The organism is Aestuariivirga sp., from assembly GCF_041738905.1.
In the GTDB taxonomy this organism is placed as follows: domain Bacteria; phylum Pseudomonadota; class Alphaproteobacteria; order Rhizobiales; family Aestuariivirgaceae; genus Aestuariivirga.
In genome coordinates, this window is the sequence record NZ_JBGSOZ010000135.1 from 1 (window position 1) to 55,350 (window position 55,350).

The window sequence follows — 55,350 nt, forward strand, 5'->3', positions numbered from 1 at the left end:
GCGGCGGGCAAGGGCGTGGTGGTCGCCACCACGCTGGCCGAGGCGCATGAGGCGATCGACTGGATGTTGCTTGACAACAAGCTCGGCGTCACCCACAACCAGGGCGGCGCACGGGTGGTCATTGAGGACTTCCTCGAGGGCGAGGAAGCCAGCTTCATCGTGCTGGCCGATGGCAAGAACGTCGTCGCACTGGCCACCAGCCAGGACCACAAGCGCCTGCACGACCACGACCAGGGCCCCAACACCGGCGGCATGGGCGCCTACTCGCCCGCGCCCTGCATGACTCCCGCCCTGTGCGAGGAAGCGCTGGAGTCGATCGTCAAGCCGACCATCCGTGCACTGAGCGATATGGGGTACCCCTACGTCGGCGTGCTCTATGCCGGCATCATCCTCACGACGGACGGGCCGAAACTCATCGAATACAATTGCCGATTCGGCGACCCTGAATGCCAGGTGATGATGATGCGCCTCAAGGATGATCTGGTCACCCTGCTGCTGGCCTGTTGCGACGGAACGCTCGACAAGGTGTCTGCAAGGTGGTTCGATGACGTTGCATTGACGGTCGTCATGTGCGCGCGGGGCTATCCGGGCGAGGTTCTCAAGGGCACCGAGATCCGCGGGCTCGAAGGCGCATCGGCCATGGAAGGTGTCGAAATCTTTCATGCCGGTACCGCGAGGAAGAACGATGCCATCGTCGCCAACGGCGGCCGCGTTCTGAACGTCACCGCGCGCGGACGGACGGTGAAGGAAGCGCAGGAGCGTGCCTACGCCGCCGTCGAGCGCATAGACTGGCCGGAAGGCTTCTACCGCACCGACATCGGTTGGCGCGCAATCGAGAGGGAGAACTCATAATGATCCGCCATGCCGTGCTGGGCCGCTTCCGCAAGGATGCCGACGTCGAAGCCGTTTTTGCCGCCATCAAGGGCCTTCAGCAGAAGCTCCCCGGCATTCTCGCCGTCACCTGCGGGAAGGACACTTCGCCCGAGGGTTTGCAGAAAGGTTTCACCCACGGCTTCACGGTCGATTTCGTGGATGCCGCCGCGCGCGATGCCTACCTGCCGCATCCTGACCATCAGGTGGTGGGCAAGATGGTCGTCGCAGCCTTGGACGGCGGATTCGAAGGCTTGGTGGTTATCGACTGGGAGGTGTAATCTCGCAGGCCATGAGCACGCTGTTTCCCGGAACCCATGAGCATCGCCTGACGGTCAACGGCACGGATATTTTTGCGCGTGCCGGAGGCTCAGGCCCGCCGCTTCTGCTGATCCACGGATTTCCACAAACCCACGCCATGTGGCACCGCGTGGCGCCGGAGCTGATGAAATCCTTCACCTGCGTGATGCCGGATCTGCGGGGTTATGGCTATTCCGCCTGCCCGCCCAATGACGCGAAGAACGAGGCCTACTCGAAACGCGCCATGGCGAAGGACCTGCTGGCGTTGATGGCCTCGCTCGGGCATTCGCGTTTCGCTGTCGTCGGCCATGATCGCGGCGCGCGCGTGGCCTACCGCATGGCGCTCGATGCGCCTGCGGCCGTCAACTGCCTGACCGTGCTCGACATCGTGCCCACGCATGCGATGTGGCACAATTTCACTGTGAAGCTGGCGATGAAGACCTATCACTGGCTTTTCCTCGCCCAGCCCAATCCGCTGCCTGAAATGCTCATCGAACAGAACCCGGTGGGTTATCTCGATTATACGATTGCCAGTTGGACGAAATCGAAGGACCTGTCTTCCTTCAGCGAGGACGCGCTGGCGGAGTATCGCCTGCACTACGCGACGCCCGAACACATTCACGCCACCTGCAACGACTACCGGGCCGGGGCCACCTTCGACCTTGCGGCGGATGAAGCCGACCGTGCGGCTGGGCGGAAGATCGCGTGTCCCACGCTTGCGCTGTGGGGTGAGGCTGGCATTCCGTCCGAGACCGAAGGGCCGCTGGAAACGTGGAAGGAGTGGTGCGACGATGTAGAGGGTCATGGCATCAGTTCAGGCCACTTCATGACCGAGGAAAACCCGCAAGCGACGCTTGCCGCCCTCCTCCCGTTCCTGGCTCGCCATGCGCATTGACCGCCAGCAGGCCTTCTCGGGCACCACTGCCGCGGACATTCCCATCGCTTCCCTCGAAGCCTATCTCGGGCAGCATATCGAAGGTTTTGCGGGGGCCCTCACCGTCGAGCGGTTCAAGGGCGGTCAGTCGAACCCGACCTACAAGCTCACGACACCATCCCGCGCCTATGTTCTGCGGCGGAAGCCTTTCGGCAAGCTGCTGCCCTCGGCGCACGCCATCGAACGCGAATACCGGGTGACGGAGGCCTTGGCGAAGGCCGGATTTCCCGTCGCCCGTCCGCTTCATCTGTGTTCCGACGAGACAGTGATCGGCGCCGCCTTCTATGTCATGGAGCATGCCGATGGCCGCGTGTTCTGGGAGCCGCAGGCGCCGGGCCTTTCAGTTGAAGACCGCAAGGCGCTGTTCTCCTCACTGAACGCGACGATTGCCCAGCTTCATTCCTGTGACGTCGCCACGCTTGGTCTTGCTGATTTCGGCAAGCCCGCAGGCTATGTGGCACGCCAGATCAAGCGATGGTCGGAACAGTACAGGGCGTCGGAAACCGAGACGATCCCGGAGATGAACAGGCTCATGGCCTGGCTGCCGGGTGTTTGCCCTGCAGATTCGGGCATCGCCATTGTCCATGGGGACTTCCGGCTGGACAACTGCATCGTGCACCCGACCGAGCCCCGCATCATCGCCGTGCTCGACTGGGAACTTTCAACCATCGGCGACCCGCTTGCCGACTTCACCTACCACCTGATGCAATGGCACATGCCGGTCTCGGAAACGGGCGCTGGCGTCGGCTCGCTCCTGGGCCATGAAACCGACCCCGGCGTGCCTTCGGAAGAAAGCTACATCGCGGACTATTGCCGCCGCACGGGCCGCGACGGGATTCCGGGCCTCAATGTCTACATGGCCTATAATTTCTTCAGGCTCGCCGCCATCCTGCAAGGCATTCTGGGGCGGGTGCGCGACGGCACGGCGGCCAATGCCGATGCTGCCGCCATGGCGAAACAGGTGCGCCCGCTGTCCGAGACCGCCTGGGCCTTCGCCCGGAAGGCCGGCGCGTGAGCACGCCCACGATAGGGCTGGCGCTTGGCGGCGGCAGCGCACGCGGCCTTGCGCATATTCCCATGCTGGAAGTGTTCGATGAGATGGGACTGAAGCCAAGCGTGATCGCAGGTTGCTCCATCGGGGCGCTGGTGGGCGCCGCCTATGCGGGCGGAATGTCTGCCCTTGAAATCCGTGAACGCGCGGAGATGCTGCTCACCAATCGGCTGGGCGCGATGCGCTACGTGTTCGGGGAACGGCGCACAGGACTGTTTGAGCTTCTCGCCATGAAAGGCTTCGGTTCGCTTCATCTTCAGGGCGAGACGCTGGCAGGACTCGTGCTGCCCGATACGCTGCCGAAAAACATCGAGGACCTCGCAATCCCGTTCAAGGTGGTGGCAACCGACTTCGACGCCATGGAAGAACGCGTCATCGAGTCGGGGCCGCTCATCAAGGCGGTCGCGGCTTCGATTGCCATTCCGGGCGTCATCCTCGGACCGACATATGACGGCCACGCCTATGTCGATGGAGGCGTCACCAATCCGGTGCCGTTCGACCACGTGCGGCAGGGAATCGACATTGTGGTGGCGGTGGATGTGACCGGACGGCCACGCGCCACGAACGGCATCAGCCCGACCAATATGGATCTCGCCATCGGTTCGCTGCTCATCATGTTCCATCAGGTTGCCAACCTGCGCCGCGCCGTGTCCCCGCCCGACATCTATATTCGTCCCGCCATCCACGCGTTTTCCGGTGGTGACTTCTTCCGGGCAAAGGAGATGTTCGATTCCGCGCAGGTGGCCAAGGACCAGCTCAAGTTCGAACTGGAAAAACGAATCAATGCAATGGCCTAGCGCCTTGACTTGAAGAACTCCCTGAGGAGTTCACGGGCCTGATCCTCGCCGAACCCGCTGTAGACGTCCGGCCGATGGTGGCACGTGGCCTGTGCGAAGAATCGGCTGCCATGTTCGACCGCGCCCATCTTCTCGTCGGCGGCGCCAAAGTAGAGCCGTCTGATGCGGGCGAATGAAATGGCGCCTGCGCACATGGCGCAAGGCTCCAGCGTGACGTGGAGATCGCAATCGTTGAGACGCTCCGAGCCCAGCACTGCCGCCGCCGTCCTGATCGCCAGCATCTCGGCGTGGGCCGTCGGGTCTTTCAGTTCCAGCGTGCGGTTTCCCGCCCGCGCAATGATCCGGCCTCTCGCGTCAGCCACAACGGCGCCCACGGGCACCTCGCCCCGCACGGCGGCGGCTTCCGCCTCCTCGAAGGCAATCAGCATTGGCTCTGGCAGTTTCAATCGCATCGTGTCACATGAGGCAATCATGGGTTTCGGGTCAAGATGAGCGAGTTCGAGGGTGAACGCATTGCCAAGGTCATCGCGCGGGCAGGCATCTGCTCGAGGCGCGATGCTGAGCGGCTGATCGGCGAGGGCCGCGTCAAGCTCAATGGTGCGGTGCTACGGGCCGCCGCCACCAACGTGACGGCAAAGGACAAGATCCTCGTTGATGGCAAGCCGCTTCCGGTGAAAGAGGAAACCCGCCTTTGGCGTTATCACAAGCCGGCGGGCCTCGTCGTCAGCAACAACGATCCGGAAGGCCGCCCGACCGTGTTCGAGAAGCTCCGCGAGCAGTTGCCGCGCGTCATCTCCATCGGCCGGCTGGACATCAATACCGAGGGCCTGCTGCTCCTCACCAACGATGGCGAACTTGCCCGCTACCTCGAATTGCCCGCGACGGGCTGGATCAGGCGTTACCGTGTGCGGGCCTATGGCCGCGTCGATGATGCGGCACTCGCCAAGGTCGCCAAGGGCGTTGAGATCGAAGGGATCAAATATGGCCCGGTCGAAGCCAAGGTCGAGACCTCGCAGGGCGACAACCAGTGGCTCACCGTTGCCATCCGCGAGGGCAAGAACCGCGAGGTGAAGAAGATCTGCGAATATCTGGGCCTCAAGGTCAACCGCCTCATCCGCACGTCATTCGGCCCGTTCCAATTGGGAGAACTGGCGCGCGGCGGCATCGAGGAAGTGCCGCCGAAGGTGATGAAATCCAATATCGGAACCGGGTTCTTCAAGGATAGTCATGCGGATCGTCGGCGGAAAATTCAAAGGTCATAGCATTGCCCCGCCGCAGGGCTCGGCCACGCGGCCCACGTCGGACCGGGTACGGGAATCGATCTTCAACATTCTCGCTCATGGCATAGAGGGACTGGAGATCGAGGGCGCGCGCGTGCTCGACGTCTTTGCAGGAACGGGAGCGATGGGGCTGGAAGCCGTGTCGCGTGGTGCGCGGTTCTGTCAGTTCGTGGACGATTCCTCGGAAGCGCGCGGGCTGATACGCAAGAATGCCGACGCGCTGGGCGTTATCGGGCTGGTCAAGATCTGGCGGCGCGACGCGACCGACCTCGGGCCCTGCTCGCCGCAACCGGGCTTTGACCTCGTGTTCGCCGACCCGCCCTATGGCAAGGGCATGGGCGAAAAGGCGCTTGCCGCACTCGTTTCCGGACAGTGGCTCAATCCCTCGGCAATCGTGGTTCTGGAGGAGTCGCAAAAGGCAGAGGTTGCGGCCGTTGCCGGCTTGAGCCTGATCGACGAGCGTGACTACGGTGACACAAAAGTGCGGTTCTATCGGCAGGGGTAGAACCAAAGGTCAAGGGAGATGGTGATGAAGATCAGGAAGCTCGAAACCTTCTGCAACGAGTTCGTCGGCTTCGTGCGTGTCACGGCCGATACAGGGCAACAGGGCTGGGGCCAGGTTTCGACCTATAATTCCGACATCACCTGCGAGATCTTCCACCGGCAGGTGGCGTGCCACGCGCTGGGCACCGACGCGCTGGACTTCACCGACACGCTCGACCTCATCAACGAGCGCGAACACAAGTATCCGGGTTCCTATCTGCGCCGCGCCACCACGGGACTGGATACGGCACTTCTGGACTTGCGCGGCAAGATCGAGGGAAAGCCCGTGACTGCCCTGATCGGCGGCACGCCCGGCAAGCTCCGCGCCTATGCTTCTTCCATGAAGCGCGACATCTCGCCGAAAGACGAGGCCCGCCGCCTCTGCAAGCTCCGCGATGAAAAGGGCTTCGATGCCTTCAAGTGGCGGGTGGGGGCCGAGTGCGGGCGCGACCGCGACGAATGGCCGGGACGGACGGAGGACATTGTGCCGACCGTTTCACGAGCGCTTGGCGATGGCATGGCAAAGCTCGTTGATGGCAATTCGTGCTACTCGCCGAAGCGCGCCATTGAAGTGGGCAAATTGCTGGAAGCCGAAGGCATCGGGCATTTCGAGGAGCCCTGTCCCTATTGGGAATTCGCGCAGACGAAGGAAGTGGCCGACGCACTGACGATCGACGTGACGGGTGGCGAGCAGGACTGCGAGTTCACGGCGTGGGAAACCATGATCGGAATGCGCGCGGTGGACGTGGTGCAGCCCGACGTCATGTATATGGGCGGCATCATGCGGACGCTCAGGGTTTGCAAGATGGCGGAAGCGGCGGGCCTCCCGGTGACGCCCCATGCGGCGAACCTGTCGCTCGTCACCATGTGCACCATGCACCTGCTGCGGGCGATCCCCAACGCGGGCAAGTATCTTGAATTCTCGATCGAGGAAGAAGACTATTATCCTTGGCAGTACGACATCTTCCTTGGCGATCCCTACCGGATCGAAGACGGCAAGGCGACGGTGACGGATGCGCCGGGCTGGGGCGTCGAGATCAACCCCGCATGGCTCGACAAGGCGCAGTACAAGGCGAGCGAGCGTTAGCGCCGTCCAAAGAGCTTTTCGATATCGGCCAGCTTCAACTCGATGAAGGTCGGGCGGCCGTGGTTGCACTGGCCGGAGTTGGGCGTTGCTTCCATCTCCCGCAGAAGGGCGTTCATTTCCTCGGGCTTCAGTTTGCGGCCCGAGCGCACCGAGTTGTGGCAGGCCATGGTGGCGAGCACATGGTTGATGCGCTGTTCGAGCCCGGTGGAGACACCCTGCTCCGCCAGTTCATCAACAATGTCGCGGATGATGCCCGCAATGTCCGCCTTGCCGATGGCGGCGGGCACCTCGCGCACAAGAACGGCGCTGTCGCCGAAGCTTTCCAGCACGAGGCCGCTTGTCGCAAGGAGGTCAGCCGCTGCCGCAATACGTTCCACCTGCACGGGATCAAGTTCGACGACCTCAGGCACCAGCAGTGGCTGGGTCGAGATGCCCTTCTCCGCCCTCTCGTGCTTGAGACGTTCGTAGACCAGGCGCTCGTGTGCGGCATGTTGGTCCACCAGCACGAAGCCGTCGCGGGTTTGCGAGACGATATAGTTGTCGTGAATCTGCGCGCGGGCCTGACCCAGCGGATAATCCGCCTGCGGAACAATCTCGTGTTCCGGCATGGCGGCGGGCGGCAAGCTCATGTCGAAGGCAGCCTGCACCTCCGAAAGCCCCGGCGTGAACCGTCCCTGCGGCATCATTGGCCTGAAGCTCGATACTGTTTGCCGTGCGAGGCCGGTATCGGGCGCACGTTTTCTTCCCAACGCCTCGCGGATGGCGCTGACGATCAGCCCCCGAACGAGACCGCCATCGCGGAACCTCACCTCAGCCTTGGCGGGGTGGACATTCACATCGACCCGACCGGGCGAACAGGTGACGAAGAGGACGAGTGCGGGAAAACGGCCGGGTGGCATGAGATCGGCATAGGCACCGCGAATGGCGCCGGAGAGGAGCTTGTCCTTCACGGTCCTGCCATTGACGAACATGTATTGCATGCCGCTCTGGGCGCGAGACCAGGTGGGAAGGCCTGCGAAGCCCCGCACATGCACGTCCTCGCGGGCCATGTCGAATGGCACCGCGTTCTCCATGAAGTCGGGCCCGAGAATGCGGCGGATGCGGGCCTCCTCGCTCTCGCCCTTGGGCACATCGACGAGACGGCGTTCTTCCGTCACGAATGCGAAACCCGCTTCAGGGTGGGCCAGCGCCATGCGGCGGACAACGTCGGCCGCTTCCGCCGTTTCGGTTCGATCGGCCTTCAGGAACTTCAGGCGGGCGGGCGTCGCAAAGAACAGGTCTTTCACATCGATCTCGGTGCCGCGCGAGAGAGCGGCGGGACGGGGCGGGGTGAGCGTGCCGCCCTCCACCGAAATCACATGCGCGATGTCGCCACCGCGCGGGCGCGATGCAATCGTCAGCCGGCTGACCGACCCGATCGAGGGCAAGGCCTCACCGCGGAACCCGAGGAAACGGATATCTACCAGATCGTCGTCGGCAAGTTTCGATGTCGCGTGGCGCTCGACCGCGAGCGCCAGGTCCTCAGGCCCCATGCCGATTCCATCATCGGACACGCGGATGAGGGACTTGCCACCGCCTCGAAAGGCGACGTCGACCTGGGTGGCGCCCGCGTCGATGGCGTTCTCGACAAGCTCCTTCACCACGCTGGCCGGCCGCTCGATGACCTCGCCCGCCGCGATGCGGTTTACTGTGCCTTCTGAGAGTCTGCGGATTCGCATGGAGCCAAGAATAGGGCCTGCCCTTAAGCGGCGCTACTTCAACCCTTCGGGTTTCCCCACAACCGTCACGATCAGCTTGTCTGGGTGCAGGAGGCGTTTGGCCTGCGCCTTCACCTGATCGAGGGTAACGCCCGCCACCATTGAATTTCGTGTCTTCACATAGTCGATGCTGAGATCCTGCTGCTGCAGGCCCAACAACTGGTCCGCGATGGCGGAGTTCGTGGAGAATCGCAGGGCGTAAGAGCCGGTGAGATAGGTCTTGGCCTCGTCCAGTTCCTGCTGGGTGGGGCCTTCGGCTGCCATCTTCGCCATGACGTCCCGCACCACGTCGAGCGCTTGGCCGGCATTGGCATTGGCGGTCTGCAGAACACCCACATAGAGCCCGGCCCGTTTCATGGGAGAGAGGCCATAGCCCACGCCATAGGTGAGGCCCCGCTTCTCGCGGACTTCATCGGTCAGGCGCGAGTTGAAGCTGCCGCCGCCCAGAATCTCCGACATCACATAGGCTGGAATGAAGTCCGGGTCCTCCCGCAATATGCCCTCGGTGCCGAACACGATGACGCTCTGCGGAATGCCGAGGTCGATCACTTTCAGCTTCGGTCCCGATTGCACCTCGGCGGCGGGCAGAGCCGAACCAACGGCTTGCTTCGGCAGGCCGCCGAACACCTTGTCGAGCAAGGCTCCGAGCTCGGCCGCGCTGATGTCGCCCACGACCGCAACCTGGAGTGTGGCGCGATTGAAGATACGCTTGTGGACGGCGCCGAGGTCTTCAGGCGTCATCGCAGAGATCGAGGCCTCGGTGCCCTCGTCGCGGCGGGCATAGGGGTCGCCCGGCATCGCCTCGTTCATCCAGGCGTTCCAGGCGATATCCTGCGGGTCCTGCAGCTTGCTGCGTACATTGAGCAGGAATTGCTGCCGCACGCGCTCCATGGGGCCAGCATCGAAGCGCGGTGAGGTGATGGCCAGCCGGAGCAGTTCGAAGGAGGCATCGCTGTTCCGGGAAAGAGTCTGGAAGCTGCCTTCGAAGAAATCGCTGCCGGAGTTGAAGCTCATCTTGAAGGCAAGTTCGTCGCGCTTGCGCTGGAAATCCTGCGAGAGCATGTCGCCGGCGCCCTCGTCCATCATGCCGGTGAGGAATTCCGAAACGCCTTCCTTGCCGTCCGGTTCCTGCGCGCTGCCGCCCTTGAAGGAGAAGTTCAGGGCGATCAGGGGAATGGCCTTTTCCTCGACCAGCCAGGCCTTGATGCCGCCGGGGCTCGTCACTTCCTGGATGGTGAAAGCCTGCGCGGCAGAGGCCCAGACAAGGGCCAGAACCGAGAACAGGAGGACGCGAAAGGTTGCGGACATGAGTTTGTCTCCTGGCTCAGTTGACGACCGCGGGCAGCAAAACGCCCGTGACGGAGGCCTTGGCCCGGAGCGTGTCTTTCGCCACCCTGGAAACGTCATCGACCGTCACGGTTGCAAGGTCGCGCTCCCAGGTCATGATGTCGTCGATGGACTGGCCGGTCGTTAGTGTGGTGCCGAACAGGCGGGCGAGCGCTTCCTGCGAGTCGAGGAGATAGGTGGCGCTGGCGATCACCCGGTTGCGGGCGCGGTCGAGTTCGTCCTGGGTCACGCCCTTCGCGATGACATCCTGAAGCTCCTCGTCCACCGCCGTCTCAATGTCGGCAATCGCAACGCCCGTGTTGGGCGCCGCATAGATGACCAAGGTGCCATAGTCGAGCGCGTCGCCGCTGAACCACACGCCGGCGTAGGCCGTGAGTTTCTTTTCCACTGTCAGTTTCTGGTAGATGCGGCTCTGGCTGCCGCCGCCCAGAATGTCGGAGAGGAGCGACAGAGCCAGTTCGTCGCGCTGGTTCAGGTTGCGGGCGGCGGGAGCAATGTATTTCCGCTGCCAGGTCGGTGAACTGGCGCGGGGATCGCGCATGGTGACGCGGCGCTCGGCCATGGGTTCAGGTTCCGCCGTACGGCGGCGCTCCGCAAGAGGGCGCTTGTTCTTCAGCGGCCCATAGTGGCGCTCGGCCTTCAGCTTCACTTCGTCAGCGGTCACATCACCCGCGACGATGAGGATGGCGTTGCCCGGTTCATAATGCGCGGCATAGAAATCGAGTGCATCCTGACGCGTCAGTTCGGCCACTTCCTGCATCCAACCGATCACCGGCTTGCCGTAGGGGTGCGCGGTATAGAGCGAGGCGTCGACCTGCTCCGACAGGAGGCTTCCTGGGTCATTGTCGGTGCGCTGGCGGCGCTCTTCCTGGACCACGAGGCGTTCGGGGAGCACGTTCTCGTCGGTGAGAACGAGATTCTGCATGCGGTCGGCCTCGAGTTCCATCACCAGCGGAAGCCGGTCCTTCATCACGCGCTGGAAATAGGCCGTGTAGTCCTGGGAGGTGAAGGCATTCTCCTGACCGCCATTGGCCCGGACGATGCGGCTGAACTCGCCCTCCGGATATTTCGGCGTGCCCTTGAACATGAGGTGCTCAAGGAAATGCGCGATGCCGGCCTTGCCCTTCGGCTCATCTGCGGCACCCACCTTGTACCAGACCATGTGGGTGACGACGGGGGCCCGGCGGTCGGGGATCACCACCACCTGCATTCCGTTGTCCAGCGTGAAGGAGGATACATCGATATCGAGCGCGCGGGCGGGCGATGCAACCGCGGCCAGCAACAAGAGGACAGGCGCGAATCGCTTGAGGAAGGTCATGTCGATTCCAATGATATTGAAGGGAGGCTCAGACGGCGGGCGCAGGCGGACGCCGCCTACTCATCCGAGAAGATGTTGCCGATGTTGAAGATCGTGCCGTACTTCGGATTCTTCTGCTGCTTCCTGGCCAGGTAGACGGCCTGCAGTTCCTGCCGGAGTTCGATATCGGTCTTCTTGGTGCCATCCGGCTTGTACAGGTCGATGCCAGCCTGGGTATAGACGTCTGTGGCAGCGCCGGACGATGCCGCGGGTGCCGCAGGAGCCGTTGTCGAAGCCGTGCTCGGGGTGGGGGCGCTCGGGGCCAGTCCGGGATCAGCAGCGGCCGGTGCTGAACCGGGCGCCGGCAGGCGCAAGTCCGGCGGCATGGTCAGGTCCTGGCGGACAGCCGCGGTCTGAGTTGGCGTGCCGCGCTCGAGGTAGCTCTGCATCGCATTGCCGCATCCGGACACCCCGAGAGCGATCACACCAAGCAGGACAACAGAGACGGCAGGCTTCATTCAGTCACCCATAAGGAATTCCGGTTTTCATTATTCACCCGAAAATCCGGCTTTTCCGCGGCGATCCTCGGGAGCGCCATCGAAGACCGATTCATACAGCAGCAGCGCCACTCCGGCAACGATGGCGACATCGGCAATGTTGAAGACGTACCAGCTGAAATTTCCGTAATGAAAATGGAAGAAGTCGGCCACCGCCCCACGGATGGCGCGGTCCAGCGCATTGGCGAGCGCACCGCCGATGATAAGCGCCAGGGCAGCAGCCCCCAGCACCCGGTCCATCCGGCAGGCCCATATCCACAGCATGGCGGTGATGGCGAGGCTCATCCCGATCAGCAGTTCCTGGGTATGGGTGGTCAGCAGGCCGTAGGAAACCCCCCTGTTCCACACCATCACCAGTTCGAAGAACGACGTAAGCGGCACCGGGGCCTTCGCCTCGATGCCATAGACATTGATCATCCACCACTTGTGGGTCTGGTCCAACCCGAAGACGAGCGCCGCCAGCGCCAGGACGAGCGGCGACAGCGGTGTCCAGAGCTTAGGCTTCATCACACCGTCTTGCCGAATCGGGTCTGCCATTCGCGGACGGCGTCGGCATCGCGCGGCGTGATGTCCGGGAATTCGGCGTCGGTGCCGACGTCAGGCGTGATCTTCCAGGAGCGGGCGCATTTCGCCCCCTGCGCCGGCTTGAAGACGACGGCGACACCCTTCACGCTGTCGAGCCTGAAGGCGTTAGACGGTCCCTCGCCCGCGATCAGCGTCGCGCCCGAGGTGATCGATATCTCGGCCAGATCAACGCCATCGAGGGCGGCCAGTAGGTCCGGATTGGACACATAAACCTCGGGTGCCGCTTCCAATGCAGAACCGATGGTCTTCTTCACCTGCCGCTCGATTTCGAGCGCGCCGGTAATGACGGAGCGAACCTCGCGGATGCGATCCCACTTGGCGGCGAGTTCGGGATTGGCCCATTCTTCGGGGCATTTCGCGAACTGCATCAGGTGAACCGAGGATTCCTCGCCGGGGAAGCGTGAAAGCCAGACTTCCTCCATGGTGAAGGCCAGCACCGGCGCCCACCAGGTGGTGAGGCAATGGAACAGCTGGTCAAGCACCGTGCGGCAGGACCGGCGGCGGACGCTTGACCATGCGTCGCAGTAGAGTGAGTCCTTGCGGATGTCGAAATAGAAGGCCGAGAGATCGACCGTCATGAAATTCGAGAGGAGCGCGAAGAGGCGCTTGTAGTCGAACACCTCATAGGCCTGCCGCACCTGCCCTTCCAATTCGTGAAGGCGATGCAGAACGTAGCGGTCGAGTTCCGGCATGTCCTTCGCCTGGGTGAATTCCCAGTCCTGCAGGTCATCCACGGCGCCCAGGATGTAGCGCATGGTGTTGCGGAGCTTGCGATAGGCCTCGACGTTGGTCTTGAGGATTTCGGGCCCGATGCGCTGGTCCTCGCCATAGTCGCAGGACGCCACCCAGAGGCGCAGGATGTCGGCACCCGACTGCTTGATCACGTCCTGCGGGAAGACCTGGTTGTTGAGCGACTTCGACATCTTGCGGCCATCTTCCGCCATGGTGAAGCCGTGCGTGACGACCGCATCATAAGGTGCCCGCCCCCGCGTGCCGCAGGATTCCAGCAGCGAGGAATGAAACCAGCCGCGATGCTGGTCGGAGCCTTCAAGATAGACGTCGGCTGGCCATTTCAGATCGGGGCGCTGTTCCAGCACGAAGGCGTGCGTGGAGCCGGAATCAAACCACACGTCGAGAATGTCGCGCACCTGTTCCCAGGCTTGCGCATCGTAGCCTCCACCAAGGAAGCGTTGGGCAGCGCCTTCTGCAAACCACGCATCAGCACCCTCTTCCGTGAAGGCCTGGACGATGCGGTCGTTCACCGCGCTGTCGTTGAGGATTTCACCTGTCTCCTTGTTCACGAAAACGGCGATGGGTACGCCCCAGGCGCGCTGGCGCGAGATCACCCAGTCGGGCCGCTGCTCGATCATGGAGCGCAGGCGGTTCTGGCCCGCTGCGGGATAGAACTTCGTCTCGTCGATGGCTTTGAGAGCGATGTCGCGCAAGCCCTTGGCCGACATCGAGATGAACCACTGCGGCGTGTTGCGGAAGATGATGGGTTTCTTCGACCGCCAGGAATGCGGATACTGATGCTTCAGGCGCCCGCGCGAGATGATGTTTCCGGCATCCATCAGTGCACGGATGACCGCCTCGTTGGCATCGCCCTTCTCGCCCTTGTCGGTGATGACGCGCTTGCCTGTGAAGCCGGGAGCATCCTTGGTGAAATAGCCGTCGGCATCCACAGTAAAGGGGATCGGGCCATTCACCTTGTCGATCCAGATATTGTAGTCATCCGCGCCATGGCCCGGTGCGGTATGCACGAAACCCGTGCCAGTATCGTCGGTGACATGGTCGCCGTTGAGCAAGGGCACGTCGAAGCCATAGCCCATGGGTGCGAGAGGATGATCGCAGATCATGCCTTCAAGTTCGCCTGCGTGAACCTTGCGGAGTTCCCGCCATCCGGTGACCTTCGCGGCTTTCATCGTGTCCGCGATGAGGCGGTCGGCCAGGATGTACTTGTCGCCCACCTTCGCCCAGTTGTTATCAGGCGCTTCGGTGACCAGCACGAGGCTGTAGTCGATCTTCGACGAGTAGGAGATGGCGCGGTTGCCGGGGATGGTCCACGGCGTTGTGGTCCAGATGACCACGGAAGCGCCCTCGAGGCTGGCATCCTTGCCGAACTCCGCTCCATCGCCCTGCCCCGGATGGGTCTCGCTGGCGATGAGGCCAATGGTTTCGAGCAGGCGCTCGATGATGCCCTTGGAGTTCTCCTCGTCGAAGCGCCTGACCGGGAACTTCACGAAGATCGTGTCGGACTGGTAGTCCTGATACTCGATCTCGGCTTCCGCCAGCGCGGTCTTCTCGACGACCGACCACATAACGGGCTTCGAACCGCGATAGAGCTGGCCCGAGCTGGCAAACTTCAGCAACTCGTTGGCGATGAGCGCCTCGGCGCGATAGTTCATGGTGAGGTAGGGATTGTCCCAGTCACCGACGACGCCCAGACGCTTGAACTCCTCGCGCTGAACATCGATCCAGTGCGCGGCGAAGGCCCGGCATTCCTTGCGGAAGTCGTCGATGGGCACGTCGTCCTTGTTCTTGCCCTTTTCGCGATATTGCTCCTCGATCTTCCACTCGATGGGAAGGCCGTGGCAGTCCCAGCCCGGCACGTAGTTCGAATCATAGCCGGACATCTGGCGCGAGCGGGTGATGAGGTCCTTCAGGATCTTGTTCAGCGCGTGGCCGATATGGATGTTGCCATTGGCGTAGGGCGGGCCGTCGTGCAGCACGTATTTCGGCCGGCCCTTGCTCTGCGCACGGAGCCTCTTGTAGAGATCGAGCCCTTCCCAGCGCTTCAGCAGTTCCGGTTCCTTCTGCGGCAAGCCGGCCTTCATGCCGAAGGCGGTCTTGGGCAGGAACACGGTGTCCCTGTAGCGGTCGGTCTTCTGCTGCTTGTCGTCCATGGCAAACGGTCCAATCTCTTGATCGGACGCGCTTCTAGCAGTGCACCACGCGGTAATAAAGGCTGGATTGCTTAGCCGTTGCGCTCGAAGGCCCATTCGATGAAGCGCAACGCCGCAGCGGATTGCGGGCGGTCGCGCGGCCAGACAAGGTGATAGCCGAGACTGCTCCTGAGCGAATCCGGAAACGGCGCCACCAGCCTCCCCTCCCTGAGGTCATCGTCCACCAGCCCGCGCCAGCCCAGCGCGAAGCCAAGGCCCCGGCGGGCGGCTTCGATGACGAGCGGATAGCTGGTCATGGTCAGCGAGCGGGGTGCCGCCGCCATGCCAATGCCCTTCCCCGTCAGCCATTGCCGCCAGTTCAGCCAGTTCCAGTGATCGTCGTCCAGATCAAGGAGGCTCTCGCCCCTCAGATCCACCAGTTTTAGCGACGGCCGGGAGGCGAGACAGGCCGGGCTGCACACCGGAAACACTTCTTCGGGAAAAAGCAGCCTCCCCTCATGCCCCGGCCAAATGCCGCCGCCATGAATGAGCGCGACGTCGATGTCATTGCCAAGGCAGAGCTTGTCGTCGTCGCTGACAATCAGCCGTAATCCTGCATCCGGGAAAACCTCCCGCAGCGAGTTGAGATGCTGCGGCAACCAGAGATGCGCGATCGACTGGTCAACCGCAACGCTCAGCCTCGATGTTGGCCCTGCCGATTTCAGCTCGCGCGTCGCGGCGCTCACATGCTTCAGCGCGTTGAAGACCGTATGGAGATAGCTCCGGCCTTCGTTGGTAAGCTCCACGGACCGGTGCGCGCGCGTGAACAATGGCTTTCTCAGATGGTCTTCCAGCAGCCTGATCTGGCGCGACACCGCGGCCTGCGTGACGTTCAATTCCTCGGCCGCCCGCGTGAAGCTCTGCAAACGTCCTGCAGCTTCGAATGCGATGAGCGCTGATAGTGGCGGTAGTGACTCTTTCATAATAAAATGTAATGCATAAGGCCAATTTTACATCGTTTGACCTACATTTGCCTGATGCTAGCTTCAGTGTCCAGCACAAGGGAGGCTCCTCATGAACATTCAAGTCCTGCGCCGCGGCAATCAGGAAGGGGCCGTTTGTACCAATCCCTCGGAATCCTTCACCCTGCCTGCCCGTTTCTATACCGATCCCGCGATCTACGAGGCCGAAAAGACCGCGATCTTCTACAAGAGCTGGTGGTGCGCCGGACACAAGAGCCAGTTGCCCAAGCCCGGCAGCTACATCACAACCGAAATCCACGAACAGGGTGTCGTCGTCACCCGCGATCAGGATGGCAAGCTGCGTGCCTTCTACAATGTCTGCCAGCATCGCGGACATGAACTGGTCAAGGGCGCAGGCGAGGCCCGCATCTTCACCTGCCCCTATCATGCGTGGACCTACAATCTCGACGGAACCTTGCGCACAGCGCGGCTCACAAAGGCGCTTCCGGATTTCAAGGCCTGCGACTTTGCGCTGAAGCCAGTACGCGTCGAGGAGTTCTGCGGCTTCGTTTTCGTCAACCTCGACCAGGACGCCATTTCACTGAAGGAGCAAAGCGGAGCACTTGAAGAGGAAATCCGCAAATACGTGCCGCGTATCGACGACATGGTGTTCGCCCACCGCGACGACTATGTCATCAAGGCCAACTGGAAAGTCGTCGTCGACAATTTCCTCGAATGCTACCACTGCCATCCGGCGCACCGCGACTTTGTCGACCTCGTGGACATGGACAGCTATCGGAACATCATCAACGGCCTCTATGTCAGCCAGATTTCGGATGCGCCCCGCACTACCACGGCCAAGGCCTACAGCTTCGAGAAGGGCGACGTCGATTTCGGCTATGCCGGCTGGTATCTCTGGCCCAACCTCACGCTCTGGGTCTATCCGGGTGAACCGAATATATCGGCTCTCATCATGATCCCCGATGGAACGGACCGCACCATCGAGCATCTCGACTGGTTCCTACCGACCACGGAAGTAAGCGATCAGGTTCGGCAAGCCATGGCCTACATGGACAAGACCCTACAGCCCGAAGACATCGCACTCTGCGAAAGCGTCCAGCGCGGGTTGAAATCTCGGGGCTATAACCAGGGCCGCTTCGTCATCGACCCCGGCCATCCGGAACTGTCGGAGCACGGTGTCCACCATTTCCAGAGAATGGTGGCCCGCGCGCTCTCCGCAGAACTTGGCTAGCTGCGGCTGGCTTTCGAATCCGCCAGCACGCAGAGCATTTCCCACATCAGGTTCGCCGCCGTCACGGCGGTGATCCCCGTTGGGTCATAGCAGGGTGCCACTTCGCAGATGTCGCCGCCTACCAGGCGCTTGCCCTGAAGGCTCCGCACCATCACCTGAACCTCACGCGGAGTGAGACCGCCGATCTCAGGCACGCCCGTGCCGGGCGCCCATGCGGGGTCGATGCCGTCAATATCGATCGTCAAATAGGTGGGGCCGTTGCCCAGAACCTCATCGATCTTCTTGAGGACCGCGGCACGGCCCATCTCCTCGTAGTCCTCGAAGGTAATGCAGGTGAAGCCCGCATCCTGCCCCCACTTGATGTCGTCGGGCGAGAAGCGCGAGCCGCGCAGTCCGATCTGTATGGTGCGCTTCGGGTCGATCAGCCCCTCCTCAACCCCGCGGCGGAAGGTCGTGGCGTGGTTGATCTTCGTATCGGCAAGCGTATCCAGCGTGTCGGCATGGCTGTCGATGTGGAAGATGCCGACGGGGCCCTTCTTCGCCAGCGCGCGCAAGATGGGCAGCGGCACGGTGTGGTCGCCACCGATCGAAAGCGGCACCGCCCCGGCAGCATGGATCTTCGCGAAGAACTCCTCGATCATGGAGATCGACCGCGCGAGATCGATGGGGTTGACGGGCGCATCACCGACGTCGGCCACGTTGCAGATGTCGTAGGGTGCGATGCCAGACACGTTGTGGACGCGGCGGATGAGGCGTGAGGCCTCTCGCACGGCTGAAGGCCCCTGCCTTGCACCCGCGCGATAGTTGACGCCGATATCAAAGGGCACGCCGACAAGTGCGACGTCGAGGTCTGGTGACACGTCGTGACGCTGTGTGCGCATGAACGTTGCGATTCCTGCAAAGCGCGGTGTCACCGAGGCATCGACAGGCTGGAAGCGCGGGTCTTTCTTCATTATGGATACCTTCTACAAAAATCAGGAGGAACGCGTGAGCACCACACTACAGACCATTCCCGCCCGTCGCGGCAAGGCCGTTCGTGTCAGCAAGGGCCAATTGGTAAAGGTCATCAACACCCATGGCAACCAGGTGGTGGATTTCTGGGCGTTCAACGCGGGCGACCTTCGCGAATACATGGGCATGGAACATTGCCGCGCCTTCTGGACAAGGCTTTTCCCCGCCGAGGGCGACAAGATGGTGACGAATCGTCGGCGTCCGATCCTGACACTGACCAAGGATTCCTCTCCCGGCCGGCATGACACGCTGATCGCGCCTTGCGACAACGAGCGCTACGGCCTCTTGGGCTGCACGCACTATCACGACAATTGCCGCGACAACATGCACGCGGGCCTGGCTGAACTCGGCCTCTTCCTGCCCTACACGCCTGACTCGCTCAACCTGTTCATGAACATTCCCTGGCATGAGGACGGCAAGCTCGACTGGGGCAACTGCCTGTGCAAGCCCGGAGACTATGTCGTCTTCCGCGCGGAGATGGATGCGATTATCGTATTCTCCGCTTGCCCGCAGGACATGCTGCCGATCAACAACGGCATCACGACGGAAGCGCATTTCGAAGTGCTGGACCAGTAACTCCGTCAGCTCTCGAACTGGTCGTAGATTTCTTCCGCGAGCTTCATCATAGGCCCGCGCTCCATTTCCCCGGCCACAGCAAAGGCAAGCTTGCCGTCTCGCCAGTAGCAGGCGATGAGCTTGCCCTTCTCCTCGACGTGCAAGGCGGTCTCGCCGTTGTCGGGCTGGCCGGTGAGGAAGATGGTGATGCGATTGCGGGCGGCGTCTTCATACATCAGCTGGGCGGCAGCCCTTTCGCCCGAGGCCAGCAGCCGTCCGCCCAGCAGCGTATAGCCATCGGTCGACAGGTCCGGCACGGTGAAGGGCGTTCCCACCCGCTTCGAGAGCCAGGCCTGCAAATGCGCCTTGTCGTCCGCACCGACTTCCACGGGATGGCGCACTTCGACGGTATAGACCTCATGCGCTGCAATTGCCTCGCGTGCGATGCTGGCGACCTGGTCCGGCGCTGCTTCATGCGCCAGGAACCAGCCTGCAAGGCCTCCCAGAAGCAAAAGCGCCAGTGCGGCAGCCATGGCAAGATAGGGCCTTGCCGCGAGGCCGCCCCCGCCGCGAAGCGTCGCGGCGAGGCTCGGCGGCAGCGGTTCCACCAGCACGCCGTCAAAAGCCTGCTTTAGCAGGTCGCGCTGGCGGGACCAGGCATCGACCTTCTGTGCGAGTTCCGGGTTGTTGCGCAACAGAAGTTCGATCTCGGCGCGCTGGTCACCCGATACTTCGTTGTCGACGTAGGCATGAAGCGACCAATCATCAATCTTGCCGTTGGTCATTTCACACGCCTCAGGCCAGTATGCCCGCGTTCCTCGAGCAACTGCCTCAAATGTTCACGCGCCCGCGACAGGCGCGACATCACGGTGCCAAGCGGCACGCTCAGAATTTCAGCCACGTCGCGGTAACTCATTTCCTCCAGCGTCACGAGAACGATGACTTCGCGGTGCTGGGCCGACAGCCCGTCGAGCGCCGCCGTGACGGAGCCCACCGACATGCGATGTTCCTGCTCCGGAGGAACGGCATCTTCGCCGTCGACGAGATCATCCACCGCCTTCACGATGGTGGACCGCCCGTTTCGCCGCAGGCCGCTGATATAGATGTTGCGCAGCACGGCGTAGAGCCAGGCGCGCAAGGGGCGTGACGGATCGTAGAGATGACCCTTCACCATGGCACGCTCCACGCAGTCCTGAACGAGGTCGTCGGCAAGCGCCGGATCGCCCGTCAAGGCGCGGGCAAAGCGGCGCAGCGGCGGCAGTTCGGCAGCAAGCTGGGTGCGGAAATCCATGGAAACCATTCTGAAAATGTTACGCCACGGGGCGCAGCATATTCCATGCCAGGGTCTGGGGCGGCAAAACTACTTCCCCGCCACCCACTTCTCGCGAAGCGTCACCAGTTCCTCAGACGCCGTCGGGTGAACCGCCATGGTGGCGTCGAAATCGGATTTCTTTGCGCCGAGCCGGACCGCGATGCCCAGCAGCTGCGCCATCTCGCCTGCATCCGGCCCGCAGATGTGGCAGCCAAGAACCCGATCCGAGTCGCCATCGACGACCAGCTTCATCAGGGTCCGCTCGTCGCGGCCAGACAGCGTGTGCTTCATGGGACGGAACGACGTCTTGTAGATGTCGACCGCCTTGAAACCCTGCCGTGCCTCGGTTTCGGTGAGGCCGATGGTGCCGATCTCGGGCTGAGAAAAGACAGCCGTCGGGATGAGGGAATGATCGACCTTCACATCCTTGCCGCCGAAGACGGTATCGGCGAAGGCGTGGCCCTCGCGGATGGCGACGGGCGTCAGGTTCACCCGGTTGGTGACATCGCCCACGGCGTAGATCGAGGGCACGTTCGACTGCGAATAGGCGTTGACCTTCACAGCCATGTGCGGCGTCATCTCGACGCCCGCCTTATCGAGGCCGAGGCCGGTGACATTGGGAATGCGGCCGGTGGCAAACATGATCTGGCCTGCCCCGAATGCTGCGCCATCGTTGAGCGTGACGCGCACGCCGGTGCCAGAGCGCTCGATTGACGCGATATCGGACCTGGTGCGGAGCTCGATCCCTTTCTTCTTCATCTCGCCTGCGAGGTGCTCGCGGATATCGTCATCGAAGCCGCGCAGGATCTGTTCGCCGCGATAGATGAGAACCGTCTCGACGCCGAGGCCCGAGAAGATCCCTGCGAACTCGATGGCGATGTAACCGCCGCCGACGATGCAGATGCGCGACGGCAAGCGATCCAGATGGAACGCTTCGTTCGAGGTGATGGCCAGATCATGGCCCGGAAGATGGCGCGGCACGAAGGGTGCCGCTCCCGTCGCCACCAGAACATAACGCGCGGTGACCTTGCGGCCCGACGCGAGCAACACGGTGTTGGGGCCTTCCACCACGGCGCGCTCTAGGATCAGTTCAGCGCCAGCAGCTTCGAGATTCCGGATGTAGGCCTTGTTGAGCCGGTCGATCTCCTTGTCCTTGTTCTCGATGAGCGTCGCCCAATCGAATGACACCTTTTCTGACGTCCAGCCGAAGCCTACCGCGTCTTCAAATTCCTCGGCGAATTTCGAGGCATAGACGAAGAGCTTCTTCGGCACGCAGCCACGGATGACGCAAGTGCCGCCGACGCGGTACTCCTCCGCCACCGCCACCCTCGCGCCATAGCGCGCTGCGATGCGGCCGGCGCGGACACCGCCCGAACCGGCCCCGATGACGAAAAGATCGTAATCGAAGCTGCTCATGCCTTGCGGAACGTCTTCACGCCATCGTCCGTGCCCATCAGGATGATGCCGCAGAGATTGACGAAGAGGCCGTGGTCAACAACGCCCGGAATGACGCTCAGGTAGGTTGAAAGCTGATCCGGGTTCGGTATGGCGCCGATGGTGACGTCGATGATGGCGTTGCCGCTGTCGGTCACGAAGGGCTTGCCGTCCTTCAGGCGCAGAACCAGCTTGCCCTTGAGTTCCAGGATACGGAGCGCGCGCTCGATCTTCCAGGCAGTGGCATTGATGCCGAAGGGAACCACCTCGACCGGCAAGGGGAACCTGCCCAGCGTCTCCACCTGCTTCGACTGGTCGGCGATCACCACCATGTAGCGCGAGGACGACGCCACGATCTTCTCAAGCAGCAGCGCGCCGCCGCCGCCCTTGATCAACTGGAACTTGCCGTCGAACTCATCCGTGCCATCGACCGTGATGTCGAGGCGGGGCTGCTTTTCGAGCGTCGTAATCTTGAGGCCGAGGCTCTTGGCCAGTTCGAACGTGGCCTTCGATGTCGCCACGCATTCGACGTCGAGTCCCGCCTTGGCCTTCTCGGCCAGCGCCGTGATGAAGTGGTTGGCGGTGGAGCCGGTTCCCAGCCCCACCTTGTTGCCAGGCTTCACGTATTCGAGAGCCGCGAGGGCTGCCGCTTTCTTCTGTTCGTCAGCCGTCACTTCGCAAGCCCACCCATCAGCATGTATTTCATTTCCAGATATTCCTCGACGCCATGGTGCGAGCCTTCGCGGCCAAGGCCGGATTCCTTCACACCGCCGAACGGTGCTTCGGCCGTCGAGATGATGCCCTCGTTGATGCCCACCATGCCATATTCCAGGCCCTCGGCAACCCGCCAGACGCGGCCGATGTCACGCGAATAGAAGTAGCAGGCAAGGCCGAACTCGGTGTTGTTGGCCATCTCGATGGCCTCTTCCTCGGTCTTGAAGCGGAACAGCGGTGCTACGGGGCCGAAAGTCTCTTCACGCGCCACGGCCATGTCCGCCGTGACATCGCGGATCAGAGTGGGCTCGAAGAAATTGCCGCCCAGCGACTTGCCGCCGACGACGACCTTGCCGCCCTTCTTCACCGCGTCATCGATGTGCTCCTGCACCTTTGCGATGGCCGCCTTGTTGATGAGGGGACCGGTGGTGATACCGTTCTCGGTGCCATCGCCCACCTTCAGCTTCTTCACGGCTTCCGCCAGCTTCTCCGCGAACGCATCGTAGACGGCGTCCTGAACCAGCAGGCGGTTGGCGCAGACGCAGGTCTGGCCGGCATTGCGGTACTTCGACATCATGGCGCCCTGGACCGCCGCATCGAGATCGGCATCGTCGAAGACGATGAAGGGCGCGTTGCCGCCCAGTTCAAGGCCCACCTTCTTGATAGTCGGCGCGCATTGCGCCATCAGCACGCGGCCGACTTCGGTCGAGCCGGTAAACGTCAGCGCACGGACGATGGGGTTCGAGGTCATTTCCGCGCCGATCTCGCGCGAGACTCCGGTGAGGATCGAGAACAGGCCAGCGGGGAAGCCGGCGCGCTCGCCAAGCTCAGCGAGAGCCAAAGCCGAAAGTGGCGTCTCGTTGGCGGGCTTGCACACGAAGGCACAGCCGGCGGCCAGCGCCGGACCTGCCTTGCGGGTGATCATCGCATTCGGGAAGTTCCACGGGGTGATGGCGGCAACCACGCCCACGGGCTGCTTGATGACGATCATGCGGCCGTTGGGCCAGGGAGACGGGATCGTTTCGCCGTAGATGCGCTTTCCCTCTTCAGCGAAGAACTCAATGAAGGAAGCGCCATAGGCGACTTCGCCACGCGATTCGGCCAGGGGCTTGCCCTGCTCCGCGGTCATGATCTGGGCGAGGTCCTCCTGGTTCTCCATCATCAGGTTGAACCACTTGCGGAGGATGGCGGCACGTTCCTTGGCGGTCTTCTTCGCCCATTCCTTCTGGGCGCGCTGGGCTGCAACGATCGCGGTCTTCGTCTCGGCGGCGCCGAGTTTCGGCACGGTGCCGATGACGCTTTCATCCACCGGATTGGTCACGTCGATGGTGGCGGAGCCTCCCACCCACTTGCCGTCGATGTAGCATTTGTCCTTGAGCAGCGAGGTGTCCTTCAGTATGTCGCGAAGGGCTTGGGTCTTGCGGATATCCATCTCGAGATCTCCCGTTTCGGTTGGCGGCCTCTTAGCACGGGGTTCGCCGCCAAACCAACACGCCAGATTTGCGAGGGTTGCATGCCAGACCGTGTCGTGATTTTCGACCTTGACGGAACCCTTGTCGACACCGCGCCCGACCTGATGCGGGCCACGAACCATGTTCTGGCTGCCCGGGGTCGCCGCGCCATCTCCATGGACGAGGTACGGGTTTTCGTAGGCCATGGTGCCCGCGCCCTTCTCACCCGCGGCCTTGCCGCTACCGGGGGAATGCCCGACGGTTATGACGTCGAGCCCGACTACAAGCGGTTCGTCGAGTACTATTCCAACAACATCGCCGATGGCAGCGTGGTGTTTCCGGGCCTCGTCGCCCTGCTCGAAAAGCTCAAGGCCGATGGCTTTGGCCTCGGCGTCTGCACCAACAAGCTTGAAGGCCTGTCGGTCCAGTTGCTCGATGCGCTGGACCTGTCGAAGTACTTCGGTTCAGTCGTGGGGCCGGATACGCTGGGCGTCGCCAAGCCCGACCCCCGCCCGTTCCGCGAGGCGGTGAGCCGCCTGGGCCTCGTCGCGCCGCGCGCCGTGATGGTGGGTGACAGCGAGACCGACATTCTGACCGCACGTAACGCCGGCGTTCCGGTCATCGGCGTTCCCTTCGGCTATACGCCGAAACCCGTGCAGGAGTATGGACCCGACCGGATGATCGCACACTTCGACGAGGCCTATGAGGCCATTCAGGATCTCTTCGCGCTGGCCTGAAGGCTGGCGAAGAACGAGAGGATTTCATCCCTTACCGGCGCTCGCCAGCGCAGCGGCCAGGCCAGTGCTGTCAGCACGTCGGCATGGCGCATTCCCTCCAGGATGACCAGCCGGTTCTCGACGCCCGCCTCGGTGAGGCGTTCCGCCAGCCGCCTGGAATTGCGCGGATAGACCGTCGTGTCGGCATCGCCGGTGATCAGCAGGAAGGGCGGTGCTTCGGGCGTTACGGCATTGACCGGCTGGGTCTCCGGCAGATCGGGCCACTGGCTGAAGGCGGCGATGGTCGCGGGATCGTCCAGCGGCAGGAAGTCGAAGGGTCCTGCCAGAACGGCAATCCCCGCCACCACATCCGGCGTGGCCCCATGGGCCTCCAGATAGCGCCGGTCGAGTGCGGCCATCGCAACATTGTAGGCTCCGGCCGAATGTCCAAGCAGATAGACTTGGCTGCCGTCTCCACCATAGTCTCCGGCATGCGCGGAGGCCCAGGCGATGGCTGCCGCTGTGTCCTCCACGAAGGCCGGAAAGCGATCCTTGGGCACCAGCCGGTAATCGAAGACGATCGTCAGATATCCGGCAGCCGCGAAGCTCCGTCCGGCAAACTCATAGTATTCGCGCGAACCCGTATCCCATCCGCCCCCGTAGCAGAACACCAGCACCGGCAGCCCCTGCCCGCCGACCTCTGGCCGATAGACATCGAGTTTCTGGCGGGGATCGCGCCCATAGGCCACATCGAAGGCCGCGCGAGACACACCGGAATCAAAGGGAACGAGTGCAGCAAACACCCGGAGCGGCGAAAACACCATCACGGCAATGCCCAGCGCAAGGGCTGCGGCCACGGGGAGAGACATCACGGCAAGAGCGAGTTTCATGGCCTTGCATACGCTGGAATCAGCCCGAAAGATGCATGTGCCGCCGTCCTTGACTTCCCCCGCCCCTTCCGACTATACGGCGACCACCCTGAACAAGGGCGATTAGCTCAGTTGGTAGAGCACTGTGTTCACATCGCAGGGGTCACTGGTTCGAGTCCAGTATCGCCCACCACTTGCTTCCTGAAGATTGCGTGACTGGCCAAATTGGAAAGGAACAACTTTCCATTGCTGAACGGCTGCGCCGCTACTCGGCAATCACAGCACCTGCCGTTGCTTCAAATGCGTCGTGGGACGCAACCGCGCCCATCGCCTTGGTGCCCGGCATGACCTCGAAGCGCGGGTCGAAGTCGATCATCGTGGCGGCCAGCTTCGCGAGGAAGGAGATGTCGCCCTCGAACGTGGCCGTGCCATCGGCGATCTGCGCCTCCAGCGTCTTTGCGCCCATCATGGTCTGTTCCAGGGCGGCGCGGTTGATGGTCAGCGTCAGGTCCGGTTTCTCGGCCTGATAGCCGCTGATGTTGGTGAGCGTCGCGTTTTCCAGTTCGACGATGAACTTCTCGCCGTTGTCGGGCGTGACGAGGTTCATGGTGAAGCGCAGCCCCTCGGCCTTGCGGCTGTCCATGCGGATCGCCAGGAAGTTCAGGAACAGTTCGGTGGACATGGCACGGATCACGTCAGGCGAGCTGGAATCGGCAGTCTGGCCTTCCGGTATGCCGGTCCGCAATTCATAGGCGCCCGCCAGGAAGCTGTTGCGGAGCCCCGGGTTTTCCTGCTGATAGCCGATCTGCTCGAAGACATCGGCGAGCAGGTCCATGGCTTCGGTATTGCCGGGTTCGGCCTGAACCAGCTTGTTGAGGATTTCCTGTGCCAGAAGATACTGCCCGGCATCGTGAAGTTCGCGGCCCCTGGCGATGATCTTCGCGGAGCCCCCCATCATCTCCACATAGAGCGGCGCGGAATCAGCCGGTGACAGCGGGATCAGCGTGGCGGGATTGCAGTCCCAGAAGCCCAGATACCGCTGGATGACGCCGCGCGCATTGTGTTCGGCGGAGCCATGATAGCCGCGGCAATGCCATTTCTGCAGGATGCTGGCTGGCAACTGGTAGACATTGTGAACCTGGTTGATGGTGACGCCCTGGTTGGCGAGGTGCAGGACCTGGTTGTTCATGTGCGCATAGAGGTCGCGCTGGTCGCGCAGGACCTCCTGGATGCGCGCGTTGCCCCAGCGCGGCCAGTGATGCGAGGCGAACATGACCTCGGCCTCGAGCCCGAAGAGATAGAGCGACTCCGCGATGTACTTCGACCAGCGCAAGGGATCGCGGACCGGCGCGCCGCGCAGCGTGTAGATGTTGTGGAGGGAAGCGATGACGTTCTCCGCCATCCACAAGGCCTTCATGTCCGGGATGTAGGTGTTCATCTCCCGGGGCGCCTCGGTATTCGGCGTGTTCTGGAAGATCATCCGCACGCCATCGACCTCGAACTCCTCGATCGGGTCCGACACATAGCGGTTGGGCGCGATCAGGCCGGTGGCGCCTGATGACACGCCCTGGCCGAGACCCTGCCCGACATAGCCGTGGGGGCTTGCGGGCAGCAGCAGTCCATACTGGAAGAACAGCCGCCGGTTCATGGCATTGCCGGCATAGACGTTCTCGGAAATCGTGAAGTCCATGAAATCGCCGGGCGCGATGAGCGTGACCTTGCCCGAGCGCACATCCGCTTCGTCGATGAGCCCGCGCACCCCGCCCCAATGGTCGCCATGGGTGTGCGAATAGATCACGGCCGTGACCGGCAGGCCTTCGCCGACATGCTTCTGGAACAGCTCCCACGCGGCGCGAACCGGCTCGGCCGAGACGAGCGGATCGAAGACGATCCAGCCGGTCTTGCCTCGCACGAAGGTGATGTCCGAGAGATCGACGCCGCGCACCTGATAGATGCCGGGGATGACTTCGTAGAGGCCATAGTTGTTGTTGAGCTTCGACTGGCGGAGCAGCGAGGGATGGATGCTGTCGAACTCGTCTTTCTCATCGAGGAACTGGAAGCGCTCCATGTCCCACGCGATGTGGCCGGCGTCGGCCTTGATCTTGAGGTCCGGCATGGGGGCGATGAAGCCCTTCTTCTGCTCGTCCATGTCACGCGTGTCGGAGAAGGGAAGCGTTGCCCTTGCCGACTTCAGGACCTCGAGCGTGTGCGCGGATGGCGCCTTGCCCTTCGGGTGGAAGTGCCCCGCCAGAGGTTGAGCCACCTCCTGCGCGAAGACCGGTGTTCCTTCCAGCAGATGCCGGCCCGTGACTGCAAACGCCGCACTGGCTGCGGAGACGGTCCCGAGAAGTTGGCGGCGCGTGGTCATGATCTCAGTTTTCCCTTCACAGAAGACAACATGCGCAGAGGAATCCGGACGCATCTCTCAGGAGGCCGGACCTGTTTACCCATGCGATTGTGAAAACGATATTGTATCGAATATTGCTTGTCCAATAACCCTCCGTTATCAGGTGATAACGGAGGGTGGCCATGCTTTCGATACGGCATCTCGAGTTTATCAGAACTCTGGCGGCACACGGACATTTTGGACGGGCGGCGGATGTTCTCGGCATCTCCCAACCCGCCTTGTCCAAGGGCATCAGCAGCATCGAGAAAACTCTCGGCGTGACGCTGTTCGACAGGACGGGACAGAACACCCCGACGGTCTTTGGCGAAATCCTGATCGCCCACAGCGAAAGCATCGTCGCCGATTTCAATGAACTCCTGCGCGAGATCAATCTGGCGAAGGGACTTGATGTCGGCAGCCTTGCGATCAGCTGCGGGCTCTATCCCGCCGAGATGTCGGTTCAGGAGGCCATCGGCATCATGGCCTCGCGCCATCCCTCATTGGTGTGCAAGTTCGCGGTCAAGGACTGGAACGACGTCACCGAAGATGTGGCGAGCAGGACATTCGACATCGGGCTTGCTGACATCACAGAGGCCAGCAAGAAGCCCGATCTCGAAACGGAGGTCCTGCGCGTCAGTCCGATCACCGTCTTCTGCCGGGCGAAACATCCGCTCGCACAGAAATCCCAAGTCACGCTGACAGACATTCTCGAGTTTCCATGGGCAGGCCCTGCCCTGCCAGCCACGATGTTTGCGGCATTGCCAAAACAAAGCAGGCCATTCGGCATTGTCGACAACACGACTCACCGCGTCATTCCCCGCATCTGGGTCGAAACATTCTCGGCTGCGAAAAACATCGTTCTCAGCGGCGACGCGCTGTCGGCCGGCCCACGGCACCTGATCGAGCGCGAGCTGGCGGAGTCAACTCTCGCCGTCCTTCCCGTGGAGTTGCCATGGATGAAACTGAACTACGGCTTCATCTGGCGGCGCGGGCGAAGCCTGTCTCCGGCCTGCCTTGCCTTCATGCAGATCGTGCGTGACATCGAGGCCCGGCGCGGGTTCTGACGCTGCCGGACACTCCTCACAGAAGAGGCCGGCAGCGCAAACTGCCGGCCTCATGCATTCACGTGACGCTCGGTCCGAAGGTCACTCGGCCTTGGGCAGCGTCATCTTGCCGACGAGCTGGGGATACTTGTTGGTGATTTCGTCGAACTTGCCGGCCTTGGCCAGAGCGCCAATGGCAGCACTCAGCTTCTCCTTCAGGGCCGTGTCCTCCTTGCGGACACCGCCGCCCACGCCCTCGCCATAGATGCCGGGATCGTCCTTCGGTTTCTCGACGATGCTCTTCAGTTCGCAGCACTCAGCGCCCTGGGTGGTGCCCAGGTAGTCGAAGAGGGCCGAGCTGTTCGCCAGCACATAGTCCAGCCGGCCGGCGGCGAGATCATTGTTGGCTTCGTCCTGCGTCGCGTAGGTCTTCAGTTCGATACCGCTCGGCACCAGATACTTCGCGGCATATCTCTCATGGCCGGTCGAGACCTGAACACCGAGGGTCTTGCCTTTCATGTGTTCGGCCGAGGTATCGGTATCGCCGTTTTTCGGGCCGATAATGGCCGGCGGCGTGTCATAGTACATGCGGCTGAAGTCGATCGTCTCCTTGCGCTTCTCGGTGATCAGCATCGAGGACCAGATCACGTCGATCTGGTTCGACGTCAGCGATGGAATGATCCCGTCCCACGCAACCTCGACGATCTCGCACTTCTCCTTCATCTCGGCGCAGACGGCGTCCATGACGTCGATCTCCCAGCCGACCCACTTGCCCGAGGCATCCTTGGACGTGAAGGGCGGATAGGGTTCGGCGGCGACCCCGAACTTGAGGTCCGCCATGGCCGGGCTCATGGAGAACATCAGCGCAGCGGCGGCCAATGCAATGCGGCGTGTCCATTTCATGTGTGCGTCTCCCTGTTTTGCTGAAGGTATCCGGCGCGTCATCGCTGGGTGTTTCCAGCCCCCCTCGCCCGGTCCTGCCTGTCGAGACTGCATGAAGGCTGGTGAACTGACAAGCCGTGAACAACGACGCGCATGGTTGACCTGACGGGGCTTCATGCCCCGTGTCCTGGCCGTCTCCTGCCCTGAGGCTCAACCTCCGCGTCAGCTTGGCGTGGTTATTGTCCAGAACCGACCTGTTCACGGACGACCCACCTTATCCCTCATGTCCCGGCATTGCGTGAAGAACGTCATCATCAACTGCCTCACTCACGGTGCCGGGCAATGCCGCCGTATGTTGACTTGGCCAGTCTTCCTTCCGTCGGCGAGGGGTAATGTCACGGTCCTCACGGCCCTCTCGCTTCTTGTGGTCTTCATCGCCTGTGGCACGGCCATCGACTTCGGGCGGCTTCTGACTGCCCGCACGCAACTCGCGGCCGCGATCGATGCCGCCGCGCTCCAGGCAGGCAGTTCGAACGTCACAGACATGAAGAAACTGACAGCACTTGCCACTGCTGTCGTCGCACGCAACTATTCCGAGCGTGAGCACGGGCCGATCACCGCCCTCAAGCTCAGCGAAAACAATGGCCAGATCGACATCTGGGCCAAGGCGAAGTTCCGGACAAGCCTGCTCGGTCTTGCAGGAATCAGAACCATCGACATCCCTATTTCGGCGCAGGTCATCCGCTCGGGCAGCAGCATCGAGGTGGCCCTCATCCTCGACACGACAGGATCGATGAGCGGTAGCAAGCTGAAATCACTGAAGTCGGCGGCCGCCAGTTTCATCGACGCCGTGGTCTGGGACAACCAGACCCGATTCTACGCGAAGGTGGCTCTCGTGCCATACTCTGCAGGCGTGAACCTCGGCGCCTACGCCGACGTGGCGCGCGGTGCTCTGAAGGCAGGCCTGTGCACCGAACCGGGGTGCCTGTTCTACCGCTTCCGTAACTCCAACAAGTTCAACGTCTCTTTCACTGCCAGCACCTGCGCCAGCGAGCGGACAGGCGCTGACGCCTATACGGATGCACCGCCCGCCACGGCTCTCGTGGGCATCAATTATGCGAGCCCGAACAACCCCTGCCTCGACGGCGCGCTGATCCCGCTCACCACCGACAAGGCGAAGCTGAAAGCGGCGATCGACAGGCTCGTGGCCGTGGGTTCGACCGCGGGCCAGATCGGCATTGCCTGGGGCTGGTATGCGCTGTCCAGGGACTTCGGCCTGTGGAATGGTTCCAGCCTGCCTGCCGCCTATGGCACGGAAAAGGTCAGCAAGATCGCGGTCATCATGACCGATGGCGAATTCAATACCGCCTATTGCAATGGGGTCATCGCGCGCAGTTCGGGCAACGGCAGCGGCAGTTCTAACGACAAGATCAACTGCGATGCCACCAATGGTTCAGCGGCCGAGCAGGCCATGCAGCTCTGCGCCGCGATGAAGAAGAAAGGCATTGCCATCTACACGATCGGCTTCGACATCGCGGACGATCCCGCCGCGAAGACTGTGATGACAGACTGCGCATCGAGCAAGAAACACGCCTATCTGGCCGCCACGGACGCAGAACTGAAGGCCGCCTTCCGCGAGATCGGCAAACGGGTCTCGGCACTTCGCCTCTCGCGGTGAGACCTCATCCCCCGAAGCCCGGTGCCCGATGCACTTCCCGGCCGCCTAGCAACGTGAGTTGCACCTCCGTGTCGCCGATGTCATAGACATCGCAGTTCAGGACATTGCGGTCGAGGATGATGATGTCGGCGTGATGGCCGGGCGTGAGCGACCCTGTATCATGGGAACGCCAGGCGGCAGCCGCGGCATTCACCGTGTAACCCTTGAGGCACTCCTCCCGCGTCATGCGCTGCTCAGGCAGGAACACCGGGTGATCGCCGTGCTTGTGGGGCGGCTGCCGCGTGATTGCCGTTTCCATGATCTGGAAGGGATTGAGCGTCGAGACGCCCCAGTCGCTCGACAGGCAAAAGGGCGCACCCGCATCGATGAGGGTACGGAAGGCATACATCAGCCTGCCCCGCGCCTCACCCATCATCGGAAGCGCCACGTCGTCGACCGATGGTTCGTGGCGGGCCCACAGGGACTGCACGTTCATCATGGCGCCCAGTTCGCGGAAGCGCGGGACATCGGCGGGGTCAATGCATTGCACATGCGCCAACTGATGCAGGCTGGGCCAGCGGCCGTTGGCGGCGCGCGCCGCCTCAAGCCCGTCGAGCGCAGCCCGCACCGCGAGATCGCCGATCACATGCACATGGATCTGGAAGCGCGCGGCATCGAAGGCGGTGAAGAGTTCCTTGATGTGCCCTGCCTCGAACATCAGCGGCGCATTGCCGCCCAACGCGTCCGAATAGGGTTCGATCATCGCGCCCGTGCGATTTTCCAGAACGCCGTCGAGGAAGAACTTCGCCGAATGAATGTTGAAGATGCCGGCGCCGAATTCACGGCGGAGCGTGCCGATGCGGTCGAGTGCAACTGCCGCCGTCTCTTCCGGCTTCACCTTGGCCGTGGCGCAGAGGCGGACCGTCAGGTCTCCGCTTTCGGCGAGACGCTGGTAGACCCGCGCGTGGCGGCGCCCGACAGAAGCATCGAGCACGCCGGTGATGCCGTTGCGGTTGCACAGGGCCTGCGCGAAGCGAACGCCTTCGGCATAGTCATCCTCTGTGACCGCCGGCATGCGCTTCACGGCCCAGTCGATGGCATCTTCATGCAGCATGCCTGTGGGCTCGCCCGAACTATCGAGCACGAAATGGCCGTTGAACGGATCGGGCGTTCCGCGTTCAAGGCCAATCGCCTTGCAGGCCAGCGTATTGAGACAGGCGTTGTGGCCGTCGGAGGCCAGAATGTAGCAGGGCCGGTCCGGAACGGCCTCGTCCAAAATGTGCCGCGTGAGATTGTGGTCGGTGAAGATGCCGGTGTACCAGCCGACGCCATTCACCCAGGCCCCCTTGTGGCGCGCCGCGAAGTCCCGCATGCGTTGTTGCAGTTCGGTAAGAGTCCGCGCGCCGCCAAGATCGGCATTGAGACCGTAGCCGTGACCGGAATCCTGGAGATGGATGTGCGTGTCCTGAAAGCCGGGCAGCACCATGCGGCCACCGGCATCGATCACGCGCGTGGCCGTTCCAGCAAGCGCCCGCATGTCCGCGTTGCTGCCGAGGGCGAGGACGCGGCCATCCTTCACGCACAAGGCTTCAGCGCACGGCGTGGCGGCATCCATCGTGTGGATGCCGCCGTTGATGATGACGAGATCGGCCTGCATCACTCGACCGTGGTTTCGGTGGCCGCGATATGGACCGCGAGGAGGCAGCCGTTGGGCGTATAGGAGCAATGCTCCGTGCCGTCGCGCAGCCACACGAGATCGCCCTTGCGGAACACCGTGCCGTCATTCTCGATCAGTTCGCCGTCGAGAATGAGGAACTGTTCGTGACCATTGTGGCGGTGCGGGCGGGTCGTCATGCCGGCCGGCATCCGGTAGACGTGGAAACCCACGCCCAGGGGCTCGGCATCATTCAGTTGCAGAACGCTGTCGCCCATCGTCATGCCATCCTCGAAGACGAAGGGCGTGTAAGCCGCTTCATAGATGTTGGCGACGCGGCGGTCTGCCGGGTTCACGGGTTTCATAGGTTGTTCTCCTCAAGGCATCTGGTTTCAAGAATGGGAAGATCGGCATTCATGCCGACGCGCGCAAGCTCGGCAAAGGGATCGATATGGTCGTCTCGCGCGCAGATGCGGAAAACCTCGAGCGTTGCACCGCCGATCAGTCCCTCCTGGTAGAGAGACATTGCGGCGGCATAGCGCACCATGCCCGAACCTGCTTCACCCAATGGAGCGGACAGCAGCATCCTGTCGTCGGGCGCCGCCATGCTCATCCGTTCTGCGCGATGGCCATCTGGATATCGCGCTCGCGCCTCGCCTCCGCGCGATGCATGATGATACCGGCAATCACGACACCGACGCCCACGACGGTGATGATGATGGTGGCGAGCGCATTGATGTCGGGCGTGACGCCAAGCCTTACCTTGCTCCAGATGAGGATGGGAAGCGTGGTGGAGCCCGGACCGCTGGTGAAATTGGTGATGACGACATCGTCGAGCGAGATGGTGAAGGCGAGAAGCCAGCCCGCGAAGATCGCCGGCGAGATCACCGGCAGCGTCACGTCCGTCAGCACCCGCCATGGCCTGGCGCCAAGATCCATCGCGGCCTCCTCGATGGCAATGTCCATGGACGACAGCCGCGACTGAACGATCGTCGCCACATAGGTCATGGAGAACGTGATGTGCGCGATGGTGATCGTGGTGAAGCCGCGGCTGCCGGGCCAGCCAATCCACTCCGCCATCATGATGAAGAGCATCAGGGACGAAATGCCGGTGATGACTTCGGGCATGATCAGAGGGGCCGTGACGAGCCCCGAAAAGACGACGCGGCCCCTGAACTTGCGGAAACGGGCGAGTGCTATCCCCGCCATGGTGCCGAGAATGGTGGCGAAGGTGGCGCTGGTGATCGCGATCTGGATCGACAGTGCCGCCGCCTTGATGACCTGGTCGTTCTGGAACAGCTTTCCATACCATTGGGTGGAGAATCCGCCCCAGACGGTCACCAGTCTCGACTTGTTGAAGGAGAAGACGATGAGCGACAGGATCGGGATGTAGAAGAAGGCAAAGCCGAAGCACAGGCAGCTGATGAGGAACACCGGGCGGCGCTTCATGGCCTGGCCTCCCCCTGCGCCTGGGCGCGGCCTTCAAAGTAAGTGTAGACCATCATCGGCAGCACGAGCAGCAGCAGCAGCAGCAGCGCCACGGCAACGGCCGACGCCATGGGCCAGTCGCGCGCAGAAGAGAACTGGTCGCTGATGACGCGGCCAATCATCGGATCGGACGCATTGCCAACCAGGCTGGGAATGATGAGTTCACCGCTTGCCGGAATGAAGACGAGAAGCCCACCCGCGATGATGCCGGGGATGCTGAGGGGAAGCGTCACGTCCTTGAACACCTGCCAGGGCCTGGATCCCAGGTCCAACGCTGCCTCGTTGAGCGTCATGTCGAGCTTCTCGAGATTGGCATAGAGCGGCAGGATCATGAAGGGGAGATAGGAATAGACCATCACTAGCACGACAGCAAAATTCGAATTCATCATCGGGATGGATTTCAGCGCCCATTCCGATGGTATCACTGCATTGATTGTTGCGGTGAGGCCGCGGTTGAACCAGCTGTTGTTGCCGAGCAGCCCCATCCACGCATAGACACGCAGCAGGAACGACGTCCAGAAGGGCAGGATCACCAGCATCAGCAGGATGTTGCGCCATGACTTCGACACCCGCGTGATGCCGAGGGCCATGGGATAGCCGATGAGCAGGCAGAAGAACGTGGCGACGCCAGCGTTCCAGATCGATGTCAGGTAGGCTCGGATGTAGAGCGTATCGCTAAAGAGCCGGGCAAAATTGTCGCCGCGAATCCATGGCCACTCATCGAGGAAGGCAATGGGTGGCGAGAGTTCGGCGCGCCGCGCGAGGCTCATGGCAAAGACAATCACGAAAGGCAGCAGGAAAAAGGTGAGGAGCCACACATAGGGCACGCCGATGATGAGGTCCCGCCAGCCGCGCCGGTTGAACCAACTCCTCCCTGCGGCCGTTTCCTCCGCCATCTCCGTCAATCCCTCAGCAGGATCGCGGCGGAGGGCTCAAACGAGAGCCAGACCTTGTCGTCCCATTCGGCAACGCGCGAGCCCGAGCCGCGTGTGGTGTTGACACTGTTGACGGAGACAAGCGTACCCGATGGCAGCACCACGCGGTACAGCGAGTCCTTGCCGAAATAGCCGAGGTCCTTCACCACGCCCTGGAAGGCATTCGCACACTCCGGCCTGTCCCTCGAAATCATAATCTTCTCGGGCCTCACGGCCACCGTCACCTTGTCTCCGCTTTGGGCGGAACCGGTTTCGATCACGATATCGGAACCAAGGGAAGGCACGGCAATGGTGAGGCCAGCGCCATTGTGCTTCACATCGCCATCGAACATGTTGATGGAGCCGATGAAGCCCGCGACGAAGCGGCTGGACGGGTGTTCATAGACCTCGGTCGGCGCGCCGACCTGCCGGATCTCGCCGTGGTCCATCACGGCAATGCGGTCGGCAAGCGTCATCGCCTCTTCCTGGTCATGTGTGACGACCACGAATGTGATGCCGGTCCGCTCCTGGATGTTCATGATCTCGAACTGGGTGTGTTCGCGCAGCTTCTTGTCCAGGGCGCCCAGGGGCTCGTCCAGCAGCAGAAGCTTCGGCTGCTTGGCGAGCGCGCGGGCAAGCGCCACGCGCTGGCGCTGCCCGCCCGACAGCTGATGGGGCTTCCGTTCCGCAAGTGCTGTGAGCTGCACCAGATCGAGCATCTGGCGGACCCGGCCGGTGCGTTCGGCCGCCGTCATCTTCTCGTGTTTCAATCCATAGCCGACATTGCCTTCCACCGTCATGTGAGGAAACAAGGCATAGGACTGGAACATCATGTTCACCGGCCGCTCATAGGGCGGGATTCCGGACATGTCCTGGCCATCGAGGAATATCCGCCCGGATGAAGGCTGCTCGAAACCTGCGAGCATCCTGAGCAGCGTCGTCTTTCCGCATCCCGAGCCACCAAGAAGGGCGAACATTTCGCCCTTCATGATGTCGAGTGAAACATCGTTCACGGCGGTGAACTTGCCAAAGCTCTTGCTCACGCCCTCGATGCGGATGAAGGGCGCTTGCCCTTCCGCTGCCATGACGGATCAGCCCGACTTGATGGTCTGCCAGGCGCGCGTCATCTCGCGGTCCTGATCTTCGGTGAAGGGCTTCGGCGCCCACAGGCGCTTCAACACCTTCTCGTCGGGATAGACGGCGGGATTCTCCAGCACGGCCTTGTCGATGAAGGGCTTCGAAGCAAGATTGCCATTGGCGTAGTTCGTGAAGTTGGTGCACTTCGCGATCACTTCCGGCTGCAGCATGTATTCGAGGAACTTGTAGGCGCTTTCCTTGTGCTGGGCGTCGGCGGGGATGCAGAGGCAATCGACCCAGGCGGGGGCACCCGTTTCCGGCACGTGATATTCGAGATTGATCTCGACGCCGGCTTCCTCCGCGCGGGCCTTCGCGGTGGAATAGTCGCCCGACCAGTTGTTGATGACGCAGAGTTCCTTGTTGGGAATGGCATTCAGATAGTTGGTATTGTCGAAGGTGCGGATGTATTGCCGCACCGGCTTGAAGGCCTCGACCACCGCGTCGTAATCCTTCACGTTGGTGGTGTCGCCGTCCTTGCCGATGTACTTGAGCACCATCAGCATCGTATCGGTCGGGCTGTCGAGAATGGAAATGCCGCAGTCGGCAAGCTTTGCGGCATTCTCTGGCTTGAAGAGAAGATCGAGTGAATCGAAGTTGGCGTCCGGGATGCGCTCCTTCACCATGTCGACATTATAGGTCATGCCAACCGAGCCCCACATATAGGGGATGCCGTATTCGTTGCCCGGATCCCAGCCGGCGAGGATGCGCAGAACCTCGGGGTCGAGGTTCTTCCAGCCGGGAAGCTTGGCTCGGTCGAGCTTCTCGTAGATGTTCGCCTTCATGAAGTTCGGCAGCGACAGGCCAGCCATCACGACCACATCATAGCCGGTGGAACCCGCCAGCATCTTGGCCTGCATTTCTTCGGCAGAGCTGTAGGTGTCATAGGTGACCGAAATTCCGGAGGCCGACTGGAAGTCCTCGATCGTAGTCTCGCCGATGTAGTCGGCCCAGTTGTAGACATTGACAACGGCGTCTTCCGCCTTGGCCCGCCGCACATAAGGCATGGCGACCAGAGCGGAGGCGGCGATAAGGCCTGTGGCGTGGCGTCTTGTAATCTTCATTCCTGGTTCTCCCTGGCGCTTGTTCATGTGCCGCCTTCATTGCAGGTTGTTGCCGGATGCATGCCTCTGTCAAGCCACCGCTGTATGCGGCTCCGTTTCGCCTTCCCACATTGCATCGTTGAGCGCCGCAATACGGTCTTCCGGCGGGCGCTGCACGAGTGTGGTGACAGGAAGCACCGCCCTGATGTGATCGTGGTGGCTGCGGACGCCCCGTTCCAGATCGGACAGGTGGAAACTGTCGAACGCCGATGATTTCATCGACTCGTTCGACCAGATGGAGAGCTGGATATCTTCCTTGTAGGTCTCCCGGTCGATGCGCCGGGCGAGATAGCGCGCCACTCTTTGCACGCGGCTTTCCTCCGGCCTGCGATAGACCGCGCCGCGAATGAGGGTCCTGTCGACGCCGAGCGGAAACTCCTGATAGAACTGAACGGACTCAGGCGTCACCGCGATCACCAGATTGGGGAACAAACCGTAATAGCCCCAGAGATTGCGCTTGTCTTCCGACAGCCACGGCTGCCGGTCAGCGATCGCCACATAGTTCCGCACGCTCCAGCAGCGACCGGCATGGGGGTTGAAACGGCCAAGCGAGCGGCTCACGCCATTCAGGTAAGGGAGATCATAGTAGGTACTGCCATAGAGGTCCTGCAGCGCGGGATGCGCCATGGCGACATGATAGCCTTCATTGTCGACGTCACGCACCGACTTCCAGTTCACGGCGATCTCCATATCCGTGAAGGATGTCGTCGGGAGGATGTCTTCGAGCTGGTACTCGGTGAGTTCCGGAGCATAGACCGACATCATCTCCGCCACGCTGCGCTGCGCTCCGGTGAGGTAGCGGATGAAGACGAAGCCCATCCAGATTTCGAGCTCGATGGGCTTGAGGCCGAATTCCGTCTTGTCCAGGGGACCGAAACTCTGCGGCCGCGCCGCGCCCCTGAGCGTGCCGTCGAGATTGTAGACCCAGCCGTGGAACGGGCAGACCAGCGCATTCTTGCAATGGCCCGACTTTTCAGCGGCCACCCGTGAGCCGCGATGCCGGCACAGATTGTGAAAGGCCCGGACCACGCCATCCTCGCCACGCATGATGATCGCGCGTTCGTCAGCAATGTCGACGGTGAAGAAATCGCCCGCCCGAGGCACGTCGTTGACGTGGCCGGCGAGCTGCCAATGGCTGCGGAACAGCTCCTGCTTCTCCAGCTCGAGCATCGCGGGACTGTGATAGGTCCAGGCCGGCAGGCCCTTGCGATCCCAGTCCTTCGGAAGGTGTCCGCCGATGTTCTCATGGGTGTTCATGGTGTCCTCCTTCATGTCAGCTGTGCCCGCACCCATTGCTGGAAACGGTAGACATCGAATTCCTGCGGCATCAAACGCCCGGCCTTGAAGGCCATGGATTTCAGTCCGCGCTGGTTGATTTCGCTTGCCTCGCCATCCTGAACGATGACCAGCGACGCAAATCCGGTGACGTTATCGAGATCGAATCCCGGCGCCTCCAGCGTGGCACGCGGGAACAGCCACTCGGCGCGGAGCTCCGTGCGCTCCGGACCGAGGGGCTTCAGAGAAACGGCGCGCACGTAATCGACATGGGCCACGACGTACATCGTGGGCCACAGGGTCACGAAAGTGTGCCCGGCAAGGCGCTGGGCCGTGCTCAGGCCGGGAAACTCCGGACCGCAGGGCTTGCCGGTCATGGTCCAGGTGCGTGCGCCGGATTTCAGGGGTCCAGCATCAGCCTGCGCGTCCGGTGTCCAATCCGCTGCCTCGTTGGGCGCCATCAGGCCCTTGTTGTAGACTGGCACCAGGTCGCAGAGCTCGGGATGGATGCCGGGGCAATGCAGGCACTCATTGTAGTTCTCCCAGAAAACCTTCCAGTTGCAGGCGATCTCCTTCACCATCACGTGGCCCGTCACCAGATCCCGCATCGGCCAGTTGTCGAGGGCATCGGTCCCCAGATCGGGAGCGGCATCGAAGGGCGGCGGGTCGTCCGCAAGCGAGACGAAGTGGAAGCCGTTCCATTCCTTCAGATGAACTTTTAGCAGGCCGTGGTCTTCCTTGCGGAAATCCGGCGTGGGCGAGGCATAAGGCACGCGCACCAACCGGCCCTGAAGATCGTAGGCCCACTCATGATAGGGGCAGGTGATGAGCTTCGCCTTCAAGCGCGTGTCCTGCGCCTGGCAAAGCTCGGCCCCGCGATGGCGGCAGGTGTTGTGGAAACAGGAGACAGTTCCCGCCGCATCCTTGACAAGGATCAGGTTCTGGCCGCCAATGTCGAATTTCCGGACATTGAAGGCGGGAAGATCACTTGAACGGCCGACATATACCCATTGCCGCAACCATATGGACTTGAGTTCACGCGCATGATGGGCTGTGTCGTAATACCAGGCCGCCGGGAGCGACTCTGGACAATGATCCAGCAGAGGCGAGACAGCGGCGGATGCGATCTGATTCACGTCGACCCCCTGCCCTTTTTCAGTGCCATGAGAAATCTTCACTTGAACCTGACTGACTTGTCAATCAAATTGATGCCCGCACGATCGGGGGATCCTGCAAACGCTGAAGGTTTGGCCCAGGCGCCAATGCCCGGCATGAGATGTGAGCACTACGGAAAATGAACAGCAGTGCGCCACTTCCACGCAAGGCAAGCCGCGAACACCGCCGCGAGCAATTGATCGAGGCCACGATCTCGACGATTGCCCGTCGCGGCTATGCCCAGACAACCTTGAGCGATGTTGCCGCAGCGGCAGGCGTGTCCCACGGACTTGTGAACTTCCATTTCCAGTCCAAGGAACGCTTGCTCGCGGACACACTGCGTTTCATGGCCGAGGAGTATCGCCACAATTGGGAGACGGCTCTTGCCGAAGCCCCCAAGGATCCCGGTTCTCAGCTCAATGCCCTGATCCTTGCCGACTTCAACCAGATTGTCAGTACACCGGAGCGGCTAGCAGCATGGTGCGCCTTTTGGGGCGAAGCCCAGAGCCGCCCTGTTTACCAGGAACAGTGTGGCGCCAGCGACCTCGACTATATTCGCGTCCAGGAGTCGATATGCGAACGCCTCTCTGCTGAAGGTGGGTACGCCACGGACGCCCAACGTGCGGCGCGCGTGCTGCGCACGACCAGCGAAGGAGTTTGGCTCGACCTCATGTTTACAACCGAGCCCTACACACGGGACGAAGCGTTGAATACAATGTACTTCTGCGCCTCCGCCATGTTTCCCAGGCACTTCGACGAGAATGGCCTGATCAGGCGCTGACGGCTGCATCCTCGTCGATGATCTCGATGACATGTTCGATCGTGGCGGACTTGCCGATCATGATCGAGGCCGAGCAGTATTTCTCCGCTGACATGCTCACGGCGCGTTCGACATTCGCCCGTTTGAGGTTCTTGCCACTCACCTTGTAGATCAGCTTCACATGGGTGAAGACCTTGGGGTCCTCCGATGCGCGAGCGGCCTCGAGCGCGATATCGATGCCTGTGACCTTCTCGCGCATGCGCTCGAGAATCATCACCACGTCGAAGGCCGTGCAGCCGCCCATGCCGATGAGCAGCATCTCCATCGGCCGGACGCCGATGTTGCGGCCGCCTGCTTCCGGCGAGCCGTCCATGACCACAGCATGGCCCGAGCCCGATTCACCAACGAAGGCCCGTCCATCGAGCCATTGCACACGTGCTTTCATGTTTGAAACTCCTGTTTGTTCCGACAGTCTGATAGCGGGAATGACATGGCCGGCCAATCATCCTTTGGTGAGTTTGGCGGCATAGAGCAGCCCATCTACCTTGGCCGAGACGCGGTCCGACATGACCACCGTGTCGCCACACTCAAGGGACCCTCCGCCGATCTCCGCGCGCCCGTCGAGTACGACCAGAAGCATTGGCCCAGGGTGCTCGATCTTGGCGTTGCTTGAAAGGATGTCCACCCCAACTGTTAAAAGACCGCGTCTGGTGAACAGGTTCAGCGCGCGGCAGGGGCCGTCGCGCAAGCGGCAATAGGTGGGAATATCGCAGGGATAGGGATGCGGCACGAACAGCCGGTCGACTGCAAGCGTGCGGCCAGACTCGAATTCAAGATCGAGGCCGTTGCCCTCGATCAGAGTAAAGACGCGGTCGACCGAAGGGTAGTGCGAAAACGGCACATCAGCATCGATGTGGGCCATGGCGAGGCGCCAACCGAAATCATCGGTTCCGGGCGGGTCGGAGGCGATGTCCCACGAGACGCCCATACCGTTGCGCCAGCGGCCTTCCTTCAGTTCGGACTTGCGGATTATTCTCATCGTAGCACTCCTGTCATGCGGTCCGCTCCCCTCGACACTCAGCTACCCATGTCGCAGTATACCGCCCTCAAGCTGCCCCAGAAGCAGCACGCTTGCAGGAGGACATCATGGCGCATGAGGCACAGGGCCAGGCAACGGGCCCGCAGAAACTGGTCATCAGGAATATCGGCCTCCTGCTCTCGGGCGCCCTGGAAAATCCGATTCTCGATGCGGATACGATCGTCGCCGAGAATGGGCGCATCACTGCAATCGGGCGATCAAAGGATGTGGACCAGGAGCACGCGGCGACAATCATCGATGCGCAAGGCACAGCAGTTACCCCCGGCCTCATCGACAGCCATGTGCACCCGGTTGCGGGTGACTGGACGCCACGCCAGAACCAGATGGGCTGGATCGACTCGAACCTCAACGGCGGGGTCACCACCATGATTTCGGCGGGCGAGGTTCACACACCGGGCCGGCCACGCGATGTGGTGGGGTTGAAGGCGCTCGCCATTTCAGCGCAGCGGCAGTTTGCGAATTTCCGCCCTTCGGGCGTCAAGGTTCATGCGGGCGCGCCCTGCATCGAACCCGAGATGGTGGAGCAGGATTTCAAGGATCTCGCGGATGCGGGCGTGACATTACTGGGCGAAGTGGGCTTGGGCGGCGTGAAGGACGGCCCCACGGCGCGGCGCATGGTGGCGTGGGCGCGGAAATACGGCATCCAGAGCACCATCCATACGGGCGGCCCCTCGATCCCGGGTTCAGGCCTCATCGACAAGGACGTGGTGCTCGACGCCGATACGGACGTTGTGGGGCACATCAACGGCGGCCACACGGCGCTTCCTGATTCGCAGATCCGCTGCATCTGCGAGGGTTGCAAGCGCGGCCTCGAAATCGTGCACAACGGCAATGAGCGCGCCGCGCTTTACACGCTCCGGCTGGCCAAGGAGATGAACGAACTGTCCCGGGTCATCCTCGGCACCGATGCACCGGCGGGGTCTGGCGTCCAGCCGCTCGGCATCGCGCGCATGGTGTCCATGCTCTCGTCACTCGGCGATCTTCCCGCGGAACTCGCCATCTGCCTCGCCACCGGCAACACGGCGCGCATGCGGAAGCTCGATTGCGGCCTCATTGAAGTGGGGCGCGCGGCGGACTTCGTGTTCATGGACAAGGCACAGCATTCGGCGGGCGACAACCTGCTGCATTCGATCCAACTCGGCGATCTCCCCGGCATCGGCATGGTGGTCATCGACGGCCAAATCAAATGCCAGCGCAGCCGCAACACGCCGCCCGCAACGCGCATTCCCACCCTCATCAAAGGTTGAAACCATGGCTCATAAACACGCAGACTGCCTCGCGCCCGACTCTCCGAAATTTCTCGATCTGTTCCCGGCGGGCGCCGCACTCACGAAGCTCGCCACCGGCTTCATCTGGGCCGAGGGGCCGGTGTGGTTCTCGGAACTGAACGAACTGCGTTTCTCTGACATTCCCAACAACCGCATCATGCGCTGGTCGCCCATCAACGGGCTCTCGACATTCCGCCAGCCATCGCAGCGCACCAACGGCCACACGCGCGACCGCGAAGGCAACATGATCTCCTGCGAGCACGGCGGGCGCTGCGTGAGCCGCACCTATTTGGATGGCCGCTACGAGATGATCGTCAGTCACTGGAATGGCAAGCGGCTCAACTCACCAAATGACGTGGTGGTGAAATCCGACGGCACGATCTGGTTCACCGACCCGCCCTATGGCATCATCTCGAACCATGAGGGCATCAAGTCCGACAGCGAGATCGGCAACAACCAGGTCTATCGCTTCGACCCTGCGACAAAAGAACTGACCGTGGTGGCCGACGACTTCGACCGCCCCAATGGGCTGGCCTTTTCGCCGGATGAATCCGAACTCTACATCGCCGATTCGGGTTATGCGCGCGGCGATGGCTTCGGGTTCGAGGAAGGCCGCCCGCGCCATGTCCGGGGCTTCACAGTCGTCGATGGCAAGACCCTGAAAGACAGCCGCGTGATCGCCGTCATCAACGACAAGGTGCCGGATGGCTTGCGCGTCGATACGGAAGGGCTGCTGTGGATTTCGGCCGGCGACGGTATCCATTGCTACACGCCGGGCGGCGAAAGGCTGGGCCGGATTCTGGTTCCCGAAACCGTGGCGAATCTCACCTTCGGCGGCTTCGGCAAGTCGCGGATGTTCATCTGCGCCACGTCGTCTGTCTACGCGATCGAGACGGCCCGCACCGGAGCACAATGGCCCTGATAGCTTGTCACCCATCACCAAAAGAAGAGGGCCCCGGTCGGGGCCCTTCTGCAGGAGAAAGAGGCGGGGGAGTTCAAGGAAAGGGGGGAACGAAGCGACAGCTGACTTTCTCGAGAACCCCACCCGCCAGCACGATGGTATTAACCACCGTGCTTATGTTGAATAAGGGTTCTTCCAGCCACGCGCCTTGACATGCATCAAATGAAGCGCCTTTGACTTGGCTTTCTGGCCGTGACAATCAGCCCCGATGACAAACTCGCTCCAGCATCTTGAAAAACTGATCGCCTTTCCCAGCGTGAGCCGGGACAGCAATCTCGATCTCATCGCCTATGTGAAAGAGCATCTCGCAGGATTGGGGATTTCCTCAACCCTGGTGCACAACGAGGATGGACGCAAAGCGAATCTCTGGACGACCATCGGGCCCGCTGATGTTCCGGGCGTCGTCCTCTCCGGCCATACCGACGTGGTGCCCGTGGAAGGCCAGACCTGGACGTCCGATCCCTTCAGGCTGGTCAATCGCAGCGGCAACCTCTTTGGCCGCGGCTCGGCAGACATGAAGGGCTTCATCGCCTGCTGCCTCGCGGTCGCGGGCAAGGCGGCGAAGGCGCCGCTCAAGACCCCCATCCACTTCGCATTCTCCTATGATGAGGAAATCGGCTGCGTGGGCGTGCGCCGCCTGCTCGACCTGCTGAAGGATGCGCCGGTGAAGCCGCGTCTCTGCATCGTTGGCGAGCCGACACTCATGCAGGCGGTGACGGCGCACAAGGGAAAGCTCGGCTTCCGAGTCACCGCGCATGGGCTCGAAGCGCATTCGAGCCTCGCTCCCATCGGCGTCAATGCCATCTACATGGCCTCCGACCTGATCGGGGCCATCCGCGCGATCCAGACGGAGATCGCGGAACAGGGCTTGCGCGATGGCGACTACGAAGTGGCCTACACAACGCTCCACGTGGGAAAGATGCAAGGCGGTGAAGTGATGAACATCGTGCCCAACCGCTGCACCTTCGATTTCGAAATCCGCTATCTGCCGGAAGAAGACGAGAACGCCATAGTTGCCCGCATCAAGGCCGCCGCTGAAAAGGTGGCAACGGGGTATCGCGGTGTTTTCCCGGACGCCCGGTTCGACTTCATGGACCTCCAGAGCTATCCCGCCATGAACACGCCGGTCGACAGTGAGGCGGTGAAGTTCGTGCATGCACTTACCGGCGGCAACTCCACAGGCAAGATCACCTTCGGCACCGAGGGCGGGCTGTTCCAGAAGGCCCTCGGCACGCCGGCAGTTGTCTGCGGGCCGGGTAACATCGCGGTGGCCCACAAGCCCGATGAATATGTGAGCGAAGCGCAATTAGCCGCGTGTGATCAGATGCTCGCCCGTCTGGTGGAGAAGTTATCGGGGTAGTCCGACTTGCATCCGGCATTTCGATCGCTTTGGACGGCAGGAATGTTGCGATGTCTATTGTGGGGGGGTAGAGACCATGAAAGAGATTTCATATTTATGGAATGGAAACTCTTCGCTCCGGGAAGAACTCTCCAAATCTCCTGAGCGTATCTCGGTGTTAATGTTCAGCCTTGGCTTTCCGCTGTCTGTTGTTCTCTGGCATTCGACAAATTCTGGAATTCGCATTGCATCATGCATGCATGATGTTGGCTTCAGACACGGAATTGGGGTGCTCCAGTTTGCCATGGCGACCACCCCACTCATAGGTGAAGAGGAAGTCGATAATCCGCTTTCGGGTGAGACTACACTCATAGTGCGTAAGCTTGTATACAGAGATGAAACTGTGAGAGCGGAATCCGGCTTGATTCTGTCCACGGAAAATGGCCGCGAAATAAGAGTCGTGGCTGGAGCCATGCCATATACTCTTGCTGTTGGCGGCATTGCTTTGGGTCATCGTGGTGATGAACCAGAGTACGATGTTTCAGAATACCACAGGACTGAATTCGGTTAGCTTGACGGTCTGCGAGCCTAATTGGCTCAGTTTGCGGGATACTGTTGAGGCTGCGATAAATGCTCTCGCCCCGCGCGAGCGGGGAGAGAGGACAATCCGCTGACTGACACCGTTGTCTTGCCTAAGGATCGCCCGGAACGCCATAGCTTGGCGCCTGCGTGGGGTCGATGGCACGCTGGAGGTAGGCCCCCATCTGCGGCTTGTAGTCCTCCAACAACCGGCGCAGCACCTTGATCGGGTTCTCATCGTCCCAGTCGACGCGCAGGTTGACCAGCGGAAATGCCTGTTCGTGATAGACGATCAGGCACGCCGAATGGACCGGCCCCTCCTCGCCGCCCGACTCGTGGCCTGCCTCAAGCGCGCGCAGCAGGCGTTCAGCCAGATGCTCGCCGGCATTCGCCGCAAAGGCATCGGTCATCGTCTTGGGCAAGGTTGCATGCTTCAGAAGATTGCCCGCGGCAACACAGTCCGTCTGCTCGGAGACGCCATGCGTGCCGAGGATATTCTTGCCGGACCACGAGGCCGACTGGCCAGTCCTGTCGACGGCGGTCAGTTGCCGAAATTCGATATGCGGGCGGTCCTTCACCAGCGCTGCGATGGCCGCGCCCGCAGGCACGCCGCGTTCCATCAGGTCAAGCACCATAGGCCCTAGATTGGGGTCGGTCACGTTCTGCGTCGAAACGGCGCCGACGCCCGCGCGCGCATGCGGGCAGCGGGCACCCACCGCAATCGAGGATGTGGTGATGGCGACACCGAAGGCGCCCGACTTGGCGCAGCGGCCGGCAATGGAGAAGGTCATGCGGCAGTATTCCTCAAAGATCGACGGTGAGACGTTTGGCGAGATAGCAGGCGAAGTCGTGGATCTCGCGTTCGAGCCAGCTTAAGGGCCCTCGCGAGGCGAGCGGCGCTTTCGAGCCGGTAAAGATGCCTTCCACCACGAACTTGTCTTCGGCATTCACGCGATCGAAGAAGTCGACGAGTTCCTTCACCCATTGGTCACGCGTGTGCCCTAGTGCTGCATGGACTTCCGGTGCCAGCGCCACGCTGAAGCGCACATGCACCTCTCCCACGCCCTTGGGCCTCAGCGAAAGATACCAGAGGTGATCGGGCGCCAGCACATACATGTGCGTTGGGAAGACAGTGGGCAGGATCGATGTGAAGCGCCACTTGTCCTGAAGCCGGGTGTTGGACTCGTGCGCGCGGCCATACTTGGCGTTCTCGTCCTTGGTGAAGGTCTGGTAGGTGAAGGCGTCGTGAACATCCGCCGGAAACTCGGTGTCCTCGACCGGGAACCACGCGCCCACCGTCGCCTTGTGTGCGACGGGAAGGTGATAGCCTTCCATGAAGTTCTCGTTCAGCAGCTTCCAGTTCGTCTTCCACACATGATCGTGATGGACGACAGGAATATATCCCGGCATGGCATAGCGCTCGACCACCGGAAGCAGATCCGCCAGCAGGCTCGCCACCGGTGGCGCGTCCGGATTCAGCGTGATGTAGATCCAGCCCTCCCATATCTCGACGCGAAGCTGAGGCAGACTGTATTTCTTCTTGTCGAAGAGCGGGTCGCGCCCGCCCATGTGGCCCGCACAGATGACATGGCCTTCGGTGTCATAGGTCCACGCGTGATAGGGGCAGACGATCTTGTTCCTGCAGGTGCCGGAGCCTTCGACCAGCTGCATCATGCGATGAAGGCAGACGTTGGAAAAAGCGCGGATGACGCCATCCTTGCCGCGCATGACGAAGACCGGCTGGTCCCCCATGGCGAAGGTGATGTAGTCCCCGGCATTCGGAATGTCCGCAGCAAGGCCCGGGCACAACCATTCCTTCGCGAAGATGCGCTCAAGTTCCAACTTGTGTACATCCTCCGAGCGATAGAGCAGCGGCGGGATCGTGTCTGACTGCGCAAACGGCGTCGCCGCCACCGACTGAAGCGTCTCAAGAGCCTCCCGCACGTCTTGTGGCAGCGACATCAATATCTCCTCAGTCCGGAATGACGGCCGTCACCTCGATCTCGACAACCCATTCCGGCCGCGCAAGGGCGGTGATGACGAGACCGGTGGAGCACGGGAAGACACCCTTCAGCCACTTGCCCATTTCACGGTAAACATCCTGACGGTAGCGAATGTCGGTCAGGTAGACCACGATGCGGCAGATGTGGTCCATGTGGCCGCCGGCCTCCTCCATCAATTGCTTGATGTTCGCCATGGTCTTCGCTGTCTGCTGCGCGGCGTCACCAACATGCAGGGACTCGCGCGTGTCGAGGTCCTGCGAGACCTGGCCGCGCAGGAACACCATGGTGCCACGGGCCACCACGCCCTGGCAGAGATCGTTGTCGAGCTTCTGCTCAGGGTATGTGTCCTTCGTGTTGAAGGGGCGGATGCGCTTGTGTGCGGTCATGATTTCTTTCTCAGCTGTCAAGTCGTCTTATTCTGCGGCCTGCTTGGTGACGCCCCAAATGTTATCAGAGAGTCCCCCCGCCTTCTGCGCGAATTTCAGGGTCTGGTTCCAGTCGAAATTCCGGTAGACGGCGGCGGACTGGGCGAAGGGCGGAGACTGGGCGAAGAGCTGGAAGGTGAGCCGGTGGCCTGCATAGTCCGAGTTCAGAAGATCGCGCGCCAACGCCAGCAGCTTGCGGCGGTCGTCCGCCTGCCACTCGTCGTTGACGGTGTAGTACTTCTCCATCCACTTGCGGGTTTCGGGATGATCGAACACGGCAGCATCGGGCGTCACGCAGATCTGCCCGCCGCAGAGTTCGCGCGCGATGTGCATCATCTTCGGCAGGTTGTTCAGCGCATGCACGCGGCCCGTCATCAGCAGCGACTGGTTCGGCATGAGCAGGCCGTTGGGGCTCCTCTCGCCCATCGCCACGGCGGCGGTGAGATGCGCGTTGATGCCCTCGCGCCAGACGGCAAGATCGGAGAGTTTTTCCTGCACGGCCTGCTGCTTGTCGAGGCCCGTCTGCCGCGCGTTCCACAATGCCGCGCCGATGATGAGATCAGCATAAGAGAGGGTGCGCTGCACGAAGGGGAAGGCCGAGTAGCGGTGCAGCGTCTGGCGGATGAAGGCCGCCGCGCGCGTGTGCTGGTAGAAGAGCACGTCTTCCCAGGGGATCAGCACATTGTCGAGGATCATGATCGTATCCACCTCGTCGAACTTGTTCGACAGAGGATAGTCGCGCTCGGATGCCCTTCCGGTGAAGCCCGTGCGGCAGATGTGCTTCACGCCCGGCGCATCCATCTTCACGATGCAGCCCAGCGCATATTCCGAGAGCTTGGCGTCGCCCCAATTGGCGATCGTCGGCTTCAGGAAGGCCTGGTTGGCATAGGCAGCGGCGGTTTCATACTTGGCGCCGCGGATGATGATGCCGGCGTCGGTCTCCTTCACCACATGCACCAGCATATCCGGGTCCTGGTCCTGCGGGCGCTTCGAGCGGTCACCCTTGGGATCGGTGTTGGCGGACACGTGGAACGGATCGTTCTTGATCGCCAGCTGGATGTGGCGCTCGATGTTCTGGGCAAAGCGCGGGTCGATCTCGTTGAGGATGTCCTTGCCGTCCCACAACGACCACATCTCACCGATGGTCTCGTCGCCAACACGGGTGACGACGCCGCCGATGTCGTTCATCACCATGTCGACGGCATTACGCTTGTCGTCCCAATCCTTCTTTTCGAAGGGAAGCCTGGTGCCGATGGCAAAGCGCTCGCCATTTTCCTCGTGAGTCATCACGTCACGCATGGCCGGATCGTGCTGCATGTCGTAGATGCGGGCGCGGATATCGACCAGCGGCTTGAACTGCGGGTGACGCGTCACATCCTTCACGCGCTCGCCGTTGATCCAAACCTCGCGGCCGTCGCGGATCGAGTCGCGGTATTGTTCGCCTGTCCTGATCATGTTCAGTTTCCTTCGTGGTTGACGATGCGCCGGAAGGCGCGATTGCAATAGACGAGCGGCTCAGCCTCACCCTTGTGAGCGGCGATGACGCGGCCGATGTAGATGCGATGGGTGCCGGCATCGAGACTGTCATGCGTCTCGCATTCGAAGATTGCCGTCGCATCGTCCACCAGCGGAAGTCCGGTCTCGCCCTCGCGCCAGGCATGGTTGCCGAAGTCGAAGGGCTTTCCCTCGCGCGGGCGGCCGGAGAAGTTCTCGGCATAGGCGCGGTTGTCGGCCCCCAGCAGGTTGACGGCGAATGTGCCATTGCCATCAAGCGCTGCCACGGCGGGGCTCTTGCGGTTGACACAGATCAGCACGAGGGGTGGCTCGGCCGATACCGAGGAGACCGCGCTCACCGTGAGGCCGAAGCGGCCGGACGGGCCATCGGTCGTCACCACGGAAACGCCGGTGGCGGCGAGGCCCATGGCGGCAACGAAATCCTGAGGCGCCACAGGCGGTTTTGCCATCGCATTCATCTGTCCGTTCCCTCCGTTCAGATGAAGCGAGATTGACATGCGCTGAAGGATCGGAAAAATAGATTATAACGGACTATTGAATAGGATTTGGCGATGCTTCGCTTCACGCTCCGGCAGGTGGAATATGCCATAGCCATCTGGGACCATGGGTCGGTCGCTGCCGCCTCCGCCCATCTTGGCGTGGCGCAACCGACGCTGTCGGCCTCGCTGGCCAAGCTCGAGGAGCAGGTGGGGTTGCAGATCTTCATCCGGCACCATGCGCAAGGTGTCAGCCCCTCGCCCGCCGGACTGCGATTTCTGGGCGAGGCGCGAAACCTGCTCACCTATGCGCAGGACCTGCAGCGCGATACTGCAGCTGCGGGGAATGCCGTCGAAGGCACGCTCTCGCTGGGAAGCTTTGCGACCATCGCACCGGCTTTCGTGCCGCAGCTGATCTCGAGTTTCACCAGACTGCACCCCGCTGTCACCATCCGCATGGCGGAAGGCACGCAGGACGAACTGTTTTCCGGCTTGCGCCGGGGCAACCATGACCTGGCTCTGCTTTACGACGTGGACATGCCGGACGACCTGACCTTGACGCCTCTGGCCTCCTTCGTGCCGCACATCCTTTTGCCCGCGAAACACCGGCTCACACGGCTGCGGCAGGTGCCGTTGGTGGCGCTGCGGGATGAACCCTTCGTGCTTCTCGACATCGCGCCCAGCCGCACTTATTTCACCCGCATCCTCGAACAGGCGGGCATCACGCCGAAGATTGCGTTTTCGTCTCCATCGCTCGAAGTGGTGCGAGGCCTTGTAGGGCAAGGGCTCGGTTACTCGATCCTCATCACGCGGCCGCATGGAGACCATTCTTACGCAGGGGACGAACTTGCGGTGAGGCCCATTGCGGAGGACGTGGAGCGCGGCGTCATCGCACTTGCCGCCTTGAAGCAAATGCGCAAGACACATCTCGTCTCCGCCTTCGAGACCCATTGCGTGACTTATTTCAAGACCTCGGAGAATATCCTGTGACCGCTCTCAATGCCACCATCATCGGCGCCGGCATCGTCGGCATGTCGGCCGCCGCATTCCTTCAACGGAGCGGCTACAAGGTGACTGTCATCGACCGCGTGCCGCCGGGCGAAGGATGTTCCTTCGGCAATGCAGGTGGCCTCGCCTTCGCCGAGATCGTGCCCACCATTCACCCGCGCATGCTGACGAAAATTCCGGGCTGGCTGATGGACCCGCTGGGGCCGCTCACCATCCGCTGGTCCTATTTGCCGAAGGCCCTGCCCTGGCTGATGGCGCTGGGCCGCAATGCGATGCCCGACCGTGTGAAGGCAATCACAGATGCGCGGGCCGCGCTGGCGCTTCGGGTGGTGAGCGATTTCGAAACGCTGCTGCAAGAGGCGGGCGCACGCGATCTCATCCGCTATCAGGATACACTCCGAATATATGACAACGAAACGCAGTTTCTTGCAGACGCTGGCGAGCGCGCGGCCAAGAACGCCTATGGCTACGAGACCAAGCGCTTGTCGGGCGGCGAAGTGCGCGAGCTCGAACCAGCCATCGGCCCCAATGTTCATTGCGGCGCGTTTCATGGCGGCTGGTACTTCGTGACCAGTCCCGAGCGCGTGGTGAAGACGATTGCCGCAGAGGTGGTGAAGAACGGCGGTACCATCCTCGCGGACGACGTCGTCTCGCTGGAGCGTGACGGATCGAAGGTCACCCATGTGACGCTGAAGGCCAATGGCAGGCTGGCCGTCGACAGGCTGGTCATCTGTGCCGGCGCTTACTCTCACCTGCTGGCGAAGCAGCTTGGCGAGAAGGTGCTGCTGGAAGCCGAGCGTGGCTATCACATGGTGCTGCCCAATTCCGGCGTGTCGCTGTCACGCTCAATCACCTATGCGCGGACACCCGGAGCGGCGACCCCCATGGAAATGGGATTGCGCCTTGCCGGCACCGATGAATTCGCTGGGCTCGACGCCGCTCCCAACTATGCGCGCGCCGATGCCCTGTGGACGAATTTCAAGAACATTCTTCCCGGCCTCCGCGAGCCTGACTCAGCGACAACCCGATGGATGGGACGGCGCCCCGGCACGCCGGACTCGCTTCCCGTCATCGGGCCATCGAAGACCACTTCAAACGTTTGGTATGGCTTCGGCCATGGTCACATGGGCCTCACTTGGGGACCATCGACCGGCCGGCTCATTGCGGAACTTATGACCGGCGCCAAGAGCAACATCGATCTTTCACCCTTCCGGGCCGATCGCTTCTAGCTTGACGATCTCGGCCTCGCCGCCGGGGATCTCCACGGCATCGCCCACGGCACGTCCCATGAGTGCGCGGGCCAACGGCGATGTATAGGTGAGATAGCCCTTCGGCGGATCGGACTCGTCTTCGCCCACGATGGCGAACACCTGTTTTCGGCCATCGTCGCGTAGGATTGTCACGCGCGTGCCGAACGCCACCGTCTCAGGCCTGTCCGGCATCTCGATCACCTGAGCCGTGGCGCGGCGCTGCACCCAGTAACGGAGATCCCGCGAGGCGCGGGCGATGGCGGATTTGTCGCCCTCATGCTGGCCTTGAGCGAGGATGCGTCGGCCCGCTTCGATTTCGGCATCGATCAGCTTCAGCCCGTGCGGTGTCACCACATTCGGGCCGGCACTCACCGGCCGCTCGGTCAGGTCCTCCGGCGCATCATCTTGCTCTTTGACAAATGCACGGCTCATGGTTTCTATGCCTTCAAAACAGTCAACACCGGGATCGTCCACACATGAAAACCGAAACGCCCCAGACGATACGGCTCGAAGACTACAAGCCTACACCCTACCTGATCGAATCCGTTCATCTGGACTTTCATCTCGAACCCACGGCGACGCAAGTGCGCGCGCTGCTGACCATGACGCCCAATCCCAACAGCGTTGAGGCGGGAGCGCCACTGGTTCTGGATGGCGAGAAGATCGCCCTTGTTTCGGTCAAGCTCGATGGCGTGCTTCTGACGGATGAGCAATTCTCCACGACCGATCAGTCGCTGACGATTGCGGAGGTTCCGCAAGGACCTTTCGTGGTGGAGATCGTGACCATCTGCAATCCGAAGGCCAACACGCAGCTCTCGGGGCTCTATGTGTCGGGCGGCATCTTCTGCACGCAATGCGAGGCCGAGGGCTTCCGCCGCATCACCTATTTCTACGACCGGCCTGATGTGATGGCGCGCTTCACCGTGCGGATGGAAGCGGACGCCGCACTCTTCCCTGTGCTGCTCTCCAACGGCAACCGCCGCACCCGTGGCATTATCGAAGAGAATGGCCGGCACTTCGCCATCTGGGACGATCCCTTCCCCAAGCCATCCTATCTCTTCGCTCTCGTGGCGGGCGATCTGGCCGCCGTGCATGACAGCTTCACCACGATGTCCGGACGCAAGGTGGAACTCGGCATCTACGTCGAGAAGGGCAAGGAAGACCGTTGCGCCTGGGCGATGGAAGCGCTGAAATCCTCGATGCGCTGGGACGAGAAGCGCTTCGGCCTCGAATACGATCTCGGTGTATTCAACATCGTGGCGGTGCCGGACTTCAACATGGGGGCGATGGAAAACAAGGGCCTCAACATCTTCAACGACAAGTACATACTCGCCCTGCCCGATACCGCGACCGACCTCGACTATGTCAACATCGAAGCTATCATCGCGCATGAGTACTTCCATAACTGGACCGGAAACCGCATCACCTGCCGCGACTGGTTCCAGCTTTGCCTGAAAGAGGGCCTCACCGTTTTCCGCGACCAGGAGTTCACCTCCGACATCCGCTCGCGGCCCGTAAAGCGCATCGCTGACGTCAAGACACTCCGCGCACGGCAGTTTCCGGAAGATGGCGGACCTCTCGCCCATCCGGTGCGGCCTTCGGCCTATATGGAGATCAACAACTTCTACACGCCGACTGTCTATGAAAAGGGCGCTGAGCTTTGCCGCATGTTGCAGACGCTGATCGGCGAGCAGGCGTTCCGCAAGGCGATGGACCTCTATTTCGAACGCCATGATGGCGAGGCCGCGACGGTCGAGGACTTCGTCACTTGCATGGCCGATGCATCGGGGCGTGACCTCACACAGTTCTTCTCGTGGTATGAGCAGGCCGGCACGCCGCAGGTGATCGCGGAGGGCGCATATGACCCGGTTGCGAAGACCTACACGCTGACCCTTGAACAGCGCACCCCGCCGACACCAGGCCAGCCGGACAAGGTGCCGCTGCATATCCCGCTCGGCATCGGCCTCGTCGAGCCTGATGGCGATGACATGCCGCTCGCGCTGGAAGGCCACGGAACGCTCAACAGCCCCGTCATCGAACTCACTGAACGGCGCCAGACCTTCCGTTTCACGGGCGTTGCCAAGCGGCCGGCACTCTCGCTCAATCGGGGGTTCTCGGCGCCCATACAACTTACCGTCAACACCTCGACCGAAGACCAGCTTTTCCTCATGGGACGCGACCGCGACAGTTTCAACCGCTGGGAGGCCGGGCAGACGCTCGGGCGTGCGTTGATCCTCTCGCGCTATGATGGAGCGGCCTCAGCCAACAGCGCCAAGAGCTACGCTGCGGCGTTGAAGTCGATCCTCGACGACAGCGCCGCGGACGCGGCCTTCAAGGCGGCGATGCTCGGCCTGCCGACGGAAGGCGAAATCGCTGCCGCCATCGGCCGCGACGTCGCCACGGACCTTGTGCG

Annotated in this window: 55 protein-coding genes and 1 tRNA gene; 22 read left to right on the top strand and 34 right to left on the bottom strand. The window is 62.0% G+C overall.

Annotation, left to right across the window (positions count from 1 at the left end; all coding sequences use genetic code 11):
- From purD to ACEW8Q_RS12210, 5 genes are all read left to right on the top strand, one after another.
- Positions 1-852, top strand: an 852-nt coding sequence (gene purD / locus ACEW8Q_RS12190) for a phosphoribosylamine--glycine ligase (RefSeq protein ID WP_373504327.1), incomplete at its 5' end; no start/stop codon positions are given.
- The gene (locus ACEW8Q_RS12195) at positions 852-1,151 is read left to right on the top strand and encodes a Dabb family protein (protein ID WP_373504328.1); all 300 of its coding nucleotides are present in this window, start codon (positions 852-854) and stop codon (positions 1,149-1,151) included. The genes purD and ACEW8Q_RS12195, both read left to right, overlap by 1 nt.
- Before the next feature lie 11 nt (positions 1,152-1,162).
- Positions 1,163-2,065: an alpha/beta fold hydrolase gene (locus ACEW8Q_RS12200; protein WP_373504329.1), complete on the top strand. Its 903-nt coding sequence runs from the start codon at positions 1,163-1,165 to the stop codon at positions 2,063-2,065.
- Positions 2,055-3,119: a phosphotransferase family protein gene (locus ACEW8Q_RS12205; RefSeq protein ID WP_373504330.1), complete on the top strand. Its 1,065-nt coding sequence runs from the start codon at positions 2,055-2,057 to the stop codon at positions 3,117-3,119. The genes ACEW8Q_RS12200 and ACEW8Q_RS12205 overlap by 11 nt, the downstream gene beginning before the upstream one ends.
- Positions 3,116-3,952 carry a patatin-like phospholipase family protein gene (locus tag ACEW8Q_RS12210; RefSeq protein WP_373504331.1) on the top strand — a complete coding sequence of 279 codons (837 nt, stop codon included), beginning with the start codon at positions 3,116-3,118 and terminating at the stop codon, positions 3,950-3,952. The genes ACEW8Q_RS12205 and ACEW8Q_RS12210 overlap by 4 nt, the downstream gene beginning before the upstream one ends.
- Here ACEW8Q_RS12210 and ACEW8Q_RS12215 read toward each other — a convergent pair.
- Entirely contained in the window at positions 3,949-4,398 is a 450-nt protein-coding gene (locus ACEW8Q_RS12215) for a nucleoside deaminase (protein ID WP_373504381.1), read from the bottom strand. The genes ACEW8Q_RS12210 and ACEW8Q_RS12215 overlap by 4 nt on opposite strands.
- Before the next feature lie 42 nt (positions 4,399-4,440).
- Here ACEW8Q_RS12215 and ACEW8Q_RS12220 point away from each other — a divergent pair, with 42 nt between their 5' ends.
- From ACEW8Q_RS12220 to ACEW8Q_RS12230, 3 genes are read left to right on the top strand one after another with little or no spacing between them, the layout of a single operon-like run.
- The gene (locus ACEW8Q_RS12220; protein ID WP_373504332.1) at positions 4,441-5,214 is read left to right on the top strand and encodes a pseudouridine synthase; all 774 of its coding nucleotides are present in this window, start codon (positions 4,441-4,443) and stop codon (positions 5,212-5,214) included.
- Positions 5,180-5,737: a 16S rRNA (guanine(966)-N(2))-methyltransferase RsmD gene (gene rsmD, locus ACEW8Q_RS12225; RefSeq protein WP_373504333.1), complete on the top strand. Its 558-nt coding sequence runs from the start codon at positions 5,180-5,182 to the stop codon at positions 5,735-5,737. Before ACEW8Q_RS12220 ends, rsmD begins: the two co-directional genes overlap by 35 nt.
- Positions 5,738-5,761: 24 nt before the next feature.
- Entirely contained in the window at positions 5,762-6,862 is a 1,101-nt protein-coding gene (locus tag ACEW8Q_RS12230) for a mandelate racemase/muconate lactonizing enzyme family protein (RefSeq protein ID WP_373504334.1), read from the top strand.
- Here the strand turns inward: ACEW8Q_RS12230 and mutL are convergent.
- From mutL to ACEW8Q_RS12265, 7 genes are all read right to left on the bottom strand, one after another.
- Positions 6,859-8,580 (bottom strand): DNA mismatch repair endonuclease MutL, encoded by a 1,722-nt coding sequence (gene mutL, locus ACEW8Q_RS12235; RefSeq protein WP_373504335.1) that lies wholly within the window; start codon positions 8,578-8,580, stop codon positions 6,859-6,861. The genes ACEW8Q_RS12230 and mutL overlap by 4 nt on opposite strands.
- A 33-nt stretch (positions 8,581-8,613) precedes the next feature.
- Positions 8,614-9,927, bottom strand: a complete 1,314-nt coding sequence (locus tag ACEW8Q_RS12240) for a M16 family metallopeptidase (RefSeq protein WP_373504336.1) — start codon at positions 9,925-9,927, stop codon at positions 8,614-8,616.
- Between the two features lie 16 nt (positions 9,928-9,943).
- Positions 9,944-11,284: a M16 family metallopeptidase gene (locus tag ACEW8Q_RS12245; RefSeq protein WP_373504337.1), complete on the bottom strand. Its 1,341-nt coding sequence runs from the start codon at positions 11,282-11,284 to the stop codon at positions 9,944-9,946.
- 56 nt (positions 11,285-11,340) lie between these two features.
- Entirely contained in the window at positions 11,341-11,781 is a 441-nt protein-coding gene (locus ACEW8Q_RS12250; RefSeq protein ID WP_373504338.1) for a hypothetical protein, read from the bottom strand.
- Between the two features lie 30 nt (positions 11,782-11,811).
- Positions 11,812-12,327, bottom strand: coding sequence for a signal peptidase II (gene lspA / locus ACEW8Q_RS12255; RefSeq protein WP_373504339.1), 516 nt, complete (start codon positions 12,325-12,327; stop codon positions 11,812-11,814).
- A complete protein-coding gene (gene ileS / locus ACEW8Q_RS12260) occupies positions 12,327-15,308 on the bottom strand; it encodes an isoleucine--tRNA ligase (RefSeq protein ID WP_373504340.1) in 2,982 nt (993 codons plus the stop codon). The genes lspA and ileS overlap by 1 nt, the downstream gene beginning before the upstream one ends.
- Before the next feature lie 71 nt (positions 15,309-15,379).
- On the bottom strand, positions 15,380-16,270 hold the full coding sequence (locus tag ACEW8Q_RS12265; RefSeq protein ID WP_373504341.1) for a LysR substrate-binding domain-containing protein: 891 nt from the start codon (positions 16,268-16,270) through the stop codon (positions 15,380-15,382).
- Between the two features lie 91 nt (positions 16,271-16,361).
- Here ACEW8Q_RS12265 and ACEW8Q_RS12270 point away from each other — a divergent pair, with 91 nt between their 5' ends.
- Positions 16,362-17,501 carry an aromatic ring-hydroxylating dioxygenase subunit alpha gene (locus tag ACEW8Q_RS12270; RefSeq protein ID WP_373504342.1) on the top strand — a complete coding sequence of 380 codons (1,140 nt, stop codon included), beginning with the start codon at positions 16,362-16,364 and terminating at the stop codon, positions 17,499-17,501.
- Here the strand turns inward: ACEW8Q_RS12270 and speB are convergent.
- The gene (gene speB / locus ACEW8Q_RS12275) at positions 17,498-18,454 is read right to left on the bottom strand and encodes an agmatinase (protein WP_373504343.1); all 957 of its coding nucleotides are present in this window, start codon (positions 18,452-18,454) and stop codon (positions 17,498-17,500) included. The genes ACEW8Q_RS12270 and speB overlap by 4 nt on opposite strands.
- 34 nt (positions 18,455-18,488) lie before the next feature.
- On the opposite strand from speB, the gene ACEW8Q_RS12280 reads away from it, so the two are divergent.
- The gene (locus ACEW8Q_RS12280) at positions 18,489-19,088 is read left to right on the top strand and encodes a DUF1989 domain-containing protein (RefSeq protein ID WP_373504344.1); all 600 of its coding nucleotides are present in this window, start codon (positions 18,489-18,491) and stop codon (positions 19,086-19,088) included.
- A 5-nt stretch (positions 19,089-19,093) separates the two neighbouring features.
- On the opposite strand, the gene ACEW8Q_RS12285 is transcribed toward ACEW8Q_RS12280, so the two are convergent.
- The 5 genes from ACEW8Q_RS12285 to ACEW8Q_RS12305 form a co-directional block, all read right to left on the bottom strand.
- Positions 19,094-19,852 (bottom strand): anti-sigma factor, encoded by a 759-nt coding sequence (locus ACEW8Q_RS12285; protein ID WP_373504345.1) that lies wholly within the window; start codon positions 19,850-19,852, stop codon positions 19,094-19,096.
- Positions 19,849-20,358, bottom strand: a complete 510-nt coding sequence (locus ACEW8Q_RS12290; protein WP_373504346.1) for an RNA polymerase sigma factor — start codon at positions 20,356-20,358, stop codon at positions 19,849-19,851. The genes ACEW8Q_RS12285 and ACEW8Q_RS12290 overlap by 4 nt, the downstream gene beginning before the upstream one ends.
- A 69-nt stretch (positions 20,359-20,427) precedes the next feature.
- On the bottom strand, positions 20,428-21,795 hold the full coding sequence (gene gor / locus ACEW8Q_RS12295; protein ID WP_373504347.1) for a glutathione-disulfide reductase: 1,368 nt from the start codon (positions 21,793-21,795) through the stop codon (positions 20,428-20,430).
- Entirely contained in the window at positions 21,792-22,487 is a 696-nt protein-coding gene (rpiA, locus tag ACEW8Q_RS12300) for a ribose-5-phosphate isomerase RpiA (RefSeq protein ID WP_373504348.1), read from the bottom strand. The genes gor and rpiA overlap by 4 nt, the downstream gene beginning before the upstream one ends.
- Complete coding sequence (locus ACEW8Q_RS12305) at positions 22,484-23,959, bottom strand: NAD-dependent succinate-semialdehyde dehydrogenase (protein ID WP_373504349.1); 1,476 nt, start codon at positions 23,957-23,959, stop codon at positions 22,484-22,486. The genes rpiA and ACEW8Q_RS12305 overlap by 4 nt, the downstream gene beginning before the upstream one ends.
- A gap of 81 nt (positions 23,960-24,040) precedes the next feature.
- Here ACEW8Q_RS12305 and gph point away from each other — a divergent pair, with 81 nt between their 5' ends.
- Positions 24,041-24,715 (top strand): phosphoglycolate phosphatase, encoded by a 675-nt coding sequence (gene gph, locus ACEW8Q_RS12310; RefSeq protein ID WP_373504350.1) that lies wholly within the window; start codon positions 24,041-24,043, stop codon positions 24,713-24,715.
- On the opposite strand, the gene ACEW8Q_RS12315 is transcribed toward gph, so the two are convergent.
- Positions 24,691-25,584 (bottom strand): alpha/beta hydrolase, encoded by an 894-nt coding sequence (locus tag ACEW8Q_RS12315; RefSeq protein WP_373504351.1) that lies wholly within the window; start codon positions 25,582-25,584, stop codon positions 24,691-24,693. The two genes, gph and ACEW8Q_RS12315, sit on opposite strands and share 25 nt — an antisense overlap.
- A 96-nt stretch (positions 25,585-25,680) precedes the next feature.
- Between ACEW8Q_RS12315 and ACEW8Q_RS12320 the strand changes: the two genes are divergently transcribed.
- Positions 25,681-25,756: transfer RNA gene (locus ACEW8Q_RS12320), tRNA-Val, on the top strand.
- A gap of 72 nt (positions 25,757-25,828) precedes the next feature.
- Here the strand turns inward: ACEW8Q_RS12320 and ACEW8Q_RS12325 are convergent.
- Entirely contained in the window at positions 25,829-27,931 is a 2,103-nt protein-coding gene (locus ACEW8Q_RS12325) for an alkyl/aryl-sulfatase (RefSeq protein WP_373504352.1), read from the bottom strand.
- A gap of 161 nt (positions 27,932-28,092) precedes the next feature.
- On the opposite strand from ACEW8Q_RS12325, the gene ACEW8Q_RS12330 reads away from it, so the two are divergent.
- On the top strand, positions 28,093-29,013 hold the full coding sequence (locus tag ACEW8Q_RS12330) for a LysR family transcriptional regulator (RefSeq protein WP_373504353.1): 921 nt from the start codon (positions 28,093-28,095) through the stop codon (positions 29,011-29,013).
- Positions 29,014-29,094: 81 nt separating this feature from the next.
- Here ACEW8Q_RS12330 and ACEW8Q_RS12335 read toward each other — a convergent pair whose 3' ends face one another.
- Complete coding sequence (locus ACEW8Q_RS12335; RefSeq protein ID WP_373504354.1) at positions 29,095-29,895, bottom strand: transporter substrate-binding domain-containing protein; 801 nt, start codon at positions 29,893-29,895, stop codon at positions 29,095-29,097.
- A 331-nt stretch (positions 29,896-30,226) separates the two neighbouring features.
- Here ACEW8Q_RS12335 and ACEW8Q_RS12340 point away from each other — a divergent pair, with 331 nt between their 5' ends.
- Positions 30,227-31,552 carry a pilus assembly protein TadG-related protein gene (locus ACEW8Q_RS12340; RefSeq protein WP_373504355.1) on the top strand — a complete coding sequence of 442 codons (1,326 nt, stop codon included), beginning with the start codon at positions 30,227-30,229 and terminating at the stop codon, positions 31,550-31,552.
- Positions 31,553-31,556: 4 nt separating this feature from the next.
- On the opposite strand, the gene ACEW8Q_RS12345 is transcribed toward ACEW8Q_RS12340, so the two are convergent.
- From ACEW8Q_RS12345 to ACEW8Q_RS12385, 9 genes are all read right to left on the bottom strand, one after another.
- Positions 31,557-33,188, bottom strand: coding sequence for an amidohydrolase (locus ACEW8Q_RS12345; RefSeq protein ID WP_373504356.1), 1,632 nt, complete (start codon positions 33,186-33,188; stop codon positions 31,557-31,559).
- A complete protein-coding gene (locus ACEW8Q_RS12350; protein ID WP_373504357.1) occupies positions 33,188-33,550 on the bottom strand; it encodes a cupin domain-containing protein in 363 nt (120 codons plus the stop codon). Before ACEW8Q_RS12350 ends, ACEW8Q_RS12345 begins: the two co-directional genes overlap by 1 nt.
- Positions 33,547-33,792 carry a hypothetical protein gene (locus ACEW8Q_RS12355; protein WP_373504358.1) on the bottom strand — a complete coding sequence of 82 codons (246 nt, stop codon included), beginning with the start codon at positions 33,790-33,792 and terminating at the stop codon, positions 33,547-33,549. Before ACEW8Q_RS12355 ends, ACEW8Q_RS12350 begins: the two co-directional genes overlap by 4 nt.
- Positions 33,793-33,794: 2 nt before the next feature.
- Positions 33,795-34,634: an ABC transporter permease subunit gene (locus tag ACEW8Q_RS12360; RefSeq protein WP_373504359.1), complete on the bottom strand. Its 840-nt coding sequence runs from the start codon at positions 34,632-34,634 to the stop codon at positions 33,795-33,797.
- On the bottom strand, positions 34,631-35,569 hold the full coding sequence (locus ACEW8Q_RS12365; RefSeq protein WP_373504360.1) for an ABC transporter permease: 939 nt from the start codon (positions 35,567-35,569) through the stop codon (positions 34,631-34,633). Before ACEW8Q_RS12365 ends, ACEW8Q_RS12360 begins: the two co-directional genes overlap by 4 nt.
- A gap of 5 nt (positions 35,570-35,574) precedes the next feature.
- A complete protein-coding gene (locus ACEW8Q_RS12370) occupies positions 35,575-36,672 on the bottom strand; it encodes an ABC transporter ATP-binding protein (RefSeq protein WP_373504361.1) in 1,098 nt (365 codons plus the stop codon).
- A gap of 6 nt (positions 36,673-36,678) precedes the next feature.
- Positions 36,679-37,785 (bottom strand): polyamine ABC transporter substrate-binding protein, encoded by a 1,107-nt coding sequence (locus ACEW8Q_RS12375; RefSeq protein WP_373504362.1) that lies wholly within the window; start codon positions 37,783-37,785, stop codon positions 36,679-36,681.
- A gap of 69 nt (positions 37,786-37,854) precedes the next feature.
- The gene (locus ACEW8Q_RS12380; RefSeq protein ID WP_373504363.1) at positions 37,855-39,081 is read right to left on the bottom strand and encodes an aromatic ring-hydroxylating dioxygenase subunit alpha; all 1,227 of its coding nucleotides are present in this window, start codon (positions 39,079-39,081) and stop codon (positions 37,855-37,857) included.
- Positions 39,082-39,092: 11 nt separating this feature from the next.
- Positions 39,093-40,235 (bottom strand): aromatic ring-hydroxylating dioxygenase subunit alpha, encoded by a 1,143-nt coding sequence (locus ACEW8Q_RS12385; RefSeq protein ID WP_373504364.1) that lies wholly within the window; start codon positions 40,233-40,235, stop codon positions 39,093-39,095.
- 158 nt (positions 40,236-40,393) lie between these two features.
- On the opposite strand from ACEW8Q_RS12385, the gene ACEW8Q_RS12390 reads away from it, so the two are divergent.
- Positions 40,394-41,035 carry a TetR family transcriptional regulator gene (locus ACEW8Q_RS12390; protein WP_373504365.1) on the top strand — a complete coding sequence of 214 codons (642 nt, stop codon included), beginning with the start codon at positions 40,394-40,396 and terminating at the stop codon, positions 41,033-41,035.
- Here ACEW8Q_RS12390 and ACEW8Q_RS12395 read toward each other — a convergent pair.
- Positions 41,025-41,459: an OsmC family protein gene (locus ACEW8Q_RS12395; protein ID WP_373504366.1), complete on the bottom strand. Its 435-nt coding sequence runs from the start codon at positions 41,457-41,459 to the stop codon at positions 41,025-41,027. The two genes, ACEW8Q_RS12390 and ACEW8Q_RS12395, sit on opposite strands and share 11 nt — an antisense overlap.
- A 57-nt stretch (positions 41,460-41,516) precedes the next feature.
- The gene (locus ACEW8Q_RS12400) at positions 41,517-42,053 is read right to left on the bottom strand and encodes a HutD family protein (protein ID WP_373504367.1); all 537 of its coding nucleotides are present in this window, start codon (positions 42,051-42,053) and stop codon (positions 41,517-41,519) included.
- A 107-nt stretch (positions 42,054-42,160) separates the two neighbouring features.
- On the opposite strand from ACEW8Q_RS12400, the gene ACEW8Q_RS12405 reads away from it, so the two are divergent.
- The 4 genes from ACEW8Q_RS12405 to ACEW8Q_RS12420 all read left to right on the top strand — a co-directional run bounded on the left by ACEW8Q_RS12405 (position 42,161) and on the right by ACEW8Q_RS12420 (position 46,252).
- Positions 42,161-43,360: an amidohydrolase family protein gene (locus tag ACEW8Q_RS12405; RefSeq protein WP_373504368.1), complete on the top strand. Its 1,200-nt coding sequence runs from the start codon at positions 42,161-42,163 to the stop codon at positions 43,358-43,360.
- Positions 43,361-43,364: 4 nt separating this feature from the next.
- The gene (locus ACEW8Q_RS12410; protein WP_373504369.1) at positions 43,365-44,303 is read left to right on the top strand and encodes an SMP-30/gluconolactonase/LRE family protein; all 939 of its coding nucleotides are present in this window, start codon (positions 43,365-43,367) and stop codon (positions 44,301-44,303) included.
- A gap of 247 nt (positions 44,304-44,550) precedes the next feature.
- Positions 44,551-45,702: an acetylornithine deacetylase gene (argE, locus tag ACEW8Q_RS12415; RefSeq protein WP_373504370.1), complete on the top strand. Its 1,152-nt coding sequence runs from the start codon at positions 44,551-44,553 to the stop codon at positions 45,700-45,702.
- Positions 45,703-45,778: 76 nt separating this feature from the next.
- Positions 45,779-46,252 (top strand): hypothetical protein, encoded by a 474-nt coding sequence (locus ACEW8Q_RS12420; RefSeq protein ID WP_373504371.1) that lies wholly within the window; start codon positions 45,779-45,781, stop codon positions 46,250-46,252.
- Between the two features lie 121 nt (positions 46,253-46,373).
- Here ACEW8Q_RS12420 and ACEW8Q_RS12425 read toward each other — a convergent pair whose 3' ends face one another.
- From ACEW8Q_RS12425 to ACEW8Q_RS12445, 5 genes are read right to left on the bottom strand one after another with little or no spacing between them, the layout of a single operon-like run.
- Positions 46,374-47,051: a DUF1028 domain-containing protein gene (locus ACEW8Q_RS12425; protein WP_373504372.1), complete on the bottom strand. Its 678-nt coding sequence runs from the start codon at positions 47,049-47,051 to the stop codon at positions 46,374-46,376.
- A 13-nt stretch (positions 47,052-47,064) separates the two neighbouring features.
- Complete coding sequence (locus tag ACEW8Q_RS12430) at positions 47,065-48,222, bottom strand: aromatic ring-hydroxylating dioxygenase subunit alpha (protein WP_373504373.1); 1,158 nt, start codon at positions 48,220-48,222, stop codon at positions 47,065-47,067.
- 10 nt (positions 48,223-48,232) lie between these two features.
- The gene (locus tag ACEW8Q_RS12435) at positions 48,233-48,649 is read right to left on the bottom strand and encodes a RidA family protein (protein ID WP_373504374.1); all 417 of its coding nucleotides are present in this window, start codon (positions 48,647-48,649) and stop codon (positions 48,233-48,235) included.
- A gap of 27 nt (positions 48,650-48,676) precedes the next feature.
- Positions 48,677-50,143 (bottom strand): 4-hydroxyphenylacetate 3-hydroxylase family protein, encoded by a 1,467-nt coding sequence (locus ACEW8Q_RS12440; RefSeq protein WP_373504375.1) that lies wholly within the window; start codon positions 50,141-50,143, stop codon positions 48,677-48,679.
- A 2-nt stretch (positions 50,144-50,145) separates the two neighbouring features.
- Positions 50,146-50,652 carry a flavin reductase family protein gene (locus ACEW8Q_RS12445; RefSeq protein ID WP_373504376.1) on the bottom strand — a complete coding sequence of 169 codons (507 nt, stop codon included), beginning with the start codon at positions 50,650-50,652 and terminating at the stop codon, positions 50,146-50,148.
- Positions 50,653-50,754: 102 nt separating this feature from the next.
- Between ACEW8Q_RS12445 and ACEW8Q_RS12450 the strand changes: the two genes are divergently transcribed.
- Together ACEW8Q_RS12450 and ACEW8Q_RS12455 are read left to right on the top strand one after the other, a co-directional pair.
- On the top strand, positions 50,755-51,669 hold the full coding sequence (locus tag ACEW8Q_RS12450) for a LysR substrate-binding domain-containing protein (protein WP_373504377.1): 915 nt from the start codon (positions 50,755-50,757) through the stop codon (positions 51,667-51,669).
- Positions 51,666-52,916: an NAD(P)/FAD-dependent oxidoreductase gene (locus tag ACEW8Q_RS12455; RefSeq protein ID WP_373504378.1), complete on the top strand. Its 1,251-nt coding sequence runs from the start codon at positions 51,666-51,668 to the stop codon at positions 52,914-52,916. Before ACEW8Q_RS12450 ends, ACEW8Q_RS12455 begins: the two co-directional genes overlap by 4 nt.
- On the opposite strand, the gene greA is transcribed toward ACEW8Q_RS12455, so the two are convergent.
- Positions 52,890-53,369 (bottom strand): transcription elongation factor GreA, encoded by a 480-nt coding sequence (greA, locus tag ACEW8Q_RS12460; protein WP_373504379.1) that lies wholly within the window; start codon positions 53,367-53,369, stop codon positions 52,890-52,892. The two genes, ACEW8Q_RS12455 and greA, sit on opposite strands and share 27 nt — an antisense overlap.
- A gap of 44 nt (positions 53,370-53,413) precedes the next feature.
- On the opposite strand from greA, the gene pepN reads away from it, so the two are divergent.
- Positions 53,414-55,350 (top strand): aminopeptidase N (gene pepN, locus ACEW8Q_RS12465; RefSeq protein ID WP_373504380.1); only part of this gene is annotated, 1,937 nt, incomplete at its 3' end.

Coding starts and splice junctions, on each gene's coding strand:
- ACEW8Q_RS12195 (WP_373504328.1), top strand. CDS start 852: ATGATCCGCCATGCCGTGCTGGGCCGCTTCCGCAAGGATGCCGACGTC.
- ACEW8Q_RS12200 (WP_373504329.1), top strand. CDS start 1,163: ATGAGCACGCTGTTTCCCGGAACCCATGAGCATCGCCTGACGGTCAAC.
- ACEW8Q_RS12205 (WP_373504330.1), top strand. CDS start 2,055: ATGCGCATTGACCGCCAGCAGGCCTTCTCGGGCACCACTGCCGCGGAC.
- ACEW8Q_RS12220 (WP_373504332.1), top strand. CDS start 4,441: ATGAGCGAGTTCGAGGGTGAACGCATTGCCAAGGTCATCGCGCGGGCA.
- rsmD (WP_373504333.1), top strand. CDS start 5,180: ATGCGGATCGTCGGCGGAAAATTCAAAGGTCATAGCATTGCCCCGCCG.
- ACEW8Q_RS12230 (WP_373504334.1), top strand. CDS start 5,762: ATGAAGATCAGGAAGCTCGAAACCTTCTGCAACGAGTTCGTCGGCTTC.
- mutL (WP_373504335.1), bottom strand. CDS start 8,580: ATGCGAATCCGCAGACTCTCAGAAGGCACAGTAAACCGCATCGCGGCG.
- ACEW8Q_RS12240 (WP_373504336.1), bottom strand. CDS start 9,927: ATGTCCGCAACCTTTCGCGTCCTCCTGTTCTCGGTTCTGGCCCTTGTC.
- ACEW8Q_RS12245 (WP_373504337.1), bottom strand. CDS start 11,284: ATGACCTTCCTCAAGCGATTCGCGCCTGTCCTCTTGTTGCTGGCCGCG.
- ACEW8Q_RS12250 (WP_373504338.1), bottom strand. CDS start 11,781: ATGAAGCCTGCCGTCTCTGTTGTCCTGCTTGGTGTGATCGCTCTCGGG.
- lspA (WP_373504339.1), bottom strand. CDS start 12,327: ATGAAGCCTAAGCTCTGGACACCGCTGTCGCCGCTCGTCCTGGCGCTG.
- ileS (WP_373504340.1), bottom strand. CDS start 15,308: ATGGACGACAAGCAGCAGAAGACCGACCGCTACAGGGACACCGTGTTC.
- ACEW8Q_RS12265 (WP_373504341.1), bottom strand. CDS start 16,270: ATGAAAGAGTCACTACCGCCACTATCAGCGCTCATCGCATTCGAAGCT.
- ACEW8Q_RS12270 (WP_373504342.1), top strand. CDS start 16,362: ATGAACATTCAAGTCCTGCGCCGCGGCAATCAGGAAGGGGCCGTTTGT.
- speB (WP_373504343.1), bottom strand. CDS start 18,454: ATGAAGAAAGACCCGCGCTTCCAGCCTGTCGATGCCTCGGTGACACCG.
- ACEW8Q_RS12285 (WP_373504345.1), bottom strand. CDS start 19,852: ATGACCAACGGCAAGATTGATGATTGGTCGCTTCATGCCTACGTCGAC.
- ACEW8Q_RS12290 (WP_373504346.1), bottom strand. CDS start 20,358: ATGGATTTCCGCACCCAGCTTGCTGCCGAACTGCCGCCGCTGCGCCGC.
- gor (WP_373504347.1), bottom strand. CDS start 21,795: ATGAGCAGCTTCGATTACGATCTTTTCGTCATCGGGGCCGGTTCGGGC.
- ACEW8Q_RS12305 (WP_373504349.1), bottom strand. CDS start 23,959: ATGGATATCCGCAAGACCCAAGCCCTTCGCGACATACTGAAGGACACC.
- gph (WP_373504350.1), top strand. CDS start 24,041: ATGCCAGACCGTGTCGTGATTTTCGACCTTGACGGAACCCTTGTCGAC.
- ACEW8Q_RS12315 (WP_373504351.1), bottom strand. CDS start 25,584: ATGAAACTCGCTCTTGCCGTGATGTCTCTCCCCGTGGCCGCAGCCCTT.
- ACEW8Q_RS12325 (WP_373504352.1), bottom strand. CDS start 27,931: ATGACCACGCGCCGCCAACTTCTCGGGACCGTCTCCGCAGCCAGTGCG.
- ACEW8Q_RS12330 (WP_373504353.1), top strand. CDS start 28,093: ATGCTTTCGATACGGCATCTCGAGTTTATCAGAACTCTGGCGGCACAC.
- ACEW8Q_RS12335 (WP_373504354.1), bottom strand. CDS start 29,895: ATGAAATGGACACGCCGCATTGCATTGGCCGCCGCTGCGCTGATGTTC.
- ACEW8Q_RS12340 (WP_373504355.1), top strand. CDS start 30,227: ATGTTGACTTGGCCAGTCTTCCTTCCGTCGGCGAGGGGTAATGTCACG.
- ACEW8Q_RS12345 (WP_373504356.1), bottom strand. CDS start 33,188: ATGCAGGCCGATCTCGTCATCATCAACGGCGGCATCCACACGATGGAT.
- ACEW8Q_RS12350 (WP_373504357.1), bottom strand. CDS start 33,550: ATGAAACCCGTGAACCCGGCAGACCGCCGCGTCGCCAACATCTATGAA.
- ACEW8Q_RS12355 (WP_373504358.1), bottom strand. CDS start 33,792: ATGGCGGCGCCCGACGACAGGATGCTGCTGTCCGCTCCATTGGGTGAA.
- ACEW8Q_RS12360 (WP_373504359.1), bottom strand. CDS start 34,634: ATGAAGCGCCGCCCGGTGTTCCTCATCAGCTGCCTGTGCTTCGGCTTT.
- ACEW8Q_RS12365 (WP_373504360.1), bottom strand. CDS start 35,569: ATGGCGGAGGAAACGGCCGCAGGGAGGAGTTGGTTCAACCGGCGCGGC.
- ACEW8Q_RS12370 (WP_373504361.1), bottom strand. CDS start 36,672: ATGGCAGCGGAAGGGCAAGCGCCCTTCATCCGCATCGAGGGCGTGAGC.
- ACEW8Q_RS12375 (WP_373504362.1), bottom strand. CDS start 37,785: ATGAAGATTACAAGACGCCACGCCACAGGCCTTATCGCCGCCTCCGCT.
- ACEW8Q_RS12380 (WP_373504363.1), bottom strand. CDS start 39,081: ATGAACACCCATGAGAACATCGGCGGACACCTTCCGAAGGACTGGGAT.
- ACEW8Q_RS12390 (WP_373504365.1), top strand. CDS start 40,394: ATGAACAGCAGTGCGCCACTTCCACGCAAGGCAAGCCGCGAACACCGC.
- ACEW8Q_RS12395 (WP_373504366.1), bottom strand. CDS start 41,459: ATGAAAGCACGTGTGCAATGGCTCGATGGACGGGCCTTCGTTGGTGAA.
- ACEW8Q_RS12400 (WP_373504367.1), bottom strand. CDS start 42,053: ATGAGAATAATCCGCAAGTCCGAACTGAAGGAAGGCCGCTGGCGCAAC.
- ACEW8Q_RS12405 (WP_373504368.1), top strand. CDS start 42,161: ATGGCGCATGAGGCACAGGGCCAGGCAACGGGCCCGCAGAAACTGGTC.
- ACEW8Q_RS12410 (WP_373504369.1), top strand. CDS start 43,365: ATGGCTCATAAACACGCAGACTGCCTCGCGCCCGACTCTCCGAAATTT.
- argE (WP_373504370.1), top strand. CDS start 44,551: ATGACAAACTCGCTCCAGCATCTTGAAAAACTGATCGCCTTTCCCAGC.
- ACEW8Q_RS12420 (WP_373504371.1), top strand. CDS start 45,779: ATGAAAGAGATTTCATATTTATGGAATGGAAACTCTTCGCTCCGGGAA.
- ACEW8Q_RS12425 (WP_373504372.1), bottom strand. CDS start 47,051: ATGACCTTCTCCATTGCCGGCCGCTGCGCCAAGTCGGGCGCCTTCGGT.
- ACEW8Q_RS12430 (WP_373504373.1), bottom strand. CDS start 48,222: ATGTCGCTGCCACAAGACGTGCGGGAGGCTCTTGAGACGCTTCAGTCG.
- ACEW8Q_RS12435 (WP_373504374.1), bottom strand. CDS start 48,649: ATGACCGCACACAAGCGCATCCGCCCCTTCAACACGAAGGACACATAC.
- ACEW8Q_RS12440 (WP_373504375.1), bottom strand. CDS start 50,143: ATGATCAGGACAGGCGAACAATACCGCGACTCGATCCGCGACGGCCGC.
- ACEW8Q_RS12445 (WP_373504376.1), bottom strand. CDS start 50,652: ATGGCAAAACCGCCTGTGGCGCCTCAGGATTTCGTTGCCGCCATGGGC.
- ACEW8Q_RS12450 (WP_373504377.1), top strand. CDS start 50,755: ATGCTTCGCTTCACGCTCCGGCAGGTGGAATATGCCATAGCCATCTGG.
- greA (WP_373504379.1), bottom strand. CDS start 53,369: ATGAGCCGTGCATTTGTCAAAGAGCAAGATGATGCGCCGGAGGACCTG.